The organism is Patescibacteria group bacterium, from assembly GCA_018897195.1.
Lineage (GTDB): Bacteria > Patescibacteriota > Patescibacteriia > Patescibacteriales > UBA12075 > JAHILH01.
On sequence record JAHILH010000001.1, the window covers coordinates 1 to 57,671 of the forward strand.

General features: G+C 39.0%; 48 protein-coding genes (1 of these 48 running past the window's edge). 32 read left to right on the forward strand and 16 right to left on the reverse strand.

The features are described 5' to 3' along the window. The 5 genes from KKD45_00005 to KKD45_00025 all read left to right on the forward strand — a co-directional run. The coding region (locus KKD45_00005) for a hypothetical protein (GenBank protein MBU4308886.1) at nt 1–2,245 on the forward strand (2,245 nt) is incomplete at its 5' end. Between the two features lie 5 nt (nt 2,246–2,250). Next, on the forward strand, nt 2,251–3,249 hold the full coding sequence (locus KKD45_00010; protein ID MBU4308887.1) for a hypothetical protein: 999 nt from the start codon (nt 2,251–2,253) through the stop codon (nt 3,247–3,249). An 83-nt stretch (nt 3,250–3,332) separates the two neighbouring features. Then, on the forward strand, nt 3,333–5,189 hold the full coding sequence (locus KKD45_00015) for a PAS domain S-box protein (GenBank protein MBU4308888.1): 1,857 nt from the start codon (nt 3,333–3,335) through the stop codon (nt 5,187–5,189). Between the two features lie 18 nt (nt 5,190–5,207). Further along, the gene (locus KKD45_00020; GenBank protein ID MBU4308889.1) at nt 5,208–6,020 is read left to right on the forward strand and encodes a response regulator; all 813 of its coding nucleotides are present in this window, start codon (nt 5,208–5,210) and stop codon (nt 6,018–6,020) included. Between the two features lie 90 nt (nt 6,021–6,110). Then, nucleotides 6,111–7,397 (forward strand): U32 family peptidase C-terminal domain-containing protein, encoded by a 1,287-nt coding sequence (locus KKD45_00025; GenBank protein MBU4308890.1) that lies wholly within the window; start codon nt 6,111–6,113, stop codon nt 7,395–7,397. Nucleotides 7,398–7,544: 147 nt separating this feature from the next. Here the strand turns inward: KKD45_00025 and KKD45_00030 are convergent, their stop codons facing one another. Beyond that, nucleotides 7,545–8,579, reverse strand: coding sequence for a phosphatidylserine/phosphatidylglycerophosphate/cardiolipin synthase family protein (locus tag KKD45_00030; protein ID MBU4308891.1), 1,035 nt, complete (start codon nt 8,577–8,579; stop codon nt 7,545–7,547). A gap of 109 nt (nt 8,580–8,688) precedes the next feature. Between KKD45_00030 and ruvA the strand changes: the two genes are divergently transcribed. Genes ruvA through KKD45_00045 form a run of 3 tightly spaced genes read left to right on the forward strand, consistent with a single transcriptional unit; the run spans nt 8,689 to nt 11,181 of the window. Next, nucleotides 8,689–9,267 carry a Holliday junction branch migration protein RuvA gene (gene ruvA / locus KKD45_00035; protein ID MBU4308892.1) on the forward strand — a complete coding sequence of 193 codons (579 nt, stop codon included), beginning with the start codon at nt 8,689–8,691 and terminating at the stop codon, nt 9,265–9,267. A gap of 19 nt (nt 9,268–9,286) precedes the next feature. Then, on the forward strand, nt 9,287–10,126 hold the full coding sequence (locus KKD45_00040; GenBank protein ID MBU4308893.1) for a haloacid dehalogenase-like hydrolase: 840 nt from the start codon (nt 9,287–9,289) through the stop codon (nt 10,124–10,126). Then, a complete protein-coding gene (locus tag KKD45_00045; GenBank protein MBU4308894.1) occupies nt 10,123–11,181 on the forward strand; it encodes a peptidoglycan bridge formation glycyltransferase FemA/FemB family protein in 1,059 nt (352 codons plus the stop codon). Before KKD45_00040 ends, KKD45_00045 begins: the two co-directional genes overlap by 4 nt. A gap of 123 nt (nt 11,182–11,304) precedes the next feature. Here KKD45_00045 and KKD45_00050 read toward each other — a convergent pair whose 3' ends face one another. Further along, nucleotides 11,305–11,574 (reverse strand): hypothetical protein, encoded by a 270-nt coding sequence (locus KKD45_00050; GenBank protein MBU4308895.1) that lies wholly within the window; start codon nt 11,572–11,574, stop codon nt 11,305–11,307. Nucleotides 11,575–11,697: 123 nt separating this feature from the next. Between KKD45_00050 and murE the strand changes: the two genes are divergently transcribed. From murE to rpoC, 3 genes are all read left to right on the forward strand, one after another. Beyond that, entirely contained in the window at nt 11,698–13,095 is a 1,398-nt protein-coding gene (murE, locus tag KKD45_00055; GenBank protein ID MBU4308896.1) for a UDP-N-acetylmuramyl-tripeptide synthetase, read from the forward strand. Between the two features lie 469 nt (nt 13,096–13,564). Then, nucleotides 13,565–17,077 carry a DNA-directed RNA polymerase subunit beta gene (locus KKD45_00060; GenBank protein ID MBU4308897.1) on the forward strand — a complete coding sequence of 1,171 codons (3,513 nt, stop codon included), beginning with the start codon at nt 13,565–13,567 and terminating at the stop codon, nt 17,075–17,077. Nucleotides 17,078–17,247: 170 nt separating this feature from the next. After that, complete coding sequence (gene rpoC / locus KKD45_00065) at nt 17,248–21,225, forward strand: DNA-directed RNA polymerase subunit beta' (protein MBU4308898.1); 3,978 nt, start codon at nt 17,248–17,250, stop codon at nt 21,223–21,225. 280 nt (nt 21,226–21,505) lie between these two features. Here rpoC and KKD45_00070 read toward each other — a convergent pair whose 3' ends face one another. From KKD45_00070 to KKD45_00110, 9 genes are all read right to left on the reverse strand, one after another. Next, the gene (locus KKD45_00070) at nt 21,506–22,435 is read right to left on the reverse strand and encodes a pyruvate ferredoxin oxidoreductase (protein MBU4308899.1); all 930 of its coding nucleotides are present in this window, start codon (nt 22,433–22,435) and stop codon (nt 21,506–21,508) included. Between the two features lie 30 nt (nt 22,436–22,465). Next, nucleotides 22,466–22,678, reverse strand: coding sequence for a DUF2283 domain-containing protein (locus KKD45_00075; protein MBU4308900.1), 213 nt, complete (start codon nt 22,676–22,678; stop codon nt 22,466–22,468). A 140-nt stretch (nt 22,679–22,818) separates the two neighbouring features. Next, nucleotides 22,819–23,037 (reverse strand): hypothetical protein, encoded by a 219-nt coding sequence (locus tag KKD45_00080; protein MBU4308901.1) that lies wholly within the window; start codon nt 23,035–23,037, stop codon nt 22,819–22,821. Nucleotides 23,038–23,041: 4 nt separating this feature from the next. Beyond that, nucleotides 23,042–23,878: a pilin gene (locus tag KKD45_00085; protein ID MBU4308902.1), complete on the reverse strand. Its 837-nt coding sequence runs from the start codon at nt 23,876–23,878 to the stop codon at nt 23,042–23,044. A 103-nt stretch (nt 23,879–23,981) separates the two neighbouring features. Next, entirely contained in the window at nt 23,982–24,854 is an 873-nt protein-coding gene (locus tag KKD45_00090) for a pilin (protein ID MBU4308903.1), read from the reverse strand. 137 nt (nt 24,855–24,991) lie between these two features. Further along, on the reverse strand, nt 24,992–26,191 hold the full coding sequence (porA, locus tag KKD45_00095; protein MBU4308904.1) for a pyruvate ferredoxin oxidoreductase: 1,200 nt from the start codon (nt 26,189–26,191) through the stop codon (nt 24,992–24,994). Between the two features lie 154 nt (nt 26,192–26,345). Beyond that, nucleotides 26,346–26,609: a 4Fe-4S binding protein gene (locus KKD45_00100; protein MBU4308905.1), complete on the reverse strand. Its 264-nt coding sequence runs from the start codon at nt 26,607–26,609 to the stop codon at nt 26,346–26,348. Between the two features lie 25 nt (nt 26,610–26,634). Next, nucleotides 26,635–27,177 (reverse strand): 2-oxoacid:acceptor oxidoreductase family protein, encoded by a 543-nt coding sequence (locus KKD45_00105; GenBank protein ID MBU4308906.1) that lies wholly within the window; start codon nt 27,175–27,177, stop codon nt 26,635–26,637. Nucleotides 27,178–27,192: 15 nt separating this feature from the next. Next, nucleotides 27,193–27,864 carry a DsbA family protein gene (locus KKD45_00110; GenBank protein MBU4308907.1) on the reverse strand — a complete coding sequence of 224 codons (672 nt, stop codon included), beginning with the start codon at nt 27,862–27,864 and terminating at the stop codon, nt 27,193–27,195. Nucleotides 27,865–27,912: 48 nt separating this feature from the next. On the opposite strand from KKD45_00110, the gene KKD45_00115 reads away from it, so the two are divergent. The 12 genes from KKD45_00115 (at nt 27,913) to KKD45_00170 (ending at nt 40,681) form a co-directional block, all read left to right on the forward strand. Then, nucleotides 27,913–28,062 carry a hypothetical protein gene (locus tag KKD45_00115; GenBank protein ID MBU4308908.1) on the forward strand — a complete coding sequence of 50 codons (150 nt, stop codon included), beginning with the start codon at nt 27,913–27,915 and terminating at the stop codon, nt 28,060–28,062. A 196-nt stretch (nt 28,063–28,258) separates the two neighbouring features. After that, the gene (locus KKD45_00120; protein ID MBU4308909.1) at nt 28,259–28,843 is read left to right on the forward strand and encodes an RNA polymerase sigma factor; all 585 of its coding nucleotides are present in this window, start codon (nt 28,259–28,261) and stop codon (nt 28,841–28,843) included. A 176-nt stretch (nt 28,844–29,019) separates the two neighbouring features. Next, nucleotides 29,020–29,796, forward strand: coding sequence for a hypothetical protein (locus KKD45_00125; GenBank protein MBU4308910.1), 777 nt, complete (start codon nt 29,020–29,022; stop codon nt 29,794–29,796). Nucleotides 29,797–29,973: 177 nt separating this feature from the next. Then, nucleotides 29,974–30,444: a hypothetical protein gene (locus KKD45_00130; GenBank protein MBU4308911.1), complete on the forward strand. Its 471-nt coding sequence runs from the start codon at nt 29,974–29,976 to the stop codon at nt 30,442–30,444. A 218-nt stretch (nt 30,445–30,662) separates the two neighbouring features. Beyond that, nucleotides 30,663–31,286, forward strand: coding sequence for a hypothetical protein (locus tag KKD45_00135; GenBank protein ID MBU4308912.1), 624 nt, complete (start codon nt 30,663–30,665; stop codon nt 31,284–31,286). 85 nt (nt 31,287–31,371) lie between these two features. After that, complete coding sequence (locus KKD45_00140; GenBank protein ID MBU4308913.1) at nt 31,372–33,264, forward strand: efflux RND transporter periplasmic adaptor subunit; 1,893 nt, start codon at nt 31,372–31,374, stop codon at nt 33,262–33,264. 104 nt (nt 33,265–33,368) lie between these two features. Then, nucleotides 33,369–34,076 carry an ABC transporter ATP-binding protein gene (locus KKD45_00145; protein ID MBU4308914.1) on the forward strand — a complete coding sequence of 236 codons (708 nt, stop codon included), beginning with the start codon at nt 33,369–33,371 and terminating at the stop codon, nt 34,074–34,076. Between the two features lie 77 nt (nt 34,077–34,153). Beyond that, a complete protein-coding gene (locus tag KKD45_00150) occupies nt 34,154–35,353 on the forward strand; it encodes an ABC transporter permease (GenBank protein ID MBU4308915.1) in 1,200 nt (399 codons plus the stop codon). 156 nt (nt 35,354–35,509) lie between these two features. Then, nucleotides 35,510–37,063 (forward strand): fibronectin type III domain-containing protein, encoded by a 1,554-nt coding sequence (locus tag KKD45_00155; GenBank protein MBU4308916.1) that lies wholly within the window; start codon nt 35,510–35,512, stop codon nt 37,061–37,063. A 118-nt stretch (nt 37,064–37,181) separates the two neighbouring features. Next, nucleotides 37,182–38,597, forward strand: coding sequence for a pyruvate kinase (pyk, locus tag KKD45_00160; protein ID MBU4308917.1), 1,416 nt, complete (start codon nt 37,182–37,184; stop codon nt 38,595–38,597). Nucleotides 38,598–38,696: 99 nt separating this feature from the next. Next, nucleotides 38,697–40,178: a glycoside hydrolase family 5 protein gene (locus KKD45_00165; protein MBU4308918.1), complete on the forward strand. Its 1,482-nt coding sequence runs from the start codon at nt 38,697–38,699 to the stop codon at nt 40,176–40,178. 221 nt (nt 40,179–40,399) lie between these two features. Then, on the forward strand, nt 40,400–40,681 hold the full coding sequence (locus tag KKD45_00170; protein MBU4308919.1) for an HU family DNA-binding protein: 282 nt from the start codon (nt 40,400–40,402) through the stop codon (nt 40,679–40,681). Nucleotides 40,682–40,941: 260 nt separating this feature from the next. Here KKD45_00170 and KKD45_00175 read toward each other — a convergent pair whose 3' ends face one another. Next, nucleotides 40,942–41,508, reverse strand: a complete 567-nt coding sequence (locus KKD45_00175) for a helix-turn-helix domain-containing protein (GenBank protein ID MBU4308920.1) — start codon at nt 41,506–41,508, stop codon at nt 40,942–40,944. A 519-nt stretch (nt 41,509–42,027) separates the two neighbouring features. Between KKD45_00175 and KKD45_00180 the strand changes: the two genes are divergently transcribed. Both KKD45_00180 and KKD45_00185 read left to right on the forward strand, forming a co-directional pair. Continuing rightward, nucleotides 42,028–42,579: an RNA polymerase sigma factor gene (locus tag KKD45_00180; GenBank protein ID MBU4308921.1), complete on the forward strand. Its 552-nt coding sequence runs from the start codon at nt 42,028–42,030 to the stop codon at nt 42,577–42,579. 9 nt (nt 42,580–42,588) lie between these two features. Next, nucleotides 42,589–43,455, forward strand: coding sequence for a hypothetical protein (locus KKD45_00185; GenBank protein ID MBU4308922.1), 867 nt, complete (start codon nt 42,589–42,591; stop codon nt 43,453–43,455). A 1,137-nt stretch (nt 43,456–44,592) separates the two neighbouring features. On the opposite strand, the gene KKD45_00190 is transcribed toward KKD45_00185, so the two are convergent. After that, a complete protein-coding gene (locus tag KKD45_00190) occupies nt 44,593–44,925 on the reverse strand; it encodes a hypothetical protein (GenBank protein ID MBU4308923.1) in 333 nt (110 codons plus the stop codon). A gap of 199 nt (nt 44,926–45,124) precedes the next feature. Here KKD45_00190 and KKD45_00195 point away from each other — a divergent pair, with 199 nt between their 5' ends. From KKD45_00195 to KKD45_00220, 6 genes are all read left to right on the forward strand, one after another. Continuing rightward, a complete protein-coding gene (locus tag KKD45_00195; GenBank protein ID MBU4308924.1) occupies nt 45,125–47,707 on the forward strand; it encodes a hypothetical protein in 2,583 nt (860 codons plus the stop codon). Between the two features lie 286 nt (nt 47,708–47,993). Then, nucleotides 47,994–48,953, forward strand: coding sequence for a hypothetical protein (locus KKD45_00200; GenBank protein ID MBU4308925.1), 960 nt, complete (start codon nt 47,994–47,996; stop codon nt 48,951–48,953). 116 nt (nt 48,954–49,069) lie between these two features. Beyond that, complete coding sequence (locus tag KKD45_00205) at nt 49,070–49,561, forward strand: hypothetical protein (protein ID MBU4308926.1); 492 nt, start codon at nt 49,070–49,072, stop codon at nt 49,559–49,561. A 57-nt stretch (nt 49,562–49,618) separates the two neighbouring features. Continuing rightward, the gene (locus KKD45_00210; protein ID MBU4308927.1) at nt 49,619–49,915 is read left to right on the forward strand and encodes a GIY-YIG nuclease family protein; all 297 of its coding nucleotides are present in this window, start codon (nt 49,619–49,621) and stop codon (nt 49,913–49,915) included. A 129-nt stretch (nt 49,916–50,044) separates the two neighbouring features. Then, a complete protein-coding gene (locus KKD45_00215; GenBank protein ID MBU4308928.1) occupies nt 50,045–53,209 on the forward strand; it encodes a lamin tail domain-containing protein in 3,165 nt (1,054 codons plus the stop codon). An 8-nt stretch (nt 53,210–53,217) separates the two neighbouring features. Next, nucleotides 53,218–54,291 carry a DUF3048 domain-containing protein gene (locus tag KKD45_00220; GenBank protein ID MBU4308929.1) on the forward strand — a complete coding sequence of 358 codons (1,074 nt, stop codon included), beginning with the start codon at nt 53,218–53,220 and terminating at the stop codon, nt 54,289–54,291. Nucleotides 54,292–54,479: 188 nt separating this feature from the next. On the opposite strand, the gene prmC is transcribed toward KKD45_00220, so the two are convergent. The 3 genes from prmC to rpmE form a co-directional block, all read right to left on the reverse strand. Further along, nucleotides 54,480–55,358 carry a peptide chain release factor N(5)-glutamine methyltransferase gene (gene prmC, locus KKD45_00225; GenBank protein ID MBU4308930.1) on the reverse strand — a complete coding sequence of 293 codons (879 nt, stop codon included), beginning with the start codon at nt 55,356–55,358 and terminating at the stop codon, nt 54,480–54,482. Between the two features lie 184 nt (nt 55,359–55,542). After that, nucleotides 55,543–56,577, reverse strand: coding sequence for a peptide chain release factor 1 (gene prfA / locus KKD45_00230; GenBank protein MBU4308931.1), 1,035 nt, complete (start codon nt 56,575–56,577; stop codon nt 55,543–55,545). 479 nt (nt 56,578–57,056) lie between these two features. After that, nucleotides 57,057–57,398: a 50S ribosomal protein L31 gene (rpmE, locus tag KKD45_00235; GenBank protein ID MBU4308932.1), complete on the reverse strand. Its 342-nt coding sequence runs from the start codon at nt 57,396–57,398 to the stop codon at nt 57,057–57,059. A 262-nt stretch (nt 57,399–57,660) separates the two neighbouring features. Between rpmE and KKD45_00240 the strand changes: the two genes are divergently transcribed. Beyond that, a protein-coding gene (locus KKD45_00240; GenBank protein MBU4308933.1) for a hypothetical protein crosses the window boundary here: on the forward strand, nt 57,661–57,671 show its start. Its footprint extends 310 nt past the window's final position; 11 of the gene's 321 nt are visible here — the first part of the coding sequence; its start codon is at nt 57,661–57,663; the stop codon falls past the right edge of the window.

A 57,671-nucleotide genomic window follows, 5' to 3' on the forward strand; every position in this document is an offset into this window, starting at 1 on the left:
AGGTTCCTGTCCCGCTAATTTTAATCCTAAAACTTGTTGGGACGAAAAGGAAAGAAAATTCGCCGACAGCGATCCAAATAATTCACAAGTAAATCTACCAGCCGGTAGCAGCGCCTTTGTTTATCAGACAGATAGCAAGGGTGCGGCTTATGACATCTGTGCTACCATGGAATCGAGCTATGTACAGGGAACAGGTAGTGGTTCTTGTGGCGGGGCAGCTGGTGATACAGGCAGCAATAATAGTTATCAAGTAACAGAATCCAAAGATAATCATGCTCCTAAATTCAATGGTTTTGCTTTGCCAATAATTAATTCTGGACTAAATTTTGTCGGCTATATCAAGGCTGTTGATTCTGACAATGATGATATTATCTGGACTTTTAATTTTCAACCTGACTTTGCGCCAGCAGATCAATGGGTGTCGTGGAGCGGTGGTTTAGCGCCAATCGTTAGTAACTCGCCTAATAAGAACGAGCGAAAAATTGCTGCTCCCAAAACCGGCAAAAGAGGGTCATATGTTTTTACGGCTAGCATCAGTGATGGCAAGGCGTCAACAACTCAAGTATTTACTATTACCGTCGTTAACGATGGACCAGTGGTCTTATCATCTGACAGAGAGTATATTGCCAGCACCACCAATCCTTTTAAAACCGCATTTGAGGTTTATGACTTGGTCTCTGATTATCCCTTGGGCTATACGTTGAGTTACGCGATATCTAACTGGGTTTTACCAGTGGTTACTTTTGGTCAAATTGATCTGAATAATCCCGAATCAAGATATAAATTTTCTTTTGCTGGAACTTTGGCCACTAGCACTAATAATGTGGCCGGCAACTATTTGTTTTCGATGATTTTTAGTGATCAGTATGAAGAACCCACCAATAAGGACTTCAACGTTAAAGTGATTAATAATTCCCCAGTAATTACCACGCCGTTAAACTGTCAACAAATTACCAGACAGGCTACTTCTTATCAAGTCTGTCAGATTAATGCCACTGATCAAGACGGTAATCTGGTTAACGATTACAAATTAACCCAGTCAACTCTCGGGGTTGGGATTGATGCTAGCGGGCTTATTCAAGGGAGTCCAGCTAATATTGGTATTTTCCCTATTACAATAATTGCTACTGACGAGTATGGTGCAATTAGTAAGCCAGTTAGCTATGATTTGCATGTCAATAATTATTGTGGTGACAGTGTTAGACAAAGTCAAAATACCGAAGGTAAGGGTGGAGCAATTGATAATGGGCAGGAGCAATGCGACGGCACGGATAATATCGCTCTTACGCCTGGTGATAGTAGTCAAAATAAGCAATATGATTGTACTGGCGGTTGTTCGGGTTTCTTGGATAATTGCACTGGCGCCTGTGTTTATATTGGTGGTTGGTGCGGGGATGGGTTTTTGCAGGATGGAGCAAGCGGCACTCTCAACAGGGAAGAGTGCGATGCTAGTATTACCGATGCTAAGCAAAAATGTGAAGGATTAAAAAAATATGGCGTAAAGGACTCTGACGATACTGACTTGGATTGTGTAACGATTAGTAACAATATAATTGGCACGGGTGGAATAAATAACTTGTATAGTTCAATGTGTGATCCCGCTGTGTGTCAATTTCCAGCCGTTGGAACAGTTTGCTATGCCAATAAAAATTATCTAGGTCGCGGTTGCTACGAGGGACAAACTGATCCTAATGATCCCAATACTGGAACAGGTTGCAAGAAGGGCGCATATGTTTGTGATAATGATCAGTTTGTATGTGGCATGGACGTTTTTGACCCGCCAAAGTATGATTATTGTTGTAAGAAATTAACCGAAGGAGCAACTATTAATCCTAGCGTGGACTTTGATGGAGTTTCTGTGATTACTCCATCGATTTATCCAGCGGTAACAAACCCCGCAGACCCAAATCAGATTGTGTATCCCAATGACGTTGTCGCTGGCTTGGTGACATTGTCGACCGCGCATATTAGCAGCTATACCTCAAATTACTATTACACCTGTGATGCGGTATGCAAGAATAGGGGAAAGGTTTGCGTGGGCGTGGGTTATCCAAATGTGCAAACTGGTAATTGTTCGTTTGTGTCACATGATATGGATCCTAGTAATTGTTACTCTTCATCAAATACCGCTGGAACAGACTGTAAAAAGAAGTTTGGTTATTACTCTACTGGAAATTATTGCTGGGTTAACAGTACTAATACTTTAAAATATTATTTAGGTTCAACCGGTTGTTATTGTCAATAAAAAATATGAATTTTTTTAAAAATAAAAAAAACTTAATATTGTCTATCTTTATTATTCTAGCAGTTGCGATGGTGGTTGCTTATTTGTTGCAGAGCGAGACTTACAAAAATATCATAGCCGAAAGAAAGATGACTTTTGAGGAAAAAATTAATGTAATCAAGCTTGATAATCAAATTAAATTAAAAGAGGCAAAACCAATCGATTTCGCAAAAGTTAATCCGCCGGCAGTTTATTTTACTTTGAAGAAAGACGATTGTGAAAAGATTCCAGCAAATGATCGCTCAGTTTGTCTTGAAGAGTTACTGTTTATTGATATATTAAACAATAAAAAAATTGATAAGTGCAAAGAATTGAATTATTTTAAAGACGAGTGTTTCTATAAGTTAGGAGAGGTAAATGATTATAAATATTGTTTAGAAATTTTGGATGAAAAAAGAAGAGATACTTGTTTGTCCGGTAACGCAAATTTTCATAATGACAAGAATATTTGCAAACAGATTGCCGAAGAGGAAGAGGCTGAAGAATGTATTGATAGATTTATAGCCCTAAATAATGGAGATCAATTTGCCGATAGGATTGGAGACATTGAAAATTGTAAGTCTATAAAAACACGAGAATATTTTAATCAGTGCATCTTGAGAAGCGGAGGGGATTGCCGAGTGTTTGCCGATAGCGTTTTGGTCAATAAGTGTTTGAGCTATAGGGGTTTTGCGCCTATAATAAATGGTGAAAATGTTAAAAATTGTCGCTTGCTTCCCGATGAACAGTATCTTAAGGTTTGTGAAGCATATTTTGGTAATAAAAAGGAATGGATGGATAGTGATGGTGATGGCCTTTTGGATAATCAAGAACTATGGTTTGCCCTAGATCCTTTTAAGTCGGATAATCCATGGAAGGAAAAAGGTTATATGAGTAATATAGCCTACACGCAGGATAAATATCCAAAATTATTTATTGATTCAGATGGCGATGGTGTTAGGGATATTGATGAAGAAAAGAAATAAAATAGTGCTTTTTTGATTAAAATATGCTATAATTTATACAGAATATAATAAAGGGAGGTTGATTATTAAATAATAATTGATTTGTGAGTGTTAAGCTGGATAGAAAAATTGAATTAAATGAATGGCTTGTTTCTGCTAAGTGGTATTATGGAACGGCTATTTTTTTGATTGGCTTAATTATATTTTTTATTGCAAATTACTCGATTTATCATCGTTCGGCTTTCTTGTTCTCTTTAATTTTTATTATTTTTATTTTGATAAATTTTTCTTCTTTTTTTGTTTTAAAGCAGATAAAAAAGAAAAATTCTAGTTTTGCATTAACGTTGTTTAGTGTTTTTCAAATCGCAGTCGAACTTCTCCTTATTTTTTCCATGACCTTGATCATTAAGGGCGGCCTGTTGATTGGTGTGTTTTTCTTTCTACCGATTATTTCCTCGGCTGTTATTTTGGGAACTAATAGTGTTTTGTTGACGGCGCTAATTTCGATCCTATTGATTGCTTATTTGAACTTCGTTCACTATGTTGGTGTTAATGGATTGGATTTGTCAAAATCGTTAAATGATTTCATAATATTTTTTGGTATTTTTATTATTATCTCTTTATTTATTTCTCGGATGATTAAGTTTATCGTGGATCAGGATGCAAGTCTTTTGATCAAGGCGGATGAGTTGGAAAAAGTATCAGAGTATCGAAAAAATGAATGGACGCAATTAAAGAAAACATCTCAGTTATTAATCGAGAAGGAAAAAGAAGTAACTAAAAAAAATAAAGAATTTGATAAGCAGATCAAAGACCTTGAACGCTCAGAGAAATCCATGCTTAACGCCTTTGGCGAGCTGAAGAAGGAAAGGGAAAGGGCAGAGAAGGAAAAAAATAAAACCGAGGCTATAATTTCCAATTTTATTGATCCGATAATTTTGATTAATAGTAGTGATGAGATAATTCTTATTAATCCATCAGCGCGTGAAATTTTTGGTTTTGATGAAAGCAGTTTGGGTAAAAAGGTTCCCGGCGATGGCGCTTTTTCTATGAATAATTTTAAAAGCTTAACTAAGTGTGATTATGCTATAAAGACGAGTAAGGAATTAAAATCTCAGGATCCAACCGAGGAGGAAGTTGTTGTTAAGCATGTTGGTAATGAGCTGACCTATAAGATTATTACAGTCGACGTGGTCGATAAAAATGGTAACAATTTAGGCGTAATGAAAATTTTTAATAATTTGACCAGGGAAAAAATTCTTGATAAATTAAAATCCGATTTTATTTCTATTGCTGCTCATCAACTCAGAACACCGCTATCAGCTATTAAATGGGCGATAAAAATGGTCCTAGATGGAGACACTGGCAAATTAAATGAGGAGCAATCGGAGATGCTTTTTAAGGGTTATCGAAGTAATGAGCGTATTATTGAATTAGTGAATGACATGCTTAATGTTTCACGTATTGAGGAAGGGCGATTTGGTTATTCTTTTGATGAAGGTGACTTATTAAAAGAGCTAGACCTTGTTCTCGATAGTCTGCAGCCACAAATTAAGGATAAGTGGATTAATTTAGTTGTAAATAAGCCCAAAAAATTGCCATTATTATTTATGGATAGCCAGAAAATGACGTTGGTTTTGCAAAATGTGATCGAGAATGCAGTTAAGTATGCACCAGATAGGGGCAAGATTGAAATAACATTGGAGATTCAGGGTAGTTTTTTGAAAATTAAAATTAAGGACAATGGAGTTGGTATTCCTGAAGAAGATAAGAAGAAGATGTTTTCGAAATTTTTTAGAGCCAGTAATGTAACGCGTATGCAAACAGAGGGATCAGGGTTGGGCTTGTTTATGGTGAAGAATATTATTAATAAACATGGTGGAGAAATAACCTTTAGCAGTGAAGAAGGTGTGGGAACCGAATTTGTATTAACCCTGCCATTAAAAAAAGAAGAAAAATAATTTATTATAAAAAATTTTATGGAAAAAGAAATCAAGAAGAAAATTTTAATCGTGGAGGATGAACAACAATTAGTTGAATTGCTTTCAGCAAAACTAATCAAGGAGGGTTATGACGTGGAGGCGAAATATGATGGTGAGGATGGCTTGATGAAAATTAGATCATGGAAGCCAGATTTGATTCTTTTGGATATTATGATGCCAAAGGTTGATGGCTACGGTGTTTTGATGGCGATGAATGAGGAAAATATCAAAATTCCAGTTATTGTTATTTCAAATTCAGGTCAGCCGGTTGAGATAGAGAAGACTAAAAAATTAGGAGCAGTTGACCATCTAATAAAAACTGATTTTAGTCCGACTGATGTTTTGAAAAAAGTAAATTCCTATTTAAGTGGTGGGGCGGCTGCAAGTTTTGATGAATCAGTTTTGAATCCAGTTGATGGCAAAATCGGCAGTAAGGGCTTGAAAGTTTTGTTAGTTGAAGATGATTCATTTTTGGGAGAAATATGTAGTAAGAAATTAGTCAAGGAAGAATATACGGTTTATCGAGCCGTTGACGGCATGCAAGCTTTGGAGGGCGCCAAGGCTATTAAGCCAGACATCATCCTTTTGGATATTATTTTGCCAGCCATTGATGGTTTTCAAATTTTGGGCGAAATTAGACGGTCAAAGGATAAAAAATTAGCTACAGTGCCGATTATCATGCTTTCTAATTTGGGGCAAGATGATGACGTTAAAAAAGCAACAGAGATGGGTGCAACCGGCTATATGGTAAAAGCACATTTTACTACTGATGAAATTGCGAATAAGGTAAAAACTGTTTTGGGTAAATAAGAGAATATTTTTTAGTTTATAAAAGAGGGGCATAATCAGTGCGCCTCTTTTTGTATTGATTTTTTAATAAAAATCTTGTAAAGTGATGACATGACTAAAAATAAGAGAAATGTAATTGAATTATTAGCACCAGCTGGGAATTTGGAAAAAATGAAAACAGCACTGACTTTTGGAGCGGATGCGGTTTACGCTGGGATACCAGATTTTTCGTTGCGTGTGCGTATTAATGATTTTGATTTAGAAAAAATCCAAGAGGCAACTGAATTGTGTCATCAATTGGGTAAGAAGATTTATATTACAACTAATATTTTTGCGCACAATAAGCATTTAGATAAATTGACTGAATATGTCAAAGTTTTGAAAAAAATTGGCGTCGATGCTTTGATTGCTGCTGACCCGGGCGTGATTCAAGTTATCAAAAGTGTCTGGTCTCAAGCCGAGATTCATTTGTCCACGCAGGCGAACTGCACTAATTGGCAGGCAGCCAAATTTTGGCATGATTTGGGTGTACAGCGCGTTGTTTTGGGACGAGAGGTTGCTTTGAGCGAGATCAAGGAAATCAAGAAGCGTGTGCCAAAATTAGAGTTGGAATATTTTATTCACGGCGCTATGTGTATGGCTTATTCTGGTCGTTGTTTTTTGTCAAAACATTTTGTCGACAAATCTGCTAATTTGGGAGATTGTGTACAGCCGTGTCGCTGGAAATATAATGTTAAGCATGAAAAATTAAATAGCGATAGCCATTTTATATCCGAAGAGAAAAGACCGAATTCACCATTGGAGATTATCGAAGAGGAGCATGGGACTTATATTTTGAATTCTAAGGATTTGATGTTGCTGGATTATTTAGAGGAGTTAATTGATGCCGGGGTGACTAGTTTTAAGATTGAAGGTCGGGCGAAGAGTGTTTATTACCAAGCGATGATTGCTGGTATTTATCGTCGAGCAATTGATTTGCTTTTGACTGACAAAAAAGAAGCGAAGAAAGAAATTAAGAAAATGAAGAAAGACCTGGAAGAAAAGATTGTCAGCCGTGGCTTTACGACTGGATTTTTGGTGGGCGATAAGGCGGATGAGGACATCGAGAATACACATCAAGCGATTGGATGGGAGTTTTGCGGGCAAGTAGTGAAAGCTTCAACAAAGAAGGGAAAAAGTTTTTTAACCCTGGTAAAAGTTCACAACGTAATTAAAACTGGCGATGAGATTGAGATTGTAATGCCGTATTATGAAGTAAAGAAGATGAAATTGAAAAAAATGTATGATGTCAAAACTGAAGAACTAATCGAAAAGGCGCACGGCGGGCAAGAAAAAATGGTTTTAATTGAGACCAGTTTTGAGATTCCGGAGTTCAGCGTGTTGCGGAGAAAAGTATAATAAAAACATCAGTGGCAATCTCCCTCGCCCCGCCGGGAGAGGGCTGGGGTGAGGGAGCATTATTTGATATTCCTATTCATTCCTCGTCGCTACTACCTCACCCTAACCCTCTCCTGGCAAGGAGAGGGAATCATGAATGACAAGTATTTAAAGAATCGGTCGAAAGACCTTCATTGCAATCAAAATCGCATAATCAACCAGCTTCATTTTATATTTTCCCGCCTCAAACTTAACCGAATTATTTTTCCACCCTTCAATAATTACTGACAACTCGTTCAGTAATTTTTTTTCTTGAAAAAAGATACCCGCTTCGGTGTTGAGTTCAAAAGAAAGCGGGTCAATATTTTGCGAGCCGATGAGGCCCTCTTTGCCGTCGATGATGAGCAACTTGGCGTGATTCATTTTATTATTGAGATAAAAATCAATGCCCAGAGCGTGTAGCTTGTTGATGTAATTGTAATTTAATCGATCAACAATGGGTAAATCTGACTTGGCCGGAATCAAAATCTCGATTTTAACACCGCGTCGAGAGGCATTGTCGAGTAGGGAAATCAACCAACGTGGTGGTGTAAAGTAGGGAGTAACGATTTGAATGCTTTTTTCGGCGTCGTTGATTTTTTCAATGTAATGTTTTTTGAGCGTATTAATGTTGCGAATCGGCCAATGGTCTATCAGAAGGTTTTTAACGCGACCGGAAAATTTATTTTCACGACGTTTTAAAATTTTAGGATTAGCGCCACCGGACATCGCGTAGGTGTAAGCAAAAGAGCGTAAAATTCTTTTTACAATTAAGCCATTGACCTTTAGTTGTAAATCATCCCAGTGAATAAAACTTTTCTTGATGTTAACACCACCAATGAAGGCAACTTTTTCATCCACAATCAAAATTTTGCGATGAATATGCCTGATCCAGTGAGAGAAAAAAATAAATTCAATCTTTGATTTTTCAATCTCACTCGAAACTTCCTTTTTTAAAGACTCGCTCCCAAAAGCATCGGCAATAATGACAACGCGCACACCTTCGTCCGCTTTTTGTTTGAGAGCACTAATAAAATCATGACTCTGAAAAGTGTCCTGAGAAAAAATATACATTTCAATGTATATCGATTTCTTGGCCTGTTCTATGGTTTCTAGCATCGCATCCCAAGCCTTTTCTGAGGTTGTGTAGAGGTTATATTTCATAGTCTAATCCTAGCATATTTATTCCAAAAAATCAATATTTTTGCCTATTTACGGAAACGTCGGACTAATGTAAAATAGAAATAGGAATTTTGAATTAAGAAATAATACTATGCTGGCTTATTTAAAAGGAAAAATCAAGAATAAAGGTAAGGGTTTCGTGATTTTGGACGTTCACGATGTCGGGTATAAGGTTTTTGTGAATTCACTGTATCAGATTGAACTAGATCTAGGCCAAGATGTGGAGCTATACTTGCACCATCATGTCAAAGAAGACGCCTCGGATCTCTACGGCTTCCGCAATCTTGACGAAATGGAAATGTTCGAATTGCTTTTATCGATCTCTGGCATCGGTCCCAAATCCGCCCTTGGTGTCACCTCAGTCGCTAGCACCGACGACATCAAAGAATCAATCCTTCGAGGCGACGCGAGCCTATTAACCAAAGTCTCCGGCATTGGCAAAAAAACCGCCGAGCGCGTCGTCCTGGAGCTACGTGACAAGGTTAGCGCCCTTACTGGCATCAAAGCAAATGACGCCGGCACCGGCACGATGCAATCATCCGGCGACGAAATCGACGCCCTCATGGCGCTCGGCTATTCCTTGCAACAAGCCCGCGACGCCTTGAAAAAAGTTGATCCGAGCATCACGAACAGCGGTGAGCGTATCCGCAAAGCCTTGCAGAATGTTTAGTTAATCTAAATTTAAAATAATGAGTAAAGATTTTTTAGTTGCCAATGAGGCAAGTTTTATAAAAAAAGTTGAAGCGATAAGAGCGGGCGGTTTTGAAAACTTGCACGTTTTAACTGATTTTGACAAAACTTTAACGCGTGCTGTTGTGGACGGTGTTGAGACACCGTCATTGATTTCGGTTTTGCGACGAGAAGGATATTTGACGCCTGATTATCCGGCACGAGCACAAGCATTGTTTGATAAGTATTATCCGATTGAAATTAATCATGATATTTCGCGTGAAGAAAAAGCGGTAGCGATGGATGAATGGTGGCATGCTCATTTTGATTTATTGATCGAGTGCGGATTAACCAAGGATGACGTTGAAAAAGCAACACGTTCACACAGTGTTCGATTGCGCGCGGGCGTAAAAGAATTCATGGAGAAAATGCACATGGAAAATGTGCCGATTGTTATTATTTCCGCCGCCGCATCAGGACGTGAATCTATTGAATTTTATTTGCGCGAGCAGAATTTATTATTAGACAATGTTCATATTGTGTCTAACGGTTTTAAATGGGATGAACAGGGCAAGGCGATTGATATTGAAAAGCCGGTAATACACACGGTTAATAAGAACGAAGCTGTTTTGCATGAATATTATTTTTACGATCAAATCAAGGAGCGAAAAAATGTTTTACTTTTTGGTGATGCGCTTGAAGATGTGTTCATGGTTGAAGGCTTGGAACATGACAATATTTTAAAAATCGGATTCTTAAATAAAAAAATTGAGGAAAATCGCGATAAATTTTTGGAAGCCTACGATGCGGTGGTAGTTGGTGATGGTGATTTTTCTGAGATTACAAAGATACATCTATGAAATTAATTGAATTAAATAAAGAAAAATTAAATAATTTCCTCGCCGAACAAAGATATAGTCAGTTTTTGCAGTCTCATGAATGGAGTGAATTTCAGGAGCGGGTGGGGCAGCGGGTTTTTCGATTTGGAGTTGAGAAGGACGGTAAGATTATGGCCGTTGTTTCTTTAATCAAAAAAAACATCGGCGCTGGCAAGGCGTATTTTTATTGTCCGCGCGGACCGGTGTTTTGGTTTTCTCGGATTCAATATTCGGTCACGGCTGGTTTCAAGTTGGAAGAGGGGCCAAAAGTTGAGATTTGGAATTTTCTTTTTACAGAGATAAAAAAAATCGCGCAAACAGAAAATTGTCTATTTTTGCGTTTTGATCCGACTGATGATTTTTATCTAAAAGGTACGAGTTTTAAAGTTAGACAAACAATCGATGTGCAACCTAGTAAGACTTTGATTTTGAACTTAGAAAACACCGAGGAAAATTTATTAAAAGAAATGCACCAGAAGACGCGCTATAATATTCGTCTAGCCGAGAAAAAAGGCGTGACGATACGCGAGGCGGGGATTGATGAGTTTGATAAATTCTGGGCACTAATGAGTGAAACAGTCGAGCGCGACGGTTTTCGTTTGCACGGCAAAGATTATTACAAAAAAATGCTATCGACACCGCAACCGAGTCGCAGCGTCGTTGGCGTGAGGGTGATGTCAGATGAATTAAAAATAAAACTATATTTCGCCGAATACGAAGGCCGCATCATCGCTGCCAATATTATCACCTTCTTCGGCGACATGGTGACCTACGTTCACGGCTCCTCTTCCGACCAAGACCGCAACGTCATGGCGCCGTATCTCTTGCAGTGGGAAATAATCAAACAAGCTAAAAATCTCGGCTATAAACATTACGACTTCTACGGCATCGACGAAATCAAATGGCCAGGGGTGACCCGCTTCAAAAAAGGCTTCGGTGGACAAGAGCAAACCTATCCCGGTACCTTCGATGTGATTTTTAATAACTTCTCGTATAAAGCCTACCAAGCCCTCCGTTGGTTGCGACGAAAATTTTAATTGTTGTAAAATTACGATGATCGACGCGAATATGCAACAATTGGTTTTAAATTACAAAAAATAAAGAGCCCCGTGAAATAATTTTCCACGGGGCGTTTTTTGTTAACAGAGATAACTCAGTCATTATTCTTGACGCTGTTGGCGTCGACGGTTTTTGAGCTCGCGTTTGTCTCTGTTGGCAAAACTGTAAGCATCACTCAGAATTTTCCCAATAATTACCATGCCCAGGATTATTGATCCCATGAATATGAATGGGATGCAAGGGGCTTTGCTGGTTTGTTCGATATTCTGAGCAAAATAATTTGTCAGCACATATAGGAGTATTCCCATTCCTGCAAACGTTACACATAATCCAATAATTGGCACGTTTATTGATTCCAGTTTTTTCAACATTGTTTGTGTCTCCTTTTTTGAGGATTTTTTTTAAATGTTCATAATTGATATAATAGCACATATTCAATATCTTGTCAAGCTATACAGATTTTTTTTAAAATGTTATGATGTGTATAAGACATTATGAAAACATTAAATCTAGTTAAAAAATTGATTCCCAAAAAAGTCTTTAAAGCATTGCAACCGCCATATCACTATTTTATGGCTTGGTTAGCGGCTTTTTTTTATGGTTTTCCGAGCGAAAAGCTGATTGTGATCGGGGTGACGGGGACGACGGGGAAGACTACGAGCACTTATTTGATTGCCAAAACTTTGGAAAATGCCGGCTTGAAAGTGGGTTTTACTTCGACGGCGATGTTTCATAATGGGAATCGGGAATGGTTGAATGATAAGAAAATGACGATGGTGGGGCGCTTCTTTACGCAGAAAATGTTGCGGGATATGGTGCGAAATGGTTGCCAGTATGCGATTGTGGAGACGACCTCCGAGGGCGTGGTTCAGTTTCGCCATCGTTTTATCAATTATGATTGGCTAGTCTTTACTGGGCTGTACCCGGAACATATCGAGTCGCACGGCTCTTTCCAGAATTACAAAGAGGCGAAGGGCAAGTTGTTTGCGCATTTGAAAAATTGCAAGCATAAGTTTATGAATGAGGCGAAAATAGTGGAGAAGGCAGATAGTGGGATGAAGAAAATTGGTCTTGAAAGAGTTAAAAAGGTGATTGTAGCTAATGGTGACGATGATAATGTCGATTATTTCTTGGATTTTTGGGCAGATCGTAAAATTGTTTTTACCGCTGATAGATGTTTGCAAAGTGATAATGAAACTATGCAGTGTTTGGAATATGGCGACATTAAAGTGAGTGGAGCTGGCACGAGTTTTAGTATTGATGGTCGGATTATAAATTTGCGAGTGTTGGGCACGTTTAATGCGCTGAATGCCATGTTTGCCTATTGTATCGGTCTAGTGCAGGGATTGCCAAAGGCGAAAATTAGAGAAGGGTTAGAAAAAATAGACGGTGTGGCTGGTCGCCTGGAAAGAATCGACGAAGGTCAAGATTTTGTCGTGATTGTGGATTATGCCTTTGAACCTAATGCAGTTAATAAATTATATGACACAGTGGAATTAATCAGCCACAATAAAATTATTCACGTCCTAGGCTCAACTGGAGGCGGCCGTGATGTATCCAGAAGACCAATATTAGGCGCTATCGCAGGCAAGAGAGCCGATATTGTCATAGTAACCAATGAAGACCCATATGACGACGATCCTCAGCTAATTATCGACCAAGTGGCGCTAGGAGCGGAAAATGAAGGCAAGAAACTAGACCAAAACCTATTCAAAATCATGGATCGCGGTGAAGCCATTAAAAAAGCGCTAGAAATGGCGGTAAAAGACGATATTGTGCTGATTACTGGCAAAGGCAGCGAGCAGGCAATTTGCGTGGCGAATGGGGAGCGGATTACTTGGGATGATCGGGCAACTGCGCGCGGATTACTGAATAATTTGAAGAAAAAGTAGTAACTATTTTTTAGAATATCAAAAGATATTAACATTTGCTAAAATTAAACAAAAATAAACCTCTTGACAAGAGCGATGCCCCTTGTTATTATTATAAGACATTCGTTGACAAATATCGGCGAATATGTTTTTAAATCATTTCCCCATAGCCTATTAATAAAACATTAATTTCAAGTTTAGGTGAACATTTATTCTCTTAAATTAAGTTAAAAAAGTCCCGCATAGGGCAGACTCAATTTCAAATTTGGTAATTGAGATTTTTTTGTATTTTAAAAGAAATACATCTTTTTTTTCCGCAAAGGTTAGTGCAAAAATTCGCGTTCACACACAGAAAAACAACCTCACCCCGTCCCCTTTATATTAGATTGGACGAGGATTACGCTAACCCTCTCCTGGCCAGGAGAGGGAGACTGGATACATTACGACAATAATTAGTTTACATAATAATAAATTTAAATATATAACGTATATGCCCGAGACAAAAACCACTAAGTATAGAGGACATCAGGATAGAAAGTATTTTACTGATATCGCTGAGTCAATGCCGATGCCAGACCTTATCGAAGTTCAAAAGAACTCGTATAACTGGTTTTTAAAAAATGGATTAGCTGATCTTTTTGATGAGATCTCACCAGTGACTGATTTCATCGGTCGTGACTTGGAGCTATATTTTGAGGATTATGTCCTTGATGAGCCTAAATTTGACGAAGTTGAGAGTCGGGCGAAGAATATTACTTATGAAGCGCCTTTGCGGGTAAAGGTGAAATTGGTAAATAAGCGAACTGAACAAGTTTCCGCGCAAGAGGTATTTTTGGGAGATTTCCCATTAATGACTGATAACGGAACTTTTATTGTTAATGGTATTGAGCGTGTAGTGGTGTCTCAGTTAATCAGAAGTGCGGGTGTTATTTTCACCGCTGAGTTTTTGAAGGGCAAAAAATATTACGGAGCGAAGATTATTCCAAATCGTGGTGCTTGGTTAGAATTGGAGACAGACGCGAACAAAGTTATCTGGGTCAGAATTGATAGAAAGAGAAAAGTAGCCGTTACTTCATTGTTGCGGGCTTTTGGCATTGAAACTGATGAGGCGATTAAAGCATTATTTAAAGATGTTGATATTCCAAGAGAGGGTGAAGACGAAGGTTATATTGATGCGACTATCTCTAAGGATTTAGCTAAGAATGAAGCGGAAGGTTTGAAGGAAGTATATAAGAGAATTCGACCGGGTGATTTGGCTACTACTGATAACGCACGTCAATTGATTCACTCGATGTTCTTCCGTTTTGACCGTTATGATTTTGACCGTGTTGGTAGATATAAATTGAATCGAAGATTTGGATTTGATATTCCAAACAACAAAGAAACTAGAATCTTAAGAAGAGAAGATTTGGTAGCGATTATTAAAGAAGTTATCAGATTGAATATTACTCAAGAGCCTGAAGATGATATTGATCATTTGGGTAATCGTCGTGTGCGAGCCATTGGTGAATTGATTCAAAACAAATTCCGTGTTGGTTTGGCTCGTATGGAGCGTATCGTGAAAGATAGAATGAGTACTGCTAATTTGGAAGAAATTAATCCTGGTAAGTTGATCAATGCTCGTCCAGTGATTTCTGTAGTGAAGGAGTTTTTTATGTCTTCCCAGCTGTCACAATTCATGGATCAAACAAATCCTTTGGCTGAATTGGAACACAAGCGTCGTTTGTCCGCGATGGGTCCTGGTGGTTTGACCAGAGAACGCGCTGGTTTCGACGTGCGTGATGTGCACGCTACTCACTACGGCCGTATTTGTCCGATTGCTACTCCGGAAGGTCCGAATATTGGTTTAGTAGGTCACCTTGCCGGTTATGCGAAGTTGAATGACTACGGATTCTTGGAGGCGCCTTATCGAAAAGTTTTGACTGATATTGAAAATGATCCAAAAATTACTGAAGGCAAGATTACTCGTGATGATATTTATGCAATGAAAGATGGCAAACAAGGCAAGCTTTTGATTCAAGCAGGCGAAACCATCAATTCAGCAGTAGCGAAGAAAATGGCGGACGAGATTGAAGCGGGGATTACTATTCCGATCAAACCGGTAGTAACTCACGAGATTGTTTATCTTGATGCTTTTGAAGAAGAAAAATATACAACGACAGCGTTTACAACTCCGATTGATAAGAACGGTCACTTTTTGGTGCATCGTTGTGAAGGCCGTGTGCATGGCAAGCCTTCGAGCGTAGACGTGCATCACATTGACTTTGTTGGTGTGGCAGCGAATCAAATTATTTCTGTAGCGACTTCATTGATTCCATTTATGGAACATGACGATGGACAGAGAGCCTTGATGGGTACAAACATGCAACGTCAAGCTGTGCCTTTGATTTTTCCTGATTCTCCGATTGTGGGTACTGGTGTTGAAGCCAATGCGGCGATTAACTCTGGTCACGTGGTGGTAGCAAAGGACGATGGTAAAGTAATCAGTGTGGATGCAGCGCATATTAAGGTTGAATATAAGAATGGTGAAAGAAAGAACTACGAATTGACTAAATTTTTAATCTCTAATGCATCTAGTTGTATCAATCAAAGACCGATTGTGAGCCAAGGCGAAGTGATTAAGAAAGGTCAAGTTTTGAGTGATGGTCCTTCTATCGATCGTGGTGAATTAGCTTTGGGCAGAAATGTCTTGGTGGCCTTTATGACTTGGGAAGGATTTAACTTTGAAGATGCTATTATTGTATCAGAAAGAATGGTAAGTAATGACGTGTTCTCTTCAATTCATATTGAAGAATACACAATCGACGTGCGTGATACAAAGCTTGGACCGGAAATGGTAACAAGCGATATTCCAAATATTAGTGAAGAAAAATTAAGAGATTTAGATGAAAAGGGTATTATCCGTATTGGTGCTGAAGTTAGCTCTGGTGATATTTTGGTTGGTAAGATTACTCCAAAAGGTGAAACAGAATTATCAGCGGAAGAAAAATTGTTAAGAGCTATCTTTGGTGAGAAGGCGAAAGACGTGCGTGATTCATCTCTTTATCTTGAACATGGTGAACATGGTAAGGTAGTTGATATCAAGAAGTTTACGCGTGAAGCGGGTGATAAGTTGTCCGCAGGTGTGCATCAGTCAATTCAAGTTACCGTTGCGAACTTAAGAAAGATTCAAGTTGGTGACAAGATGGCTGGTCGTCATGGTAACAAGGGTGTTATTTCCAAAGTGGTGGCTATCGAAGATATGCCTTACCTAGAAGATGGTACTCCAGTTGATATTATTTTGTCGCCATTGGGTATTATTTCTCGTATGAACCTTGGTCAGTTGTTAGAAACTCATTTAGGCTTTGCGGCGAAGAAATTGGGCTACAAAGTAGCGACTCCGGTTTTGAATGGTATCACTGAACAACAAATCAAGGATGAATTGATTCGAGCTGGATTGCCGGGTGATGGTAAAGTCCGCTTGTTTAATGGTAAGACTGGTGAGGCTTTTGATAATAAAGTAACCGTTGGTTACAAATACATGTTAAAACTTAACCATATGGTTGATGACAAAGTGCATCAACGATCAATCGGACCTTACTCCTTGATTACGCAACAGCCTTTGGGTGGTAAAGCGCAATTTGGTGGACAGAGATTCGGTGAAATGGAAGTTTGGGCTTTGGAAGCCTATGGTGCGGCGCATTGTTTGCAAGAAATTTTGACCATTAAGTCTGATGATGTTCCTGGTCGAAGTAAAGCATACGAAGCGATTATCAAGGGTGAGCAAATCAGAAAATTGAACGTACCGGAATCATTCAATGTATTAACAAGAGAATTAAAAGGTCTTGGCCTCGATGTGGAATTAATCGGCGGTGAAGATGTTATTCACGAAGTCGAAGAGAGTGATGAAGTAGTGGAAAAAATCGAAGGCATGGAAGTGGTAGTGCCAGCTGCGGAGATCCGCGAGGTTGGTGAAGAGCCGGAGATTGTCGATGAAATTATTGATGTTGTTGATGAAGAATAAACATTGTTGGCTCCATAGTGGCCGCGCCCTGTGGAGCCTTAGTGCAATCAATAAAAATATTTCATAATGAAAATTTAAGTAATTACACAACGACTCCACAGCCCATTCGGGACTATGGAGCCAACAATGTAAAAATACATTTTAATTCTAAAAAATTAAATATATAAAATATGTTGAATCCAATTAAAACTACAGACTTCAATGCTGTAAAACTCAAACTAGCTTCTCCTGAAGTTATTTTGTCTTGGTCTCATGGTGAAGTCACCAGACCAGAGACAATCAATTACCGCACTCAAAAGCCAGAAAAGAATGGTTTGTTTTGCGAAAAGATTTTTGGTCCTTCTAAGGATTGGGAATGTTATTGTGGTAAGTATAAAAAAATCAGATACAAAGGTATTGTTTGTGACAAGTGTGGCGTGGAGGTAACACGTAGTATTGTTCGTCGTGAAAGAATGGGTCATATCGAATTAGAAACTCCTTGTACTCACATTTGGTTTTTGCGTGGCTTGTCCTCAAAAATCGGTTTGCTTTTAGGTTTATCAATGCAAGCTTTGGAAAAAGTAGTTTATTTTGCCAACTTTATCATCACTGATGTGGATGAGGAATTAAAAATGGCGACTTTGGACCAAATCAAAACTGAATTTGCCTCAAAGAAAAAATCAATTGAAGGTGAGTTTAACAGACAGGTGAGCGAGATTAAGGCTGAAAAACAAAAGATGAGCAAGGAAGGAAAATCAGTTTTGGAAATTGATGAGGAAATGGATGGTAAGATTGTGTCTTTAAAAAAGGTGCATGATGAAAAGATGGAAAACTTGAATGATGCTCTTGATCAAGCGCAAAAAGAATTGAAAGAGTTAGTGCCGTTGTTGATTATTTCCGAAAGTGTTTATCAGAATTTGAGTTTGAAATATGGTCATATTTTTGAAGCTGGAATTGGTGCTGAATCAGTTCGTGGTTTGTTAGAAAAGATTGACTTGGAAAAAACGATTGCGAAATTGCAAGAAGATTTAGTAGATTGTTTGGATTCAAAACGTGATAAATTGGTAAAGAGATTGAAATTGGCAAAGAGCTTGTTGGGTAATAGCATCAAGCCAGAATGGATGATTATGACTCATATCCCGGTTATCCCACCAGACTTGCGACCAATGGTTGCCTTGGACGGTGGTCGTTATGCGACTTCTGATTTAAATGATTTGTATCGTCGTGTAATTAACCGAAATAATCGTTTGAAGCAATTGACTGATTTGAGCGCACCGGAAGTAATCTGTCGTAATGAAAAGCGTATGTTGCAAGAAGCGGTTGATGCTTTGATTGATAACTCCGCTCGTCATGGTAAGACTGTGATTGCGTCCACTGGACAAAAGAGAATGTTGAAGTCATTAGCTGATTCTTTGAAAGGTAAGCAAGGTCGTTTCCGACAAAACTTACTTGGTAAACGTATTGATTACTCTGGACGTTCTGTAATTGTAGTTAATCCGAAATTGCGTTTAGATCAATGTGGTCTGCCAAAAATTATGGCGATTGAATTGTTTAAGCCGTTTGTAATTAGTAAGTTAATTGAACAAGGCATCGTACACAATGTGCGTTCTGCTTCCAGATTCATGGAAACTGGTGCGGATGTGGTTTGGGATATCCTGGAAGATATCATCAAGGGTTCATTTGTAATGTTAAACCGCGCTCCTACCTTGCATAGACTAGGTATCCAAGCGTTTAGACCGATTTTGATTGAAGGTAAAGCGATTCAAATCCACCCTTCTGTTTGTTCTGCGTTTAACGCCGATTTCGATGGTGACCAAATGGCCGTTCATGTGCCTTTGACCAAAGAAGCAATCTGGGAAGCGGAAAATATCATGCTTTCAACCAAGAATATTTTGAAACCAGCGACAGGGGACCCTGTAGTTGCGCCTTCTCAAGATATTGTTTGGGGTTCATATTATTTGACGAACGAGGTGAAGGATGATCGTGAAGATAAGCAATTGAAGAAGTTTTCATCTGAAAATGAAGTTATCTTGGCTTACGATGCTAAGGCAATCAAATTGCAAGAACCGATGTTGGTGAAATTGCGTAACGGTGAAATTATTAGAACAACGGCTGGTCGCGTGATGTTTAACGACATTTTGCCTGATAAATTGCGTTTCATTAATAAGGTGGTTGATAAGGGTGTATTGAAAAATATCGTGAAAGATAGTTTTAGATATTACGGTGCTGATGAAACAGTGACTTTAATTGATGAATTAAAAGATAAGAGTTTTGACTTTATTACACGAAGTGGACTTTCTTGGAGTATGGGCGATTTGCCACAATTCGATGAGAAGGATGCCTTGATTGACGCGACTCAAGAAAAAGTCGAAGAGATTCAAGAACAATTCGAAGAAGGTTTATTAACTGATTCTGAAAGATATTCCAAGATTATTGAGTTATGGACATCAGCCAAGGATCGTGTAACTGATATTTGTAAAAAAGGTTTGCCAATTGAAAGTCCGGTTTATTCGATGATTGAATCTGGCGCTCGTGGTTCATGGGCACAGTTGACACAGATTTTGGGTATGAAAGGTTTGGTGACCTCTCCATCTGGTGATATTATCGAATTGCCGATTAAAGGAAACTTTAAAAAGGGTTTCGGTGTATTGGAATACTTTATCGCGACTCATGGCGTACGTAAAGGTTTGTCTGATACGGCCTTGAGAACAGCGAACGCTGGTTATTTGACTCGTCGTTTGGTAGATGTGTCTCAAGATATGATTGTCACTCAAGAAGATTGTGGTGATACTGAAGGTATGGTAATTAACAAAAAAGAGAGTGAAGAAATGGGCACAACTTTGGCGAACAGAGTTTTGGGTCGTAACTTGGCTAAGGATTTAGTTAATACTGCTGGTAAAGTTTTGGTAAAGGCAGACACCTTGATTGATGATGATATTTATGATGAGATCAAAAATGAAGATATTGAAGAAGCGACAATTCGTGCCGTACTTAGCTGTAAGTTATCTCGTGGTGTGTGTATGAAGTGTTATGGTTGGGATCTAGGTTACAACAAGACCGTGAAGATGGGTACCGCTGTTGGTGTTATCGCTGCTCAGTCTATTGGTGAACCGGGAACACAGTTGACGATGAGAACCTTTCATACTGGTGGTGTGGCTGGTGTTGATGATATTACTCAAGGTTTGCCTCGTGTAGAAGAAATTTTCGAAGCGCGTGCGCCAAAGAGAAAAGCCTTCTTGGCTGAAGAGTCCGGACGTGTACAGATTGAATCAGCGCAAAAAGTGGTTGATGGTAAATCAGTGCCAAGTAGTTCTCATATCAAAATTTTGAAGATTTACTACATGGGTCATGAAATCAATCGTTACGGTTTTGCTGAAGCAATCACCAAAGCGAAATTAGCTGCGAAGAGCGACAAGAAAGAAAAGGCTCCAGTGATTGGCAAGAAAGACGTGAAAGTTTTGGTAGAAAATGGTCAGAAAATAATCATGGGCCAAGAGCTTTTCAAGGTTGGTAAAGAAATTGTTACTTCTGAGGTGAATGGTAAAGCGATTTTGGGTGAAAACAGCGTGAAGGTTGAGGCTGAAGCTGAGAAATTCAAAGAATATATCTTGGCAAAAGGCACCGCGATCTTAGTACAAGATGGCGATGATGTTAAGAAAGGTGATACGTTGACAGATGGTAGTCTTGATTTGCAAGAATTGTTCCGCTACAAGGGTCAGCTGGATACACAAAAATATATTATTAGAGAAATTCAAAATGTATACTCTTCACAAGGTCAACCTTTGAACGATAAGCATATTGAAATTATTTCTCGTCAAATGTTCTCAAGATTCTTTATTCGTAACTCAGGCAACACTTCATTGATGTCTGGTGAAATCGTAGAGTCTTCTGTGGTGGATAGAGCGTTGCGACAAATGGAAGGTGGCGTAGATGATACTTTGCGAGCCGATAGATTGTTGATGGGTATTACTAAAGCGTCCTTGACGACTGATAGTTTCTTATCAGCGGCATCCTTTCAGGAAACCGCCAGAGTGCTTATTGATGCCTCTGTTACCGGCAAGGTTGATTACCTTGAAGGTTTGAAGGAAAACGTTATCATCGGTCGTTTGATTCCGTCTGGAACTGGTTACCGAGGATTGACTGAGTCAGCGAGCCGTAAGACTAAATAGTCCGATATTATAAAATAAAAAGCCTTAGTTTAAAAACTAAGGCTTTTTATTATGCTTAAGAGTGTTGATGTGTTCTCCCTCGCCCCGGCGGGAGAGGGTCGGGGTGAGGGGGCAGTTTGAAGAAGGAGCCTTGAAATAAAATTTTATATAATAAAAGACGCAGGTTAATGCCCGCGTCTTTTATTTTTTTTGAGTTGTGTGAGTATTTTGCTCGTTGTCCACCTCACCCTGTCCCTCTCCTAGCCAGGAGAGGGAACTATGCGTTGCGATTCGTATTTAATTACAATCCGTATTTTGAGATATTTTTATCAGCCATGTCTTGGATGACTTTGATGGTCTTTTTGCCCTCTGGAGTTTTGAATAAATGTGAAAAACGACCTTGCGCTTTCAAATACTCTTCAACTTTAATCTTGTTCGGGATGTTTAATTTTTTAGTTAATTCACCATTTACGAATTCTAGTAGGGGATAAAGACCGGTTTGCGCGGCCACTTTGCCAAGGCTGATCGCATCGCTAGATTTGATGCCCCAACCAGGAACACAGGGAGAAAGGATTTGAATATAGCCTGGTCCAGGTGTTTCCAAGGCTTTTTTTACCTTGGCTTCAATGTCGCCTAAGTAACCAGTGGTGGATTGGGCTACATAGTTTACGCCGTGAGCAAGAGCGATTGCCAACATGTCCTTTTTTGGCCTTACAGCGCCAGTAGTTAAGGCGCCAACTGGGGTAGTGGTTGTAGATGACCCGATTGGAGTCGCGCCACTAGCCTGCATACCGGTATTGGAATAAGCTTCATTGTCATAGCAGATATACAAAATATCTTCACCACGTTCCCACATACCGCTAATCAAGCCAAAACCGATATCAAAGGTGCTGCCATCGCCGCCCTGGGCAACAACTTTAACTTTTTTATCCTTTTTTTGTTGTCGCAAAGCCGCGGAAACGCCTGTTGCAACTGCCGCTGCGTTTTCAAATAATGAATGAATCCATGGCATGCCCCAAGATGATTCTGGGTAGGGGGTGGTGGTCACCTCAAGACAGCCTGTGCCATTGGTGATAATAGTATTAGCTCCCAAAACATTGGCAACCGTTCTAGCGGCGATCAATTGACCACAGCCAGCACAAGCTCTGTGTCCGGGCGCTAACATTGTTTTTTGTTTAGGTTTTTTGACTACCGTTGTAGTCTTTACGTTACTCCTTGTATTTGTTGGCATACTTTTGTTTATATTATATTAATTTATAAATTATTGATTAGTGTTTGGTGCTAAATTTTTAATATTATTTAATTCTGTTAAAATATCAAATTTTTTAGTAAAGTTCGAAGCATCTAAGATTTCGATTAAAAGCGGTTTACCATTTGCTGATGTGTGAATAATAAAATTCCCAAATTCCTTAGTGTTGGCAATCTTGCCCTTCGCAACTTCAATCGATAAGATGTTTGATTCAATGTCGTACATAAAAATATTTCTACCTCACCCTAGCCCTCTCCTACAAAGGAGAGGGAATATATTCTCCCTCTCCTGGCCAGGAGAGGGTTAGCGTAATCCTCGTCCAATCAAATATGAAGGGGACGGGGTGAGGTGGTCAACGCTGGCCATTATTGCTTTACCGGAAAAAATGTAATAACCTTACTTATATTATTTTCCTTTTTTAAAATTACTTTAATACCATCTTTTTCACAACTAAAATGCGCACCGTTCTTTTCGGTCTTGTTCGGCGTGTTTACCGTGTCTTCAATTTGTTCGCGTGTAAAAAAAACTTTGTATTTATTCAGGATAAGAAATTTTTCTTCGGCGTATTTTGTGAAATATAGCATATTTTTATGGGCAACCTCTTGAGACACCCTGTATGTCCCAATGATTAGATTCTAGGGCATAGCAATTATTTGTCTTTGGATCTAAATACATTATAGCTTTATCGCTTCTAGTTCCGGCTGGTGTGAAATTTTTTTCAATGTAATTAGTCAGTGTGGGCGTTAGTCTTAAATCTATTTTATTACCGGTGTCGTGTCCGGTAGCTCCGGTTGTGTGACCAGCTTCACCGGCACCAGTTATATAACACTCACCAGGTGGTAAATTTTTACAAAAATTACTTATTACATTTATAATACTTGGCTGAAGATTATCCATTCTTACGCAGCCTTCAAATTCTGAACCAACACAATCCCTTTTTCTTCCAATTCCAGTAAGAATTGTGCTCGTGTCTATTTTTGTAACTCTGGCTACTTCTGGCGTTACTTTTTCTTCTATCGGTGTTATTTTTATCAATTTAAAAGTCGTCAGATCAGGATTTACAAAATACAAAATCATATACGAAGTCATAACTAAAACTAATCCAGATAAGGCTCCCTCAATCCATTTTTTAGCATCACCAACCGCTTCTTGGTTTCCACCAGCAGTCAACCAACGCACACCGCCCCACATCAATACAATCGCAGCTAAAATGCCCACAATACTGACAGCGTATTTATAGACATTGGTGGTGTATTTTGCAATCCCTGCACCAGCCTTGATGTCGTCGGATGTTATGGTATCACCGAAAGGAATTTGGGGAGTGAAGTTTATTTCCGTTGTTTTATTTGGTTGAGCGACTGGCGCAGTTTCGTCGTATTCAGTACAAACTTCAGAAGTGCCACCACTCGGAAGCGGAGTAGACACACATTCAGCCCTACTAATTTGTCCAAAACTTAAATACAAGCTAAGAGAAATAAAGACGAGAAATATTATTTTGTGTATTTTTAGTTTCATTTTTTTGGAAATTTTATTTACATGTACAATCGCCCACGTTTAATAGAGGTACTGCATAGCCCCACGCGTCTAATCTTAATTTACAATTACAATCGCCGCCACTGCCACCTCCGCAAAAACCTGATGAATTTTTGCAACTATAGTCCATGAGATTATCTTCGCAAAAACCACTGGGATTAATACATGCATACCATTCATTGAGACGACAGTATCCCTCAACTCCATCTTTTTGTGACCTTGTTCCATTTGTCACCCCTTCGCAATTGCCGCTACCTGTTGCGCCAGCTACACAGGTCTTATCTCCAAAGTCTTTACTGCAGTCTTTTTGACTTGCGTCAAATGAATTATATGTGCCAGTGCATGCATCTTTTGTGCTTGGTTGGCATGTGCATTTATCCTTTCCATAACTTAAGCTTGTGCAATTTGAAAAGCAGCACCCCTCGGCGGTGGCAAATATATCTTTATTGGTTGTGGCAACCGCCTTAATCGGATCAATCTTAATTGACTTAAACTTAATCAAATCCGGATTCACAAAATACAAAATCATATACGAAGTCATCACTAATACTAATCCCGACAAAGCTCCTTCGATCCATTTCTTGGCATCATCAACTGCGGCACTGTCACCACCGGCTGTGAGCCAGCGCACGCCGCCCCACATTAGTACAATCGATGCCAAAATTCCCACTACGCTGACGGCGTATTTATAAACTTCGGTTATATATTCGCCGATAGAATCAGGGCCGATTTCTTTTTCGACACTAAATGAACCAAAGCCAATCTGTGCCTTATACGTAATCGCGTGAGCGTTGTTTGTGAATACGAAAAACATGCCTAGGAAAATAAATAGGGAAGCGATGGATAGGATTTTTTTTGTTTTGAACATATTTTTAATTCGTCATCCTGGAGCGAAGCGATAGGATCTTCGAATGTTTAAAAAAATGATTGATGATAAAATTTTCTTTACTATTTAAACATCGGAAGATTCTATCAGTCGTCCCGACTCCTTCCAGAATGACAAATTTATTTCACAAACTTCACTTCATCACCCTTGGTTCGCACTTCTTTGATAATACCTTTAATCATATCAGCAGTAATATCTCGTCCGCCTAATCCGACGACAAAAGTCTGAACCTTGGTCAAAGCTTTATTCTTGATCGCGGCTTTCACGTCCAATCCCAAAGGTCCGTCAGTCGCGCCGAGTGAAATTGCTTTTTCAATGACCGCAATCTCATGAGCATCTTTAACGATTGCCAAGACTTCGTCTTGTGGGAAAGGGCGATATGTTTTTATTTTAAGGACACCAGTTCCTGAAGTAAGAAAGTTGATATTATCAGCACCGGTATTGTGCTCGTCGATGACATCTTTGATGGTGCCGATAACTGAACCCATGGCAATAATAACTGTCTTGGGATTTTTTGGTCCGTAGTATTCGATCAAGCCATTGTTGACAATCGCTTTTTCCTCAGTTTGTTTAATCGCGCTCGGTACTAACTTCTTTAAATTTTCGTATTCATCCTTAATGGTCTTTTGTGCATTACGAATATCATTATGTAATTCTTCACGAATGCCCATGTAATGCGCCGGAGTGGCAAAAGCGCCTAGACTGACTGGGTTAGCAGTATCCAAAAAGGTGTTTTTTTCCGGCTTGTAGTCTGGTAAGAAATTTTTGATTTCCTTGCTGGTTGGAATGGAAACGCTTTCATAAGTGTGAGTAAGCACAAAGCCGTCAACATTTACCATGACTGGAATTTTTAAAGACTCGGCAATCTTGTAAGCAAGGATATGTTGCTCAATGGCTTCTTGGTGATTCTCGGCAAATAGTTGAATCCAGCCGGCGTCACGCACAGTCATTGAGTCTTGGTGATCATTCCAAATTGTTATCGGAGCAGAGACGCCACGATTAGCGCAGGTCATCACAATCGGCAAACGCATGCCGGCAATATTAAAGACGGCTTCGACCATCAAGAGTAATCCTTGTGAGCTAGTTGCAGTATAAGTCCGCACGCCAGTGGCACTCGCACCAAGTACGATTGAAGCAGCGGCAAATTCTGATTCTGCACGAACATATTCATAGGTTCCCTTGCCATCGGCCTTCATCTTGGCTAGGTCTTCAACGATGTGAGTCTGGGGTGTGATTGGGTAAGCCGAAATCACCGCTGGTTTGATATTGGCAATCACCTCAGCAATTGCGTGAGAGCCCTCCATGATTTGATTAGACATAAGATAATATTTTAATTTTAAAAATTCTATTTTGTCATGTCGAACGGGAGTGAGACATCGCTTCGACATTATTCGTGCGTTGGATAATGTTCTGTACACTTAGTTCAGTCGAAGCGATTTCTCCGCTTCGCTGCGAAATGACAAAACAATTGCATTACTTCGCCTCCAAATTCATCTTAATACATTTAACTGGACATTCAACCGCGCAAATGCCACAGCCTTTGCAAAAGTCATAGTCAGTTTGCGGCTTATTTTTATTCGCCTTATTAATCATCGCGATACAACCCTCTGGACAAACACGTGAACAAGTGCCGCAACCGATGCATTTTTCAAAGTCAGTAGCTGGAATGTAAGTGCGCCAGCCACCAGTCTTGTTGACCGTGGTTGAGGCAGGTTGGGAAACAACAGGTATTTTCATAGTATTTAAAAGTTAATTGTTAGAATTATAATTTGTAAGCCTCTTCAATGGCCTTGATGTTTTTATCAACCATTGCTTGACCCTTGCTACCAAACTTTTCCGTGATGGCTTTTTTTAGGGATTCAAGACTGATTAATTTTGTCCCCTTGGCAAAGGCGCCGAGGATGACGGTGTTGACGATATTGCGTCCCAAGACTTCTAACGCGATTTTGGTTGCATCAATTGCAAAAATATTTTCTTTCGGCAAATCAATGGCTAGTTCGTCTTTTGATTTGGTTGTGTTAACGATAACAATAGTGTCTTTGCCACAACCGCGCAAGAGGTCAACGGTGCCAATCAGGCTTGAATCTTGAATGATTAAAATATCCGGATGTTGCACATGTTCGCGGGTGCGAATCGGCTTCTTGTCCATGCGGGCGAAGGCTTCGATGGGAGCGCCTGTTCTTTCAACGCCAAAAGAAGGGAAGGCTTGAGCTTGCCAGCCTTCGTAAAAGGCGGAAACGGCAACGAGTTCAGCAGCAGTGACAACTCCTTGTCCACCACGACCGTGAAATCTGATTTGATGCATAAAATTTTGTTATTTTTAATTATTTAAAATTTCTTTGATTATTTGTTCAAATCCGGATAGGGGAATGTCGCCGGCGACTTTTTGACCATTGATAAACCAAGTCGGGGTGCCGGTAACGCCGAGGTTGTTGCCGTCAGTTAAATCTTTTTGAATCTTGCTTAGGTATTTTTTACCATCAAAACAGGTATTAAATTTATCCATATTGACCCCGGTTTGCTTGGCTAATTCTTTTAATTGGTCACCGGTGCTGATACCTTGATTTAAAAATAATTTATCATGCATGACCCAGAAAAAACCTTGTTCACCAGCACAGCGGGCTGCGAGAGCGAGGTCGCCGGAAGTTTCTGTAATGACGGGGAAGTCGCGGAAAATTATTTTAATATCTTTTTTGTATTTAATACTTAGTTCACGCATGACTGGAAAGGTGTTGGCGCAATGCGGACAAGCAAAATCGGCAAATTCGACTAGGGTAATTTTGGGATTAGCCGAGCCGATCCAGTAATTATCTTCACCCAAGATCTCTTTGGGTATAGTCTTGGCTACAAAAGCGGATTTGCCAGCCTGTGTCTGTGTTTGTTTGGTAATATCAATAAGCAAAAAACCAAATGCGGACAGAAGCATGAGTGCAATCGTTAAGAGTGCTATTAGTAAAATGCCCCACCATTTTTTATGCCACGGTTTATTCATTTATATAAATATGTTAATATGTAGATATAAAAATTATAACATATTTTTATGAAATCACCAAATGGCAAAAAAACTTTTGACGACCGGCAAAAGGACGTTGAGAAAAAGTTTATCAAACGCGACAAAAAGAAGCAGACGAAGATGAAGGTGAGCGGCGGGAGTGTGAAGAAATTGAGTCAGATTATTAAAGGAAAGTAACTCTCTATTTTTTGTCATCCTGAGCGAAGCGAAGGATCTATAATACATCAAATACGGCTTGAATAGGTTTTTATTGTTATACAAACTATTACAGATTCTTCATCCCGAAGCGTCGGGATTCAGAATGACAAGAGATGATGAAGAAAAAAGCCTTTTGATGCGTACTACTAGTTAATAACTTACAATAGTTTTTGCAATGCCCGAAGAAAATGAGTTAGACAATAAAAAAGATGAGGAACTTGTGGAGTTGATTTTGGAAAATCAGAGTTATTTTTTGCATATTGTAAAACGCTACAAAACCAAGCTCCTTAGCTATATCAGAAGAATATCTAATGTTAGCCAAGAAGAAGCTGAAGATTTATTACAGGATGTGTTTTTGAAAGTATTTGTAAATTTGAATGATTTTGATGATGGTTTGAAGTTTTCGTCCTGGATTTATCGCATTACACACAATGTTGTGATTGATAATTTTCGCAAAACCAAGTCGCGACCGCAGATGGTGGAATTGGATATGAATAGTGATCGCATCAAGCACCTGGCCGACGACTTCGACATTGAACGCAGTTTGGACAGTAATTTTTTGAAAATCAAAATCCAAACGGCTTTGGGGCAACTAGACTTGAAATATCGTGACATATTGATTTTGAAATATCTCGAAGAAAAAGATTATCAAGAAATTTCCGATATTATCAAGAAACCAATCGGCACCGTCGCCTCGCGAATCAATAAGGCAAAGCAGGAGTTAAAAAAAGTTTTAAAAAAATCCGCGTCATTCCCATGAAAATGGGAATCCAGGCGCCACAGACAATGGATACATAATTATAGAGACTAATCTTAATAAAAACATTGATAATAATAAATACTTCGTAAATTTTAATTCTACCTATATTAAAAACAATCTACGAGGTACCTGGATCCCCGCGTTCGCGAGGATGACAAAGGAATAATATTAATTACATGACAAACGATAACAAATTTGATCAAGAATTACTTGATAAAATCAAAAGCGATAAACTGGCACCGACACCGAAGTGGCACTTCTTGTTGAAGGATTATTTAGTGTGGGCAGTCGGCGTTTTGTCTTTGTTGATTGGCGGCTTGGCTTTTTCGGTGATTATATATATGTTGCGTTTTAGCGACTGGAATGTCTATAAACAAATCGGGGAAAGTTTTTTGAGTTTTATCTTAATTTCTTTGCCTTATTTTTGGCTCGCCTTGCTCGCTTTTTTTATATTTTTAGTTTATTACAATATTGAGCATACAAAGAACGGTTATCGCTATTCGGTACCCATTGTCTTGTTAGCCAATGTGGTGATCAGTTTGTTTTTGGGCTTATTATTTTTTAAGGCAGGCGTTGGTCAAGAATTTGATCGAATTTTGGGCGAAAGTATGCCTTTTTATCCCAATCTAATGAATCAGAATATTAATTTTTGGATGCAGCCTGATGCTGGGCGCTTGACTGGGATTGTAATATCAAAAGACGTTGAGAATAATTTTATTTTGTTGGATTTTAATCAGAATCAGTGGAATGTTGACGTGAGCAATGTTGAACTTGGTCCGATGGAGATGTTTATGCTTGGTGGTCCTATTCGCGTTTTTGGCGTGAAGGCGAGTAGTAGTGGAAATTTTGTGGCGCAAATGATTTTGCCAGTGCCCCCCCCTGGAGGCGGTTTATATAAAAGGCACAGAGATATACATTTTGAAGCTAATGATAGAGTTTTTTTAATGAAATGAATTTGCCATGGCGGACACTGTATTAGTTAAATGAAGAAAATGAATTTTCAATACGTAGTAATTATCAGGAGCTCCTAAACCTAGGTATGTAAAATTTATTAATAACGATTCTATCATCCAGGAGCGGAGTCTTGATGGGCTTAAGCTTCGCTCCAAAATGATAGATTAATTAAAAAAATGAAAAAATCAAATATTATTATGAGTGGTTCCGTGGCAGTAGTCGTTTTAATGGCGGCAACTGGCATGGCGATGACGACGCTGGCTGCTGAAGACGTTGCTTCTAGTGCAACAAGCACCACTGTTCAAAGACATAGACCGATGTTCGGGTTTGGTAAAAATCTAACTGACGCTCAACGTCAAGAAATGCAAGTCAAGCGAGACGCTCGAAAAACTGAGCGTGAAACGAGCAGGTTGGCTATTCAGGCCGCTTTAGACTTGGGCGATTATGATGCATGGGTAAAAGTCGTGCCAAAAGATTCACCAATCTTGACCAAGGTCAATAAGGATAATTTTCCAAAACTGGTTGAAGCTCATAAGCTTATGAAACAATCAGGCGACATTATGAAAGAATTGGGAATTGAAAGAGGTGATATGACGGGTGGAAAATTGCAAATGCACAAGGGTGATTTTAACAGAGGAAATAATTAAAATAAATTGAGGTCCAATTTCGTGGGGAAGAAATTGGACCTCTTTCTTTGTGGTAAAAAAGCATTTTATACGTTCTAAGCGTCTCTTTATAAGATGTCGAAAGAAAATATTTTTGATTGCGTATAGAGATTGAAAATGATATTTGGCGAATAGTGATTACTAGACATTTTATTAATATTTTTATATAATATTAGAGTAATTTTAAAAAATTCAAATCTATGAAAAAGACATTTATATTTTTAAGCTTGATAATAGCGGTTGTTTTTTTGACTACGGCTTGCTCAAAGAATACCGGTAATTCTCAGGATAACGTAAATAGTGTTGGTGATAAAAATACCACAACGAGCAGTGCTGGTCGACGTCCGGATGGCGTGCGAATGCCTGATTTTGGTCAGCCAGACCGAGCGCCTGACACGATGGGTATTGTCAAATCAATCGTTGGCAATGAGATAACTATTTTAAAAATAGAAAGACCGAATGGTGGACAAGGGTCAGCTACCAGCACAGAACAGAAGCGGTCCCTGAATTTGAGTGGAGCAACTGGTGTTCCTGGTAGTGGCGCCGGATTGTCTGGTGGCATGCGAGGCGCGTCTGGCGGAACAGTTGATCGAGCACAGATGTTAGAAAATATGAAAAAACAAAGCACGGGCGAAATGAAAATTATCATTCCGGTTGGAATCAAGATGTTAATAACAGATGCTGCTGCTACTGCAAATGCGGGCACGCCTCCAAAAATGAACGAGGCAACCTTGGCTGATGTAAAACAAGACAAAATGCTTAATATTTGGCTAAATCAAGATGTGAAAGATCAAAGTGTGGCTGAGTTTGTGTTTGTTCGATAGACTTTATTCTCCCTCGCCCCGGCGGGAGAGGGTTGGGGTGAGGGGAAGTTGTGAAGTAATAATTTAAATATATAAATATATAAATATGAGCTCAATTTTAGAAGAAAGTCGTAAAGCGCGCGGCATCAATGGTGTTTTTCAAGGAGGGAAGAAAAAAATAATTTCCGTTATTTTAATCTTGGCAATTGCCGGTGGTGCCTACTATTATTACGTTAATAAGAAAAAAGACAATACTGTGGCTGAAGTGGTCAAGAAAGATTGGATAGTCAAGAAGGATAATTTAAAAATTGCGATTCAAAGCGATGGCAAGGTGGTAGCCGAGGACGGTGTTGATTTGTCTTTTTCTGTGCCAGGCGACACCTTGGAGGTAGAAGATGTATTTGTTAAAGAAGGGCAAAAAGTAAAAAAGGGTGACAAGGTCGCGTCGGTCAAATCTAATGATTTAGAGTTTAGTTTGCGTAGCGCCTATGTGTCATATCAATCTGCTCTGTCCGGTCTTGAATTGAAACAAGTTGGTCCGACTGATGATGAAATTGCTAAGGCAAAAATATCGATTGAGCAAGCTAAGGTAAGCCTAGACCAGTCAAAAATAAGTCTAGATCAACTTAAAATGACAGTAGCGCAAAAAATTGAAACCGCACAAAATAGCATCACCACTGCGCAGAATAGTTTGAATTTAAATCAAAATGTAGACAATAGTCTGATAATCAAGAATACTTATGATGATTTGGTGAATACCCTAAAAGGAACTGTTATCAAGATAGGCAATGTTTTAAAGGATTCAGATGATATTTTGGGTGTTGACAATACTTATGTTAATGATGATTTTGAAAATCTTTTGGGGGTTAAGGATTCTAATACTTTGATTAGTGCTAAGAACAGTTATTATCAGGTAAGTAATTTAAAAAATGATTTAGAACCAGTTGTCTTAGTCTTGAATTCGGCTAGCAACCAAGCATCAATCGATTCTGTCGTGTCTAAAACTAAAACTACCTTGAACGAGATGGAAAAGCATCTTTATTCGATGCAAAAAATGTTGGATGCGACTATTACGTCTTCAAGTTTCACGCAATCAGAGTTGGATAGCTTCAAAAGCACGATTAGCTCTAATCGTTCGACGGCCGTGAGTGAATTGTCGAGCATTACCAATAGCATGCAATCGATTACTACTTCGAAGAATAGTTTTGATTCTGCGGAAAATACTTTGAAAAATTACCAGATGGCTTATGATAAAGCCGTAGCTGACCTTGATAATACAAAGAAGCAAGCTGAAAAGGATATTGCGAGCGCAGAAGCCGGTATCAAATCAAGAGAAACTTCTTTGCAACAAGCACAAATCAGTTACAATGAATTGATTACACCGGTGCGTGATATTGACCTTGCTTCGGCGCGCTCACAGGTGACCTCGGCGGCAATCAGTGTTGACAAGGCTAAATATGCCATGGAGCAGGCGATATTGATTTCACCGATTGACGGCGAAGTGTCGCTTTTGAATTATAAAAAAGGTGATTTTATTATCAAGAGTGATAATAAGCCAGTAGCTTCAATTATTAATAATGATACACTATTTGTTGAGGTTAAGATTGAACAGGCGGATATCAATAAAATTAAAAATGGTCAAAAAGCCTATGCGACCTTTGAAGCGCTTGATAGCTTACGTCTAGAGGGTGAAGTTGCTTTTGTTTCTTTGACTTCAGCGACTGACAATAATGGAATTGTTACCTATGTGGTGCGAGTAGTGGTGAATAATAATGGTGAAACCAAGATTAGAGAAGGTATGACTGCGCAAGTTGATTTTGTCACCGCTGAAAAGAATGACATTCTTATTGTGCCCGTAACCGCCGTTCGCAACGTTAACAACAAGCCCTCAGTCGAACTTCCAGATGGTACTTGGGCACCAGTGGTAACTGGTTTTACCGATGGAATTAATGTAGAAATTATTTCCGGCCTAAAAGCGGGAGACAAATTAGTTTATTAGGAATATTATAAGTGACGAGGTGTTTAAGCTCCCTCGCCCCGAAAACTACCTCACCCTAACCCTCTCCTGGCAAGGAGAGGGAATAATAAATGAGTAAAATAATAATGAATAACTCTGCAATAAAATTAAAAGACGCTAAAAAATCCTATTATTTAGCCAATGGTGAAGAAATTCCTGTTTTAAAGGGGGTTGATTTGGATATTGAACAAGGTGAATTTGTGGCCATCATGGGCGAGTCCGGTGGTGGCAAGACCACGCTCTTGAATATTTTGGGCTGTTTACATCCCTTGTCGAGCGGTGAATATTCGCTTGAAGGTGAAGATATTGGCGTTGTTCGTGATGATTTTACCTTAGCTTTTATTCGCAACAAGAAAATGGGTTTTATTTTTCAGCAGTTTAATCTCTTATCAAGACTGACGGCCTTGAAAAATATTTCCTTGCCAGCTTTGTATTCCGGTATGGACAAGCGTGACAGAGAAGAGCGAGCCTTGGAGTTGATGAAAAGTGTTGGCATTGATGACCGCGCTGGTCATAAGCCTAGTGAATTGTCTGGTGGTCAACAACAACGTGTCTCTATTTGTCGTGCCTTAATAAATGAGCCTGATATTATTCTCGCTGATGAACCAACCGGCGCCCTTGATTCCAAATCTGGCTTGGAGATTATGAAAATTTTTACCGACTTAAAAGCCAAAGGCAAAACAATTATTATGGTGACGCATACTTCTGAGGTGGCTAAATTCGCGGATAGAATAATCTACATGCGCGACGGTATGGTTGTAGATAATAATTACAAATTACAATCAAAATATTAATAATTTATTCTCCCTCTCCCCGCCGGGAGAGGGTTGGGGTGAGGGAGTGGTCGTGAGCAATTACTAAAAATTAAAATATGAACCTAGAAATAATCAAAATGGCCTTCGAGTCATTATTATCTAATAAAACAAGAACGGTGTTGTCGATGCTGGGTATTATTATTGGTGTATCTACGGTTATTGCCGTTTTTGGGGTGGGCAAGGGCGTGGAGGCAACGGTGAATAAACAGTTTCAGGGTTTGAGTGCCAATTCATTATTGATTATGTCGAGCCAGCAACGAGGAGCGGCCGCTAGCTCAAAATTTACCGCGTCTGACGGTCCGATTATCAAGGATAAGGCTGAACATATTAGCAATGTGACCGTTTTGGTGCGCAGTAATGCCACTGTTTCTATCGGCAAGGAGACAGGTAATTTTTCTGTCATGGGCATAGATCAGAACTATTTTGATGTTTCTAAATATAAAATTGCCTCTGGTCGTTTTTTTGATGACGCCGAAGTGACTAGTCGGGCCAAGGTTGTTGTTTTGGGAGATGCTAGTATTGCCACCCTTTTTCCAGAGGGCGGTAATCCAGTTGGACAGAGCGTGACAATTAAAGGCAAGAGCTATGAAGTCATTGGTGTGTTGGCAAAAATTGGCTCTAGCATTGGTCCGGTAAGTCCCGATGAATCGATTTTTACCCCTTATACTACGGCTGAATCTAGTATCGTGGGTGATCGCGCTCAGATTATGATGAACGCAACCGTTGACGATGTGGCTAATGTTGCGGCGGCAACAGAGAGTGTGACGGCTGTTTTGCGCGAGGAACACAAATTGAAAGCTGGTGTCCCTGATGATTTTAGCGTTCGTGATGCTGGTAGTATGGTGGCCACTGCCCAAGAGTCAGCCAAGTTGATGACTACTTTTTTAATGGTGATTGCTGCCATTACTTTGTTGGTATCCGGGATTGGGATTATGAACGTGATGTTTGTGACTGTGGCCGAACGGACTAAAGAAATTGGCATTGCTAAAGCCATTGGGGGTAAACAATCTGATATCTTAAGTCAATTTCTTTTAGAGTCGGTAGTCTTGTCAATGATTGGTGGCCTGCTCGGCATCATTCTCGGCACCGGCGCACTCTATTTAATTAATCGCTCTGGCTTAATTACGATTGCTTACACACTGCAGGGCCCGCTTATTGGTTTCTCCTTTTCCGTTTTCGTTGGTGTCTTCTTCGGCTTCGTTCCTGCCTTCAAGGCCAGTCGCCTTGATCCAGTTGATGCTTTGCGTAGTGAGTAAAAATAAGCACCATATGAGAATGTTTAGCCGACCTGATTAATGGGTCGGTTTTATTTTTTTGTAAAATTGTGCTATAATATTTTTATAGTAAATCAATCTCAAAAAATAATTAATTCAATCAGTTTCGTTTTTACTTTTCTGGTTGATAAAAAATCTATGAATAAAAAAAATACAATCACAATCATGATTTTATTTGCCATGCTCTTATCTCCTTTTGCAGGGTTAAAAGCAGCAGACGAGCTAATAATAACAACGGGCGATAATTATATAAAAACCGATCGTACAGCATCAATTTCTTGGTATACAAATGTTGAAAATAATTGTTTTATTGATTATGGTATCAAGTTTGATCTGAGGGATGGTATTAAGGCTACTACTACTGCGGTTGAATTAACAAAAGAAAATATTACAACAAAGTATCAATATATTGTAAATTTAAAAGATTTAAAAGAGTCCACGGATTATTATTATAGGGTGAGTTGCAGTCCCTTGGACGGTGGAGATGTTATTCAAAATGCTATACAGAGGATTGGTTATGATGTTCGAGATATGGATTTAATAATTAATGATATTTATTTTTATCCAAATAATCCAGTAAAAGGACAAAAATTTACAGGAGAAATTCGGGTGATAATTGGTAATACTGGCACTAAGGAAGTGGAGGTTGTGCCTCAAACCTGTTTGTATACCAATATATTGCAGATTGTATCAGCTACCACTATTATAGATTCACAGGGTAACGATCTTACAGCTAAAGTATTTTCAGTTTGCGGACCAACGGTGTCGGGTAATGAATCCGAGGCAGTGTATTATGAGATAAAAGACGCTGTTTTCAATTCAGACATTGTTTTTAATTCTATGGTTGACGATGGTGAAGCGATCAGAGAAGCCAATGACGCCAATAATGTATTTAGTAAGGAGATAAAAATAACTGCTACAAGTATTGTGACGGGAGATAATACAGTCATTGACATGGATGCAGTATTGAATAATGGCGACAATGTCGCTATTGGCAATCTTACTGATAAATTTCTTGCAGAAACTAAACAAGTACGTAATTTGGTTAAGGAGCAGAATGTTAAAACAAAATATTTGGATAAACTAATAGACAGGGAACAAAAAACATTAAACAAGATGGAGATGGCGATAAATGACTTTATTGCTTATGGAGTAGATCTTAATACTCAAAAACTGGGCGAAGGTGAAAGGGCGGCAGTAGTTAGTTCATATAAGAGCGCCTTTGTTAGATTGCCAGAAGTTGACGATGAATTAACTGATCTTATTAAGATTGCTAATGGCCGCTGGCCAAGTTTCAAAAACAGCAATGCGGAAAAAAGGGCTAGAGGGCAATTTATAAAAATTTATAAAAGAATTGCCAATATGGGTAATGCTAATGATAATGCAGCGGTTACGGTGATGGCCTATGGTCTTCGACAAAAGGCAGAAAATCGAAATATGAATAGCGAAAAGAACGGCATTAAGACTTTTAAAAGTATTTTTGGTAAAAATCCAACAACTACTGATGAGTGGAATACAATGCAGGCTATTACATATTCCGGAGCTAGTCGTGGTAAAGATAGTGATGGTGATCTTTTGACTGATGATCGAGAAAAGATTTTGGGCACGGATGTTAATAACAAAGATAGTGATGGAGATGGTTATATTGATGGAATTGAGGTTGACAATGGTTACAACCCCTTAAAGAAGTAAGTGTATAAAAACCTCTTGATTTTATTCTAAAATCTGTTACAATCTTAAAATGACCAAATGAAAAACAGGCCAAGTTGCCTGTTTTTCTGCTTTATTTAGTAAAAAATAATATAATTTTATGCAAAAAAAACAAACAAAAATCGTGGCTACAATCTCAGATATGAGATGTGATGTGGATTTTATTCAAGAGTTATATGACGAAGGGGTGAATGTTTTTCGTCTAAATACCGCTCATCAGAATATTGATGATACGGTGCGTGTGATCAAAAATATCCGTAAGGTTTCAGACCGGATTGCAATTATGATTGATTTAAAAGGGCCGGAATTGCGAACAAGTTTTGCGGCCGCTGCGATTGAAATTGAAAATGGGGCTGAGGTGGCCTTGAAGGGTGGTAAGCGGGAAGATGTTTCGACAAAAGATTTGTTGTATGTTAATTATCCAGATTTTGTGAAAAAAGTCAGTGTGGGCACTAGTGTTTTGATTGACGATGGTGAATTGGAATTAGTAGTAGTAAAGAAAACTAAAGACAAGGCAATTTGTAAGGCTTTAAATCGAGGCATTATCAAGTCATATAAAACAGTTAACGTGCCAAGTGTAAAATTTAATTTGCCATCTTTGAACGTAAAAGACCGTGACTACTTAGATTTTGTCGTAAAAAATGATATTGATTTTGTGGCGCATTCTTTTGTTCGTAGCAAACAAGACGTTTTGGACGTGCAGGCAGTTTTGGACAAGTCCAAGAGTCGAGCGAAGATAATTTCCAAGATTGAAAATGCAGAAGGGGTTGATAATTTGGATGAAATTCTTGAAGTTTCTCATGGGATTATGGTGGCACGTGGCGACTTGGGTATTGAGATGCCGGCTGAAGAATTACCCTTGATTCAAAAGAAAATTATTAAACAATGTATTTTAGCAAGAAAACCGGTAATCGTGGCAACACAGGTAATGCACTCAATGATCAAGAGTCCACGTCCAACCCGTGCTGAGGTGAGCGATGTGGCGAATGCGGTTTTAGATGGTACGGATGCCGTGATGCTTTCCGGTGAAACAGCCTTTGGTGAATTTCCGATTGAGACTGTCAAGATTATGAGTAAAATCATTAAAAAAACTGAAGCTTTTGCTGATCAATACTCTGTTTTACCTTTAACTAATATTAAAAAGACAGTTACATGTCACTTGGTGAAGGCCGCTGTTGAGACGGCGAGACAATTGGATATTAAGGAAATCATTATCGGCGACGAGACTGGTTTTTCATCTGAATTAATTTCATCATTACGTTCTCGTATTCCGGTATTTGTCAAAACCTCTGATCGACGCATCGTGCGCGAGATGTCCTTGTCTTACGGCCTGAATGCGCATTACGCGCCCAAAGATAGAAATCATGAGGAGTATATTAGAGCTTTGTTGAAAAAATTAGTAGCCAAGGGTAAGTTAAAGAAAAATGATTTGATTATTTACTTAGCTGGCGATCCTGATAAGAAAATTGCGGCTAATTTTATGGAAATCTGCGAAGTGGATAAATATTCAAAGTAAATAAAGTTTAATCTAGTTTTAATCTTTTTTATATATATTTTTAAATAGAGTCACAATGACTCTATTTATTTTTTTGCCAAATAAGTATAAAATATAAATATGAAAATCAAAATTATATTTCTCTCATTAATTATTCTTCTTTTGCCAACTCTGCGAGTCCATGCTGGCGACCTGGGAACTAGGTTGTCTGGACGTATTTTGATTCAGACTGAGCGTAGTGGTGAGGCCTGGTATGTTGATCCTGTTTTGAAAAAAAGATTTTATATGGGGCAGCCGGCAGATGCGTTTGCGATTATGCGCAACTTTGGCCTGGGGGTGAAAAATACTGACTTGAATCGAATTGCCAAAAGTGATGCCAGTAGCGGTGATACGAACCTTGCCAAGCGTCTAGCGGGACGAATTTTATTGCAAGTTGAGAGTCGGGGTGAGGCCTGGTATGTGAATCCGCTAGATAATAAGCGGTATTTTTTAGGCTCGCCGACTGATTCTTATAAATTAATGCAAAAACTTGGCCTAGGTGTTACTGATGCTAATATTGATTTGATTGAGGTTGGCAACTTAGCCTATATCATTGCAGGTTTGCAGAACGGTACTGATATTTCGCGCGGGTTCAATGTTGACGCTCGTTTGAGCGAAGGTGATTTTCAGGATTTGGCTAAAACGGGTGCGAACTTGGTCAGAATAAATTTTGCCTTTGCGCCTTTGATCTCTAAGCAAGCACCGTATAATTATAATGAGGAAAGCTTTCAATATTTAGATGAGGTTGTTTTTTGGGGTGAAAAATATGGCTTAAAAATAATTATTGATCCGCATACTTATCCGGGCACTGCCAATGATACGCACATGCGCCATGATGATTCTTTTTGGCAGGATTATAAATATCAAGACTTGTTAGTTGGCTTGTGGAAAAAAATCGCCCTCAGGTATCATGGCAAGGGCGAGGCGATTGCCGGCTATAGCCTACTAAATGAGCCATTTTTGCCAAATAATGGCGCCGTAGGCACGCCCGCAGACTATAATGGTCTACTTAGGCGTCTTATTAAAGAAATTAGAAGCGTTGACCAAAAACACGCCATTATTATCTCTTCTCCAGAAATAATGCCCAAGGGTGAAACTAATGAGGAAAAACGCATTCGTCGAATTGATGGCATCAGCTACCTGGAAAAACCAGTTGATAATAATTTGCTTTACGATGTTCATATGTATGAGCCATTTTTCTTTACTCATCAAATAGGGGATAAGCCTACGATGTATCCAGGGCTGATTGAGGGAGAGGTTTGGGATGAGATCAGGATGGAAAAATATTTAGCACCGATTATGAATTTTTCTAATAAGTACAAGGTCAGGATAATGATGGGTGAATTTTCCACTGTCCGCTCCCTGGGAGATAGTGGTAATAATTATATTCATGACGTTATTGAATTGTGCGAGAAGTATAAATGGAGTTGGGCCTATCATGTCTTTCGTTCTTCGCCAATGTGGGACGCGGAAATGTCTAATTATGACGCTAATCAATATGAAAGAAATGATAATACACCACGCATGGAGCTGTTAAGAACTTATTTTAAAAGGAATAAATAGGGTTGATATTTTCCCTCGCCCCGGCGGGAGAGGGTCGGGGTGAGGGGGAGTTGTTGATGCTAATATTAAACAAAATCAACCGTAAAAAATATTAAACTTTCAAAATCCCTTGATTTTATTGGCATTATTTTAAAAAAGGTGTATAATAATAATGAAATTAATTAATTTATCCCCAACTATTAATTTTTATTATTTTTAGGGGAGCTAAAATTAAAAAAAGTATGGCAAAAATGACAAAGTCACAAATGCTAGCAGCCTTAGTTGAAACTACAGGTTTAGCAAAAAAAGATGTAACTAGCTTGGTTGAAAACTTGACCGAATTGGCTTACAAAGAAGTTAAGAAAAACGGTGAATTCTCAATTCATGGCATCGGCAAATTGGTAAAAATGAAACGCGCTGCTAGAATGGGACGAAACCCTGCTACAGGCGAAACAATCAAAATCCCTGCAAAGACTGTTGTTAAATTCAGAGTTGCAAAAGCAGCTAAAGACGCAGTACTTTAGGACTCAATATAATATCAAAAAAAATTCCACCGTAATGGTGGAATTTTTTTGTTGTTTTTTGATATAGCCTTGATTAATATAAATAAGTTTGCCATTGCATTCTCCCTCTCCCCGCCGGGAGAGGGCTGGGGTGAGGGAACATTGTTAAAATACCACATATCTAATATTCTTCGTCCGTTCTACCTCACCCCGACCCTCTCCTGCAAAGGAGAGGGAGTTAATGCCAATCATGTATTGTGCATGAGTCTCTTTTTGTTATTCTATATCCATCGATCAATATATTGTCCAACGCCAAAACTAAGAAACTTATTTCTCAATTTCGTATTGGAATACAAATATTTGACCATGGACGAAAATTCGATAAGATAACGATCATTGATGATTTTAAATTTTACTTTTTCAGATTGGATGGCACGACGGATGGTTTTTTGCTCGACACCGCCGATCTTGGCTGCCTCGGAAACGGAGAGCCAGAGAGGTTCTGAAGGGAGTGATATTTCGACACTGGTTTCATCTTCGCGTTTTCTTTTTTTGCTGACTTTTTCTTCCGTCAAAGTGCGTGTCTTTTCGGTTTGCGTTGGTTTATGTTTTTTGTAAATTTTTCCAATTCGATTGCTCTTGATAGGTGGGGCTACCACGACTGGAGCAGTTTGCTCGAGTGTTGATAACTCTTCAGTTTTTGGCAAAGTAAAATCTACCTTCGGAGTTTTTATTTCTTCGACGTTTTCTTTTTTTATTTCCGGTTCAACTTTTTTGTCTATGACAAAACTAGTTTTTTTAACTGGTTCATCGTCGCTTAAAATTGTATCAAGAATGTTTTTTGTCATCAAATTAGCGACTTAAGTCCAGAGTTCTCTAGACTTAAGTCTGTGAAATTGTCAAATTTTAACGTTTTGACGCTATAATTTAGCTTTTTTGTGACTTAAGTCCAGAGTTCTCTAGACTTAAGTCTGATATTTACACTTGTAATTTGCAAAAAATACTGTCTTTCTGATAGCCGCACTTTGTCATTTTTTTGGGAGTAAAGTCTACGGTTTCCTGGACTTAAGTATGATATTTTTAATATGTTTGCATATAGTTATGAAAAAATCAAGACGATAAGTCAACTTTGTCCTTAATTAAGGATTATATGCTAAAAATTTAGAATAATGACAACTATTAATCATTATTTTTCAACGATTTTTAATGATGAATGTAACTTGCTTGCGAATTTGAAATATGATATTATAAGAGGTGTTAATGGAGTTTTGAAAAGGCTCTTTTTTGTTTAGGGGATAACTGTAACACTTTTGATTTTAATTCGTATTATAAGTATGCGCAATAAAAAACGCATCTTTATTTAGAAAATGAATTCAGGCATTAAGGACAAAATTTTATTTCGCAAACTCGAAAAGAAAGACAAGGATGCCTTTGTGAAAGCATATGATTACTATTTCGATGATATTTATCGGTTTGTATATTTCAAAGTTGGCGAAAAAGAAACTGCCGAAGACTTAACTTCCTCTGTTTTTTTAAAGACTTGGGATTTTATTTTAAATAACAGTATTTCTGATTACAAGACTTTGAGGGCGCTATTCTATAAAATAGCCAGAACGACCATAATTGATTATTACCGCAAGAAGAGCACGCAGATGGAGGAGGCAGTCGATACTTTCGATTATCTTGATATAAAAGACGAAGGTCAAGATCTGGAAAGCAAGATTGATACCAAGATGGATTATGCACAAGTGATAGAAAAGATCGGTGAGTTAAAAGACGAATATCGCGAAATTTTAATTCTTCGATTTGTAAATGAATTATCTGTTTCTGAGATTGCTGATATTTTGGAAAAAGAAGCTGGTAATGTTAGGGTGACGATACATCGTGCCTTAAACGCTTTAAAAGATTTAATGAAGTAATCCCCATTAATGAAAAATTTAAACACACAACTAAATAATCTTAAAAATATCAAACCAGGCAACGATTACAAAAATAAGAATCGTGAGCTTCTACTTACCCAAATTTATAATACAGCCGAAGCTAAACCGGCTGATTTTTCGTTTGGGTTTTCAGCTTATTTTCAACAATTTTCTAGTGATTTTGTAGATCTTATCGCTCAACCGGCAATGGTGGTTGGGCTTGTTTTGGTTTCTATACTCGGCGGTGGCTTGTTTGGTGCAACAGCATCCAAGGGCACCAAGCCTGGTGATTCTTTGTATGTGGCCAAGAGAATTAGTGAAAAAACCCAATTGGCGCTAACTTTTGGCGAAAAGGAAAAAGTTCAATTACGCATTGGTTTTGCTGGTAATAGGGTTGAGGAAATTGAGCAAGTTTTGGCTGATAATAAGCAAAATGAGGCTGAAACTAAAAAAACAGTTGATGATTTGGTAAATAATGTTAAGAGTGAGGTGGGCGCTGCTAAAACTGGCTTGCAAAAAATAAGTAAAAATGCTAATATTAATGCAAAAGTAACAGAAAAGAACATAGAAACTGTTGAACAGGCTAGTACTACAAAAACAGCTCAAACCAAAAACGAGGAAGATGAGGTTTTTAGTGCTAATCTTGGCAAAGAAAATGCAGGTATTTCTACCAAGGAAAGAGAAGTTGTTGTTGTTAAAAAAGAAGAAGACTCTAAGGCTTTATTGACACAGGCTAAAGAATCTTTAAAAAGTGACGATGTGGCTCAGACTTTGTCAGCCCTAGAAAAGGTTGATGAGGCTATCGACAAAACGGTGGATAGCGGGGAAGTAAAAGGCGTTGAAGAGACTGCAACAACTACTGAGTTGAAAAAATAGTCTTCTTTGTCATTTCGCAGTGAAACGGAGAAATCGCTTCGACTTGGTATGAAAATAATAACTGTGTATGAAATATAATAGCTAAATCGAAGCGATGTCTCACTTCGTTCGACATGACAAAATGGAAGAATAGTATTGATCAATTTTTCAATTATCACCCGATAGTTAAAAAGATGATCCGTACTATTACGGCTCCAGGAGTTACTAAAGGTCGTAACCGATTTTAATCGGCGATTCCTGCATACTAAGACAAAATAAAAGTTCTTCGAAAATTAATCGAGTATTGTTAAGAATTGAATTGGGGTTAATAAATGAAAATGGGCCCAAGTTTTTTCTTTCCCGCACCTTTGTTTAGCAAAGACGCGGGGTGAATGTGAATTTCCTCATGCTGTCAACATTGGCTCTTGCACTTTTGTAATTAAAGGTGCGGGACTGAAAATGGGATTCCAGCCTGTTTTTGTGAAAAAATTCCAAAGAGATTTAAGACAAGACAAGAGAGATTAGAAGAGAATGAAAATTTTATTCGACTTATTTAAATAGTTTGTGGCAATTGCGCTTGCAAACATTTGATAAGTCATTAATGCAATTTATGCAAAAATTACGTAAAGCTTTGGCTATCAGCGTAATGTCAGTTACTGTGCTTTCAACAAGCATGTTCTCAGTATCCTTCGCGGGTGCTGCAACATCTGTTGCTGCTGGTGATTTGATTAAGACAAACAGTTCATCTGCTGTCTACTACGTTGGTGCTGATATGAAGAAAAATGTGTTCCCTGATTCTACAACATATTTTTCATGGTATTCTGATTTTTCATCAGTAACAGTTGTATCACAAGATGAGTTCAATGCTTTATCTTGGGGTGGTAACGTTGTGATGAGACCAGGTACAAAATTAGTTAAAATTCAATCTGATCCAAGAGTTTACGCTGTTGAACCAGGTGGAAAAATGAAGCACATTCCTAGCGAAGCAGTTGCTATCTCTATCTATGGTGCTAACTGGGCAAAAAGAGTTGTTGATATTTCAGACACAGTGTTTGTATCAGCATACGACAAGAACCCAACTGAACTTACAACTGCATTCCCAGCTGGTACTTTGGTAAAAGGTACAGGCGCTGATGTATTTTACTTCGACGGTTCAGCTTACAGAAAGGTAGCTAACGAAGCTGCTTTCACAGCTAACAGATTCAGCTTTGCAAACGTTGTAACAACAACTAACGCTGTTACTGCATCTGGTGCTGATGTTACATCTGCTGAGTTCGCTAGCGTTGTTGCTGGTGGTGTTGCTGATGTAGTTGTTGGCGGAACTGGATTGACTGTTGCTTTGTCTTCAAACACTCCAGAAGCTGGCAATGCTCCTATTGGCGCATCTGTTGATTTCTTTGCATTTAACCTTACTGCTTCAAATGATGGCGCTGTAAACGTTAATAGCATCAAATTATCTGCTTTCAACTTAGGTAATGCTGATGATATCACTAATGTTTCTTTCTATGATAACGGAGCAAAGATTGGTACATCAAAGACTTTGAGCGCTTCTGATAGAAACGCAGTATTCAATTTCGCAACACCTATTAATGTTGCTGCAGGTACAACAAAAACAATTACTGTAAAAGCTACTTTGGCTACAGGTGCAAACAGCAACTATGCTGTAGGTATTACTGCTGCTGCTGACATTATGACAGGCGGCGCGGCTGTATCAGGTTCTTTCCCAGTTGTTGGTAGTACAAAGTCAGGCGTTAGCGCAAGTTTGGGATCATACGTTATTTCAACTACAAGTTTGGAAACTATTGATACATCAAATAAGTTTGGCGAAGACAATGTTCTTTTAGCTGCATTTGATATTAATGCTGCTGCCGAAGAAGATCTTTTGGTAAATACCTTAAGACTTCGTAATGGTGGAACAAATTCAGATAGCATTGTTTCTAACATGAGATTGGTAATCGACGGTGAAGATGTTCAAACAGGCGTAAGCATGGTTGATAGATATGCATCATTCAACGCTGGTAGCTATAAAATCGACAAAGGTCAATCAGTTTCAGTTGAAATTTACGGTGACCTAGGTATGGGTAGCGCTGGTGATACTGTTAGTCTTTACCTAAAAGAAGCAACTGATATGTCTGTTGTTGGTAAAACTTTCGGTTATGACTTAGTTGTATCTAATGGTGGCGACTTGACAGCCCTTATGACTGCTAATGGTGGTGTTGTGGTTACTTTGACTGCTGGCGATTTCACAATCGACATGGACAAATTAGCAACTCCTGCTAAGGACGTTAGAAAGGATTCAATAAATGTTGTTCTTGCTACAATCAAGATGACATCAAATTCTGAAAACGCAACTTTGGCTGGTATTGGTACAGGTTTAACTGTTACTGGTACAAATGTTGACGCCGATGATCTTAACGCCTTTGAATTGGTTGATTTAAGCACAGGTTCTATCTATGACTTAACATCTACTGTTACAGGCGGTAACACATACAACTTGACAACATCTGATGAAGTTAGCTTTGTGAAGGGTGTAACTAAGACATTTGCTCTTAGAGCTGATGTCACATCATCAGCTGATCTTAATGATGTTTACGCGGTTTCATTATTAGGAACTGCCTTGTCTTTGACAGGCGACGTTTCTGATTCTGCAATCACAAACATTACTCCAAGTTCAGTTTCTGGTGCAAACCAAACTGTTAAGGATGCTACATTGTCTTGGACAACTTCAACTTTGACAGACAAGACAGTTGTAACTGGTGCTGCCGGTGTTACTATCTACAACGCTAGCGTTAAAGCTGGTGACGTATCACCAATCACTATTTCATCCATTAAATTGAATGTTGTAGCTGATGATGCTACCGACCTTGGTACTGGATCATTTACTGATAGCAATATCACAAAACTTGATCTATATATCAACAATGTTCTTGTAAAGACTATTTCTAATAGTATTACAGAAGCAGTAGCTGATGGTGGATATGTTACATTCTCATCATTGGATGCTGCTAAGAGAGTTGTTGCTAAAGGCACAACTGTTCCAGTTGAAGTAAAAGCTACTTTTGCTTCTAGCTTCGCTACATCTTCTAAATGGAGTGTTGGCGTTATTGCTGCTAGTTCAATCACTGCTAAAGATGATTTGAACAACACTATTACTGCTACTGTTCCAGTTCTAACTGGTTCAAGAGACGTTACATTAGCTACTATTGGTTCATTGAAGACTGAATTGTTAACAGTTGATTCAAAGGCAAACAATGATGTTTACCTATTGGCTGGTTCAACAAAGACTTCTGGTGATGCTTATGTTGCTGAAGTTAAATTCACTGCTGCTAACGAACCTATTAAAGTTAAAACTTTGGTTTTGGCTCAAACTGGTACAGCTACAAGCGGTGACATCAAAGCTGTTAATCTTTATAACAGTGCTGGTGCAATTATTGCAACAACAGGCGTAACTGCTACTGGTCATGCAGTATTCACTAACTTGACATTAACAATTCCAGCTGATTCATCAGTTTCATACTTTGTTGGTGTTCAAGCTAAGTCAATCGCTGCAGAAAACGATGCTGAAGGTACAGCAACTCATGGTACCACAGTTATCTTCGCGCTAGCTAGTAATGCTATCTTGACTTCACCTGAAATTGACATGACAAAAGCTGTAGAGGCTGATGGCGCTGATTCAGGTCAAGCTCTTACTTTGGTAGAAAATACTGATGCAACTGTTGATGCTAATGAATACACAGCTTCAACTGTTGATTCAAAGATGGCTGTAATCTCTGGCGCTATCTTGACATCTATCGTTAACACAATGACAGATGGTACATTAACAGGTGGTGTTAGTAAGACAATTGGTAAATACAAGATGGTATTTGACAATGGTGCAAATAGAATTAATAATGATGACCTAAGAGCGCAGTTAGAACAGTTGAAACTAACCGTTTCTGCTGGCACAGCTGCTGTATCTTTGGTTCAAGCATATATTGACGGCGCTTCAACTAACAAGACTACTGCGGTAGCTGTTGATGGTGTTACTCATATAGCTACTATTAATCTTGCAGAAGCTGGTAAGTTATCAGATAATGCACAAGTTGACGGTGAAATTACTTTAGTTATTATTGGTACCATCACTGGTGTTGTACCTAGTGACTATGTGCAAACTTCAATCGCTAATTTGACAACTGACTTCACATATGATGGTGATGGTGATGGTACTGCAGCTGGTTCTGCTAACTCATTATTGCCTATCTCTGAGGTTATTGGCGCAACTTTGTCTAACTAATTCTAACCTCACGGTTTAAATTAGAGAAGCTGAGTTTAAAAAACTCCTCCCGGGTTCGCCCGGGGGGAGTTTTGATTTTTATATATCGTCATTCTGGAAGGAGCCGGGGCGACTGATAGAATCTTCCGATGTTTAAACGACGAAGTAAATTATAATAACAAATTTTTTTAAAACAATTGAAGATTCTATCTCTGCGCTACGCTTCGTTCCAGAATGACATATTTAATTTTGTATTAACCAATTTTATGCTATAATTAAGCTATATTTAATAATTTAATTATATTTTATGAAAAAGTATTTAATTTTTGCAATTTTACTTTTATTGCCGGTGTTTTTCGTTAAAGCTGATATTGCCACTCAGTTGAAGGGGAGGATCTTGTTACAGGTAGAATCTCACGGAGAAGCTTGGTATATTAACCCACAAACAGATAGCCGTTTTTATCTTGGTCGCCCAGCTGATGCTTTTGCAATTATGAGAAACCAAGGCTTGGGAATATCCAATAAGGACTTTGACGCCTTTAAGGGTGTAGCCCCAGTCGGCTTGTCTGGCAGATTTTTATTAAAAGTAGAAGATCTTGGCAAGGCTTATTATGTTAATCCACTTGATTTTAAAATGTATTATCTTGGGCGCCCAAGCGACGCCTTTGAGTTAATGAGAAAATTTGGCTTGGGGATTAGTAATGCAAATTTAAACCAAGTTATAGTTGATAGAAAATCAGCCGAGATGATTAAGGCAGAGGAGGTCTTAAAGCCGGTGGAACAACCAGTGGTTACCCTGCCAGAGGTGATAGCCACAAGTACTGATAATATCGCCACAAGTAGTGATGAGGTGGCAACCACAACTGAACCAATCGCAACCTCAACCGCTTGTCAATTCCTAGTTGAATATTTCGACAACAAAACTCTCTTCGGCGCTCCTTTTTCAACAACAACAGCAAGTACAATCAATAAAGATTGGAGCACCCTAGCACCGGACGGAATGATAAAAACCGACAGATTCTCAGTTAGATATACAGGCAGGTGTTATTTTACCGGCGGAGACTACACCTTTAAGACATCATTTGACGACGCCATAAAAGTATATCTTGACGAAGAAAACTTTATCCAGTCCTGGCTCGATAATGCGCGAGTAAGAACGATTTATCGCGATAGACCGATAGCAGAAGGATATCATGACATTAAAGTAGAGTATTATGATAATACTGGCAATGCTGAGGTGAGTGTTGATTGGAGTTTGATTCAATAAAAAAACAATAAAACAGTCCCGAGTACTCGGGACTGTTTTGAAATATATTACTAACATTTCTTTTGACACTGATTTTACGCATGATATAATATGTGTATAAGTCTTAAATTAAGCCTATGTTAAAACTAAATATGAAAAAAATTGCCAAAATTTTTGGCTATGTTGTGTTAGCAGTAGTAGTACTGCTTTTTTTATTACTAATCTGGACCAAGCGGAAGATTGATAATGGGGAGATGGTGAAGTGGAACGGGAAGTGGATGACCCAAGAAGACTTCCACAAAATCGTCCCACCGCAGGTTTATAAGGTGGAGTCAAAGAACAAACCAGAAGAAGTCTACACAGCCTTTCGCCAGGCATTATTGGATGATGATGTAGAGAAGGCTTTGGGGTTGGTGAGAGTGGAGAAGAGGGCGAAATTTGCGGAGGTGTTTAAGGATAAAAAGATGTTGGAGAATTATAAGACATTGCCTGTGGTTGAGAAAATTATTAAGTCAGAAAAGGATAGTTATGAAAATATTTCATCATTTTATTACAGGGAAAATGAAAAGGTTTATTCTGTTGAATTTATAAAAAATAAAGACGGCTACTGGGAAATAGACCAGATATAAATTATGTCATTCTGGAAGGAGCGGATGCGACTGATAGAATCTTCCGATGTTTAAAATATGCGCGAAAGAAAATATTACGTATATATTTCAACCAATAAAAACAATGAAGTTTTGTATGTAGGAGTAAGCAATAGCATGATTAGAAGATCTTGGGAGCACAAGAGCAAGGTTTATGATAATAGTTTCACGGAAAAATATAACATAAACAAGATGGTGTATTATGAAATTTGGGGCGATGTTAAACAGGCGATATTTAGAGAAAAACAGATTAAAAATTTACTTCGAAAAAAGAAAATAGACTTAATAAACAAAGTTAATCCATCATGGGTTGATGTGATGGATATGATTGAATAAAAAATTTAAACAATTGAAGATTCTATCACTACGCTTACGCTTCGTTCCAGAATGACAAAAAAATAATTCTTGTCATTCTGGAAGGAGTCGGGGCGACTGATAGAATCTTCCGATGTTTAATTTAAATTTATGTTAAAAGGAGTAGCGATATTTTTTATAACAATATTCGTCTTCGGAGTTGGTGTTGTTTTTTCCTATGACAACATCAATACCCATCCCCAATTAAGTCGTGCCGCTGAGAATGTATACAACAATAGCACCAATCCTAACAAGATAAGCGTCGAACAAATGAAGTGGATTGAATATGGTGCAGCCATGGAGGACACTGACCCGCGCTATTTGAACCATTTTTATAACCCTAAGACCAGCCAAGGTCTAAAAGATGGTTTTTGGTCTGGAATGCCCGCCAAGGAGTGGGCGCAAAAACAAACCAGCGCGACCGGTGATTATGGTTATCAAGCAATCCTTAATAATTACAAGCTAGGCAACAAAGACAGGGCTTGGCAAGGCGTGGGGCATATTTTACACTTGATTCAGGATATGAGCGTGCCCGCCCATGTGCGCAATGATGGACACGGAGAAGGCGATGTTTATGAGGCTTGGGCACAGCAATTTGGCAAAATTAGCACAAATAATGTCTCTAAAATTAGTGCCAGTGATTTGAATCAAGTTTTTGATAATTTGGCGACCTATACTTATGATAATTTTTATAGTAAGGATACTATAATTAGTGGCGACAAAAAAATTATTGGAGGTGTGATAAAGTCTGAAAAGGATATTAATAACAAGGATGCTGATTATGTTTATTTTAATGGTTATAAGATTGTGAAGGTGAAGTCCTATAAATCCGGTAATGAATATTCCATAGATTACAGCGTAAACCAATCCTACTGGTCCATCCTCTCCCCAAAAGCCATCGGCTACAGCGCTGGCGTTATCGAACTTTTCGCCAATGAATTCAAAAAAATAGACGACCAAAAAGCAGCGGAGTTAGCCAATATGAGTCTGTTGCAGAAATTGAGTTATGGCTTGAAAAAAGTAACCGAGCCGGCGGTTACGTTCACTGACGCAGCGTATACTTGGGGAGATATCTATATGGTGGTGCGACCAACCGTGGTTGGCGAATTCAACGCCATCTTAGCTGCGGCTAATTTGACCGGCAAAACTATCGGGGCTGGCAACGAACTAATAGTCGACACCAGCAAAACAGTAGGCGACAAATTGGCAGTAGCTGCCGGCGAAGTGAAAGGTGTTTTTGTTTCAGCGGCAAAAGAAGAAAAGCCAGCTCAGATTATCAGCACAACAGTTCAGGATTTGAATAAAGCAGTTCAGTCAAAAGATAGCAACGTCAACGAAGTTAAAGTCGCGCGCGTGATTGATGGCGACACCATTGAGCTCGTGACTGGTGAAAAAGTTCGCTACATCGGCGTTGATACTCCCGAATTAAATGGCGTTGGCTCAGCTGACGATGAGTGCCTGGCTTGGGCGGCCAAGGTGCGTAATGAGCAGTTGATTCAGTCGGGGCAAGTGCGATTGGTGGGCGATGTTGGTGCTGACAAGGACACCTATGGACGTTTGTTGCGCTATGCATACGCCGGCAATACCTTTGTGAACGGTCAATTAGCCAATGAAGGCTTTGCGAAAGCATTTTTTTGCCAAGCTGGTTGGATCAACTGTCCAGTTACGACAGACGCCACGCGCAAAAAGATAATTCAGGACGCGGCCAATGCGGCGATAGCTAATAAGCGCGGACTTTATTCAGGTGTTTGTGCTAAAGAAGTTGAAATTGTCAAAGATCCGGTTTTGATATTAGTTGAAGAAAATAAAACAGAACCAAAAATTCAAGAACTTGCCAAGGGTGTGCAAGTTTTTTTTAGTAATGGGGTGCCAGACAATCCAGTCGTAGTCGAGGACGTAGTGATTATTTTAGATGACGGCATTAACAATAATGATGAGGAGGCGACGACTAGCGAAGAAGATGCTACCAGTACCGATGAGATTGCAACTAGTACCGACGAGTTGGAAACTAGCACGCCTGATGTAGCAACAACAAGTGATGAGGTGGCAGTAGCTACTGATCCAGAAATTGATATTAACAATGTTGTGCTAACGCTTTTTGGACTGGATACTGGTAGTGAGGATTTTACCGGAAGCACGACGGTCGGCATAAGAATTGACGGCATTTCTAGTCGAGCGGAATATTATTTATCAGAATATGATGATGGTTTAACTGAAGAGTCGGCGTGGTTAACCGAAGAGCCGGAAAATTTTACAATCAGTGATAATGATTTTGAACAAGTAAATGTTTATTTATGGATTAAACAAAATGATAACATCTTGCCAGGATATGTCCTTGGGAGTATTATATTAGATAGGGAAGGACCAGAAATAAATTTTAATCAAGCTCCGGCGACAAGCACAATTGCGACTGAGGCTAGTTTTAATGTAAATTGCGTAGATGATTCACAAGATTATGTGAATGAAAAATATTCAGGCGAAAAAGCAGTTACTTGGAATTACAAATTAGATAATAGAGATTTGACACTTGGTTATGATGGTGAGGATATTGATTTTTCAGGCTTGGCTGAGGGTGAGCATGTCTTAAGTGTTGAGGCAGTTGATAGGGCTTTAAATATTGCTAGTTCGAGTTATGTCTGGACAGTAAACGCGCCGGCATCGCTGCCTGCAATTAATGCTCGCGCGAACTATATTGTTATAAGTGAAATTCAAGTTGCTTCACAGTCTTCCAGCACAGAAGAATTCATTGAATTGCATAATCCAAATGTGTATGATGTTGATATTAGTAATTACCGTCTAACAAGAAAAACTAAAAGTGGTGCGGAGTATAATTTGTTATCGTCTTTTTCCGGTAGTGCGAATTACAGAATTCCAAAACGAGGTTTTTTCTTGATTTCGAATAAGATGACAATAACCCGAGATGGCGCAATCGTGCGAAATGCTGACGCAGTTTATACGGTTAGCGATGAATCAATCGCGGCTAATAATACGATTATTCTTTATAGTGATGCGGGGCAAACTGTTGTTGATAAAGTTGGTTTTGGCACAGCCTCTGATTATGAGGGTCAGCCTTTGGTCAATATTCCGGCTGGCAGCTCTGCTGAAAGAAAAGCCTTATGGAACTCCACTTATGCATCTATGAATAGTGGAGTTGATCGTTATTCTGGCAATGCCTTTGATAGTAATAATAATTTTAACGATTTCATAATCAGAACCAATCCGGAGCCCCAGAATCGAACCTTTGAGCAAGAGCCCTGGATTCCGCGTCTTTGGTAGTTTAATATATGACAAACAAAAATAAACTCTACATTTTAATATCAATAGTTATTGCGTCAGTCTTAACTGCTGGCTGGTTTTTTTTCGGCAAAAAAGTCGATGAGGTCGAAGCACCAGTGGAGGAGGTGAAATCTTTGTTGGTGTCGAATATCCCGGAGGCGGAAAGTGTCGAACAGCCGAAAGAAAATCTAATCCGTCGCAACATCGACGGCGTTTACGTTGCCGAGGGTGAGGATAATCATTATCCCGTCGCCGTGATGATTGACAATCACAAAGACGCGCGCCCAGCATCAGGCATTGCGAAAGCAAACCTGGTTATCGAGGCGGAAGCGGAAGGGGGAGTGACGCGTTATTTTGTTGTCTTTGCAAGCGGTGAAAAGATTGACGAGATCGGACCGATTCGTAGCGCGCGACCATACTTTGTCGATTGGGCTGAGGGCTTATCGGCGCTTTATGTTCATGTTGGTGGCAGTCCAGATGCGCTGACGAAAATAATCAATGACGGCGTTTATGACATGAACGAGTTTTACAAGGGCAAATATTTTTGGCGCGACACCACGCGCAAGAAGCCGCACAATGTTTATATTTCAAGCAATAGCTTGAACGAATATTTAGAAACGAAAAAATTGAGTGTCGGCGATTTCACACCTTGGCAATTTAAAGATGATGAATTGAAAGAAAATCGTCCGGCGACTTCGAGCACGATTAAGATTAATTATCGCATCAAGGATTTTATCGTGGAATGGAAATATGATCCGGAAAATAATAACTATGTCCGCTCACTCGGCGGTGAAATCTATAAAGACAAAGACGGCACTGTGGTCACGGCGAAGAACGTGGCGGTGCAATATACGCGCGCTGATGTAGTTGATGACAAGAGCCGTCTCGACATGACCGTTGTCGGCACCGGCAAGGCACTTGTTTGTCAGGATGGAAAGTGTGACTCGGGAACCTGGAAAAAGCCAACAAAAAAAGACCGCACGCGGTTCTTTGTGAATGATAATGAAGTGGCTTTTAATGCCGGTTTGACTTGGGTGAATGTGGTGCGGACTTATTATAAGGTTGAGCAGATTTTGAATTAGTATTTATTTTTTATTGTCTTAAGCTACGCGCTCTCGCTTGTGTTACTTTTGGAAGCAAAAGTAACCAAAACTTTTGGGGGTGTTCAATGCACTATCACAAGCAAGGGTTTTGTTATTTTAATGTGGGCGTTTAGTTCACACCCCCAAACCCCCTTGGTTATTTTGATATAATTTGGCACTCGTATTTTTTACTTACTTTGAATGATTACTAATCTATCCAATCCCGCTAAATCTTTTTTGATCTCAATCTTAACATCACCTAATTTCTCTTTGATTAATTTCGTAATACCCTCACTCTGACTAGCATCAATCTCGCATAAAATCACATACTCAACACCAGTCTTTATTGACCCTATTTGCTCGAACAGCTCACGATAATATTGTAAGCCGTCATTGCCCGCTACCAGTGCCAAAACCGGTTCTTGCCGTATTGTAGGCGAATTTTCGACCTGTTCGGGGGTAAGATAGGGGAGATTAGCGGTAATTATGTATTTTTTCCTATTTTCTTGGTTAAAAATGGGCAAAACCGGTTCCAAAAGATTACCTTCAAAGAATTTAATTTTGTGGTCCAACTTGTATAAGTTGGCATTTTTTTTGGCAATAAATAATGCTTTTTTTGAGATGTCGATGGCGAAGATTTGAATAGTGTCCGTAAGCTTGTCATTCTTTTTTAGTTCATTAGCAATCGTAATCGGAATGCAACCGGAGCCAGTACCGACATCAATCAAGGTGATGTTGTTATTTGTTGTGTTTTGTAAAGCCTCCTCAATCATCATCTCCGTCTCTGGTCGTGGTACTAAGACATTTTCATTTACACAAAAATCATAGCCATAAAATTCTTTATGTCCGACAATGTGCGCAATGGGCACGCCCTTGATTCTGAGTTTAATCGCTTTGTTGAGTCGTCCGCTCTGCGAGAGATTCAATTTTGTCTTCGGATAAGTGAAAAGGAATTCTTTTTCTTTGTCTAAAACAAAACAAAGCAACGCTTCGGTGTCGAGTCGAGGCGTTGCAGAAAAAGCTTTTAGTTTTTCAGTGTTGAATTTTAGGGATTCTAAAATGGTCATATATTTTCTGTCGTCCCCGCGAAGGCGGGGATCCAGGTGCCACAGAGAGTGTGATAATAATTATAGAAACTAATCTAGATATAAATATTGATAATAAAAATACTCTGTGATTTAAATTCTCCTTAGTCTGAAAGCGTTATGCGAGGGACCTGGATTCCCGCCTTCGCGGGAATGACGAATGTGATTACACAGCCTTCTGAATTGCCGCAAAAATATCATCCAATTTTCCCTCCATGATAATATTGATATTATGCCAAGACTCGTTGATGCGGTGATCAGTGATGCGGTCTTGTGGGAAGTTATAGGTGCGGATTTTTTCACTGCGGTCGCCGGAGCCAATCATCGAGGTGCGTTCGGCGTTTTCTTTGTCGCGTTTTTCGTCGGCGTATTTCGCCAAAATGCGAGAGCGCAAAATTTGCATCGCCTTGTCTTTATTTTGATGTTGTGATTTTTCGTCTTGGCAGGAAACAACCAGATTAGTGGGAAGGTGAGTGATACGCACAGCGGAGTCAGTGGTGTTTACGCATTGTCCGCCTGGTCCAGATGAGGAGAAGGTATCGATGCGCAAGTCGTTGGCATTGATAACCAAATCAATCTCTTCCGCCTCGGGTAAAACAGCCACGGTGACGGTTGAAGTGTGCACACGGCCTTGTTTTTCGGTCTCGGGAACGCGTTGGACGCGGTGAGTGCCACCCTCGTATTTGTAGGTAGCATAAGCATTAGCGCCTGTGATTTCTAGGATAACTTCTTTGAAGCCACCGATATCGTTTTGACTTGAGCTGATTATTTTCATTTTTAGTTTGTGGGTCTCGGCGTAGCGGGAATACATTTTGAAAAGTTGCGCCGCAAAGAGGGCAGACTCATCACCACCAGTGCCGGCGCGGATTTCCATGATGGCGTTCTTCTTGTCATTTGGATCTTTCGGTTTCAATTCGATTTTGATTGCTTCTTGCAATTCGGCCAAAGTGCTTTCCAATTCTTCCATTTCCATCTTCGCCATTTCCAAAAGCTCCGGATCAGTGCTTGAATCGGACAACATTTCCTTGTTCTGAATGATAGCATCCTCAGTTCGGTGCAATTTCTTCACCATCTCCGCCAACTCGCGCATTTCCGAGTGCGCCATCGAAACTTCCTTCAATTTTTTGCCATCATTAACAATCTCTGGGTCAGAGAGTTCTTTTTCAAGGTTATTAAATTTTTCAATTATTTCTTCGTACATACTATATTTCTCCCTCGCCCCGCCGGCCTGTCCGCCTTTGGAGGAGAGAGGGGTGGGGCGAGGGAGTGATATTATAATCTTGACTTATTTTTTAAATATGCTTAAATATCTTCAAAGCTTGTAAACTGCCGTGGTTCACCGCCAAAGAGGTGTTTTTTTATAACGCTCAAGGTGGCGGGGTGGGTTCGATTCCCTCAGGCGGGCTTCGAGATAGGAACATAGTGTGCAGAAATAGTCGGGAGACTGTGAAGTTCTGGCGCTAGTTAGAATGGAGTCGCCGTTGAGATACCGACCCTATGTTCCGAAGAGGAAATTTGCACAAAGTGCAGTTTTCACTGCAAGAGGTATCAAGCTTTATGGGAGTTCTCAAAACAACGAGACTCCCTTTTTTCTTTCCTAAATCTAATAAAAAACGGCTATTTTCCGTCCCAATAAATCTATACAATTTACCACGACAAAAAATAACCGTTTCAAATAAGCTATTTCTCTGTTTCGATTTTCAATTTAGGCTCTTTCTTTGCAGTCTCTTTCTTAACTTTTACAGTTGTTTCTTTAGCTGCTTTAACCTCAGCTTTCTTTGCTCTTTTTGCAGTTTTACCAGTTTTGATGGTAATTGCATCAGAAGCCTTCAATTTGTCGCCAAATTTCTCAACTCTTCTTGCGGTATCAACTAATTTTTGTTTACCGGTAAAGAATGGATGACAAGCAGAACACAAATCTGTCTTAATTTCGTTTACAGTTGAGCCAATTTCAAAAGTGTTACCACAAGCGCAGATAACTTTTGCTGATTCATTATACTTAGGGTGAATATCCTTTTTCATGAGATTTCTTAATTTTATAAAAAAATAGCTAAAATTAAATCAATTTAGCCAATATTTTTATCAATTGCTCTTATTTTTAATTCAATAGAATTATATTAACACAATAGTAAAAATTAATCAATAGTAACCTGCTATTATAAAATATTGCTATATTAATGTCTAAAATTAAATCAAGAGTAGTCTGCTTGACATAATGTAAATAATGTGATATAGTATCCACATCAACCTGAGTTTTTATTAATCAAAGCAAGGGAGGAATAAATTGAGCACATT

What these genes read in the sequence shown, in the direction of transcription:
- ruvA (MBU4308892.1), top strand. Translation starts at nt 8,689, where the DNA reads ATGCTGGCTTATTTAAAAGGAAAAATCAAGAATAAAGGTAAGGGTTTC.
- KKD45_00210 (MBU4308927.1), top strand. Translation starts at nt 49,619, where the DNA reads ATGCGCGAAAGAAAATATTACGTATATATTTCAACCAATAAAAACAAT.
- KKD45_00025 (MBU4308890.1), top strand. Translation starts at nt 6,111, where the DNA reads ATGACTAAAAATAAGAGAAATGTAATTGAATTATTAGCACCAGCTGGG.
- KKD45_00215 (MBU4308928.1), top strand. Translation starts at nt 50,045, where the DNA reads ATGTTAAAAGGAGTAGCGATATTTTTTATAACAATATTCGTCTTCGGA.
- KKD45_00110 (MBU4308907.1), bottom strand. Translation starts at nt 27,864, where the DNA reads ATGAATAAACCGTGGCATAAAAAATGGTGGGGCATTTTACTAATAGCA.
- prmC (MBU4308930.1), bottom strand. Translation starts at nt 55,358, where the DNA reads ATGACCATTTTAGAATCCCTAAAATTCAACACTGAAAAACTAAAAGCT.
- KKD45_00075 (MBU4308900.1), bottom strand. Translation starts at nt 22,678, where the DNA reads ATGTACGACATTGAATCAAACATCTTATCGATTGAAGTTGCGAAGGGC.
- KKD45_00135 (MBU4308912.1), top strand. Translation starts at nt 30,663, where the DNA reads ATGAAAAAGACATTTATATTTTTAAGCTTGATAATAGCGGTTGTTTTT.
- KKD45_00040 (MBU4308893.1), top strand. Translation starts at nt 9,287, where the DNA reads ATGAGTAAAGATTTTTTAGTTGCCAATGAGGCAAGTTTTATAAAAAAA.
- KKD45_00145 (MBU4308914.1), top strand. Translation starts at nt 33,369, where the DNA reads ATGAATAACTCTGCAATAAAATTAAAAGACGCTAAAAAATCCTATTAT.
- KKD45_00070 (MBU4308899.1), bottom strand. Translation starts at nt 22,435, where the DNA reads ATGCCAACAAATACAAGGAGTAACGTAAAGACTACAACGGTAGTCAAA.
- murE (MBU4308896.1), top strand. Translation starts at nt 11,698, where the DNA reads ATGAAAACATTAAATCTAGTTAAAAAATTGATTCCCAAAAAAGTCTTT.
- KKD45_00010 (MBU4308887.1), top strand. Translation starts at nt 2,251, where the DNA reads ATGAATTTTTTTAAAAATAAAAAAAACTTAATATTGTCTATCTTTATT.
- KKD45_00140 (MBU4308913.1), top strand. Translation starts at nt 31,372, where the DNA reads ATGAGCTCAATTTTAGAAGAAAGTCGTAAAGCGCGCGGCATCAATGGT.
- KKD45_00165 (MBU4308918.1), top strand. Translation starts at nt 38,697, where the DNA reads ATGAAAATCAAAATTATATTTCTCTCATTAATTATTCTTCTTTTGCCA.
- KKD45_00090 (MBU4308903.1), bottom strand. Translation starts at nt 24,854, where the DNA reads ATGTTCAAAACAAAAAAAATCCTATCCATCGCTTCCCTATTTATTTTC.
- KKD45_00050 (MBU4308895.1), bottom strand. Translation starts at nt 11,574, where the DNA reads ATGTTGAAAAAACTGGAATCAATAAACGTGCCAATTATTGGATTATGT.
- prfA (MBU4308931.1), bottom strand. Translation starts at nt 56,577, where the DNA reads ATGTACGAAGAAATAATTGAAAAATTTAATAACCTTGAAAAAGAACTC.
- pyk (MBU4308917.1), top strand. Translation starts at nt 37,182, where the DNA reads ATGCAAAAAAAACAAACAAAAATCGTGGCTACAATCTCAGATATGAGA.
- KKD45_00020 (MBU4308889.1), top strand. Translation starts at nt 5,208, where the DNA reads ATGGAAAAAGAAATCAAGAAGAAAATTTTAATCGTGGAGGATGAACAA.
- KKD45_00180 (MBU4308921.1), top strand. Translation starts at nt 42,028, where the DNA reads ATGAATTCAGGCATTAAGGACAAAATTTTATTTCGCAAACTCGAAAAG.
- KKD45_00060 (MBU4308897.1), top strand. Translation starts at nt 13,565, where the DNA reads ATGCCCGAGACAAAAACCACTAAGTATAGAGGACATCAGGATAGAAAG.
- KKD45_00185 (MBU4308922.1), top strand. Translation starts at nt 42,589, where the DNA reads ATGAAAAATTTAAACACACAACTAAATAATCTTAAAAATATCAAACCA.
- KKD45_00200 (MBU4308925.1), top strand. Translation starts at nt 47,994, where the DNA reads ATGAAAAAGTATTTAATTTTTGCAATTTTACTTTTATTGCCGGTGTTT.
- KKD45_00220 (MBU4308929.1), top strand. Translation starts at nt 53,218, where the DNA reads ATGACAAACAAAAATAAACTCTACATTTTAATATCAATAGTTATTGCG.
- KKD45_00080 (MBU4308901.1), bottom strand. Translation starts at nt 23,037, where the DNA reads ATGCTATATTTCACAAAATACGCCGAAGAAAAATTTCTTATCCTGAAT.
- KKD45_00170 (MBU4308919.1), top strand. Translation starts at nt 40,400, where the DNA reads ATGGCAAAAATGACAAAGTCACAAATGCTAGCAGCCTTAGTTGAAACT.
- KKD45_00195 (MBU4308924.1), top strand. Translation starts at nt 45,125, where the DNA reads ATGACAGGCGGCGCGGCTGTATCAGGTTCTTTCCCAGTTGTTGGTAGT.
- KKD45_00130 (MBU4308911.1), top strand. Translation starts at nt 29,974, where the DNA reads ATGAAAAAATCAAATATTATTATGAGTGGTTCCGTGGCAGTAGTCGTT.
- KKD45_00125 (MBU4308910.1), top strand. Translation starts at nt 29,020, where the DNA reads ATGACAAACGATAACAAATTTGATCAAGAATTACTTGATAAAATCAAA.
- KKD45_00105 (MBU4308906.1), bottom strand. Translation starts at nt 27,177, where the DNA reads ATGCATCAAATCAGATTTCACGGTCGTGGTGGACAAGGAGTTGTCACT.
- porA (MBU4308904.1), bottom strand. Translation starts at nt 26,191, where the DNA reads ATGTCTAATCAAATCATGGAGGGCTCTCACGCAATTGCTGAGGTGATT.
- KKD45_00175 (MBU4308920.1), bottom strand. Translation starts at nt 41,508, where the DNA reads ATGACAAAAAACATTCTTGATACAATTTTAAGCGACGATGAACCAGTT.
- KKD45_00115 (MBU4308908.1), top strand. Translation starts at nt 27,913, where the DNA reads ATGAAATCACCAAATGGCAAAAAAACTTTTGACGACCGGCAAAAGGAC.
- rpmE (MBU4308932.1), bottom strand. Translation starts at nt 57,398, where the DNA reads ATGAAAAAGGATATTCACCCTAAGTATAATGAATCAGCAAAAGTTATC.
- KKD45_00045 (MBU4308894.1), top strand. Translation starts at nt 10,123, where the DNA reads ATGAAATTAATTGAATTAAATAAAGAAAAATTAAATAATTTCCTCGCC.
- KKD45_00100 (MBU4308905.1), bottom strand. Translation starts at nt 26,609, where the DNA reads ATGAAAATACCTGTTGTTTCCCAACCTGCCTCAACCACGGTCAACAAG.
- KKD45_00120 (MBU4308909.1), top strand. Translation starts at nt 28,259, where the DNA reads ATGCCCGAAGAAAATGAGTTAGACAATAAAAAAGATGAGGAACTTGTG.
- rpoC (MBU4308898.1), top strand. Translation starts at nt 17,248, where the DNA reads ATGTTGAATCCAATTAAAACTACAGACTTCAATGCTGTAAAACTCAAA.
- KKD45_00150 (MBU4308915.1), top strand. Translation starts at nt 34,154, where the DNA reads ATGAACCTAGAAATAATCAAAATGGCCTTCGAGTCATTATTATCTAAT.
- KKD45_00155 (MBU4308916.1), top strand. Translation starts at nt 35,510, where the DNA reads ATGAATAAAAAAAATACAATCACAATCATGATTTTATTTGCCATGCTC.
- KKD45_00205 (MBU4308926.1), top strand. Translation starts at nt 49,070, where the DNA reads ATGTTAAAACTAAATATGAAAAAAATTGCCAAAATTTTTGGCTATGTT.
- KKD45_00030 (MBU4308891.1), bottom strand. Translation starts at nt 8,579, where the DNA reads ATGAAATATAACCTCTACACAACCTCAGAAAAGGCTTGGGATGCGATG.